The 57,671-nt window shown below is 39.3% G+C and carries 50 protein-coding genes, 3 tRNA genes and 1 CRISPR repeat array (2 of these 54 only partly in view); of the genes, 30 read left to right on the top strand and 23 right to left on the bottom strand.

Annotated elements, in window-relative coordinates; genetic code table 11:
• A protein-coding gene (gene gyrA / locus D8991_RS06860) for a DNA gyrase subunit A (RefSeq protein WP_120489398.1) crosses the window boundary here: on the top strand, positions 1-1,938 show its 3' portion. 606 nt of this gene lie to the left of the window's left edge; the window shows 1,938 of its 2,544 coding nt (coding positions 607-2,544); its start codon lies off the left edge, out of view; its stop codon occupies positions 1,936-1,938.
• Between the two features lie 30 nt (positions 1,939-1,968).
• Positions 1,969-3,342 carry a tetratricopeptide repeat protein gene (locus D8991_RS06855; protein ID WP_120489397.1) on the top strand — a complete coding sequence of 458 codons (1,374 nt, stop codon included), beginning with the start codon at positions 1,969-1,971 and terminating at the stop codon, positions 3,340-3,342.
• A 66-nt stretch (positions 3,343-3,408) separates the two neighbouring features.
• Here D8991_RS06855 and mazG read toward each other — a convergent pair whose 3' ends face one another.
• The 3 genes from mazG to pncA form a co-directional block, all read right to left on the bottom strand.
• The gene (mazG, locus tag D8991_RS06850) at positions 3,409-4,188 is read right to left on the bottom strand and encodes a nucleoside triphosphate pyrophosphohydrolase (RefSeq protein ID WP_120489396.1); all 780 of its coding nucleotides are present in this window, start codon (positions 4,186-4,188) and stop codon (positions 3,409-3,411) included.
• A 206-nt stretch (positions 4,189-4,394) separates the two neighbouring features.
• Complete coding sequence (locus D8991_RS06845) at positions 4,395-5,843, bottom strand: sodium:solute symporter (RefSeq protein WP_120489395.1); 1,449 nt, start codon at positions 5,841-5,843, stop codon at positions 4,395-4,397.
• A 177-nt stretch (positions 5,844-6,020) separates the two neighbouring features.
• Entirely contained in the window at positions 6,021-6,644 is a 624-nt protein-coding gene (pncA, locus tag D8991_RS06840; protein WP_120489394.1) for a bifunctional nicotinamidase/pyrazinamidase, read from the bottom strand.
• A gap of 115 nt (positions 6,645-6,759) precedes the next feature.
• On the opposite strand from pncA, the gene D8991_RS06835 reads away from it, so the two are divergent.
• The 3 genes from D8991_RS06835 (at position 6,760) to hisS (ending at position 9,459) form a co-directional block, all read left to right on the top strand.
• The gene (locus D8991_RS06835; protein WP_120489731.1) at positions 6,760-7,230 is read left to right on the top strand and encodes a lipocalin family protein; all 471 of its coding nucleotides are present in this window, start codon (positions 6,760-6,762) and stop codon (positions 7,228-7,230) included.
• A 43-nt stretch (positions 7,231-7,273) separates the two neighbouring features.
• Positions 7,274-7,963 (top strand): OmpA family protein, encoded by a 690-nt coding sequence (locus D8991_RS06830; RefSeq protein WP_120489393.1) that lies wholly within the window; start codon positions 7,274-7,276, stop codon positions 7,961-7,963.
• A 149-nt stretch (positions 7,964-8,112) separates the two neighbouring features.
• Positions 8,113-9,459: a histidine--tRNA ligase gene (gene hisS / locus D8991_RS06825; protein ID WP_120489392.1), complete on the top strand. Its 1,347-nt coding sequence runs from the start codon at positions 8,113-8,115 to the stop codon at positions 9,457-9,459.
• A gap of 4 nt (positions 9,460-9,463) precedes the next feature.
• Here hisS and rsgA read toward each other — a convergent pair whose 3' ends face one another.
• Together rsgA and D8991_RS06815 are read right to left on the bottom strand one after the other, a co-directional pair.
• Positions 9,464-10,381, bottom strand: a complete 918-nt coding sequence (rsgA, locus tag D8991_RS06820) for a ribosome small subunit-dependent GTPase A (RefSeq protein ID WP_120489391.1) — start codon at positions 10,379-10,381, stop codon at positions 9,464-9,466.
• 9 nt (positions 10,382-10,390) lie between these two features.
• Complete coding sequence (locus D8991_RS06815) at positions 10,391-11,470, bottom strand: chorismate mutase (protein ID WP_120489390.1); 1,080 nt, start codon at positions 11,468-11,470, stop codon at positions 10,391-10,393.
• Between the two features lie 483 nt (positions 11,471-11,953).
• Here D8991_RS06815 and D8991_RS06810 point away from each other — a divergent pair, with 483 nt between their 5' ends.
• Positions 11,954-12,664, top strand: a complete 711-nt coding sequence (locus D8991_RS06810) for a zinc metallopeptidase (RefSeq protein WP_120489730.1) — start codon at positions 11,954-11,956, stop codon at positions 12,662-12,664.
• 6 nt (positions 12,665-12,670) lie between these two features.
• Here D8991_RS06810 and D8991_RS06805 read toward each other — a convergent pair whose 3' ends face one another.
• Both D8991_RS06805 and D8991_RS06800 read right to left on the bottom strand, forming a co-directional pair.
• Complete coding sequence (locus D8991_RS06805; RefSeq protein ID WP_120489389.1) at positions 12,671-13,270, bottom strand: IMPACT family protein; 600 nt, start codon at positions 13,268-13,270, stop codon at positions 12,671-12,673.
• A gap of 28 nt (positions 13,271-13,298) precedes the next feature.
• Positions 13,299-14,315 carry a glutaminyl-peptide cyclotransferase gene (locus D8991_RS06800; protein WP_120489388.1) on the bottom strand — a complete coding sequence of 339 codons (1,017 nt, stop codon included), beginning with the start codon at positions 14,313-14,315 and terminating at the stop codon, positions 13,299-13,301.
• A 133-nt stretch (positions 14,316-14,448) separates the two neighbouring features.
• Here D8991_RS06800 and D8991_RS06795 point away from each other — a divergent pair, with 133 nt between their 5' ends.
• The 5 genes from D8991_RS06795 (at position 14,449) to pth (ending at position 20,726) form a co-directional block, all read left to right on the top strand.
• The gene (locus D8991_RS06795; protein WP_120489387.1) at positions 14,449-15,660 is read left to right on the top strand and encodes a metallophosphoesterase family protein; all 1,212 of its coding nucleotides are present in this window, start codon (positions 14,449-14,451) and stop codon (positions 15,658-15,660) included.
• A complete protein-coding gene (locus D8991_RS06790) occupies positions 15,661-18,711 on the top strand; it encodes an AAA family ATPase (RefSeq protein ID WP_120489386.1) in 3,051 nt (1,016 codons plus the stop codon).
• Positions 18,712-18,796: 85 nt separating this feature from the next.
• Positions 18,797-19,423: a trimeric intracellular cation channel family protein gene (locus D8991_RS06785; protein ID WP_120489385.1), complete on the top strand. Its 627-nt coding sequence runs from the start codon at positions 18,797-18,799 to the stop codon at positions 19,421-19,423.
• Between the two features lie 20 nt (positions 19,424-19,443).
• Complete coding sequence (locus D8991_RS06780) at positions 19,444-20,103, top strand: HAD family hydrolase (RefSeq protein ID WP_120489729.1); 660 nt, start codon at positions 19,444-19,446, stop codon at positions 20,101-20,103.
• A gap of 59 nt (positions 20,104-20,162) precedes the next feature.
• Positions 20,163-20,726 carry an aminoacyl-tRNA hydrolase gene (pth, locus tag D8991_RS06775; protein ID WP_120489384.1) on the top strand — a complete coding sequence of 188 codons (564 nt, stop codon included), beginning with the start codon at positions 20,163-20,165 and terminating at the stop codon, positions 20,724-20,726.
• 219 nt (positions 20,727-20,945) lie between these two features.
• Here pth and D8991_RS09055 read toward each other — a convergent pair whose 3' ends face one another.
• The 3 genes from D8991_RS09055 to D8991_RS06765 all read right to left on the bottom strand — a co-directional run bounded on the left by D8991_RS09055 (position 20,946) and on the right by D8991_RS06765 (position 22,237).
• The gene (locus tag D8991_RS09055) at positions 20,946-21,263 is read right to left on the bottom strand and encodes a Uma2 family endonuclease (protein ID WP_245957200.1); all 318 of its coding nucleotides are present in this window, start codon (positions 21,261-21,263) and stop codon (positions 20,946-20,948) included.
• A 5-nt stretch (positions 21,264-21,268) separates the two neighbouring features.
• Positions 21,269-21,535, bottom strand: a complete 267-nt coding sequence (locus tag D8991_RS09050) for a Uma2 family endonuclease (protein ID WP_245957199.1) — start codon at positions 21,533-21,535, stop codon at positions 21,269-21,271.
• A gap of 150 nt (positions 21,536-21,685) precedes the next feature.
• Positions 21,686-22,237, bottom strand: a complete 552-nt coding sequence (locus D8991_RS06765; RefSeq protein ID WP_120489383.1) for a serine acetyltransferase — start codon at positions 22,235-22,237, stop codon at positions 21,686-21,688.
• Positions 22,238-22,354: 117 nt separating this feature from the next.
• Here D8991_RS06765 and D8991_RS06760 point away from each other — a divergent pair, with 117 nt between their 5' ends.
• Together D8991_RS06760 and D8991_RS06755 are read left to right on the top strand one after the other, a co-directional pair.
• Positions 22,355-24,868, top strand: a complete 2,514-nt coding sequence (locus tag D8991_RS06760; RefSeq protein WP_120489382.1) for a TonB-dependent receptor — start codon at positions 22,355-22,357, stop codon at positions 24,866-24,868.
• A gap of 110 nt (positions 24,869-24,978) precedes the next feature.
• On the top strand, positions 24,979-25,809 hold the full coding sequence (locus D8991_RS06755) for a class I SAM-dependent methyltransferase (RefSeq protein ID WP_245957198.1): 831 nt from the start codon (positions 24,979-24,981) through the stop codon (positions 25,807-25,809).
• Between the two features lie 102 nt (positions 25,810-25,911).
• On the opposite strand, the gene D8991_RS06750 is transcribed toward D8991_RS06755, so the two are convergent.
• The 3 genes from D8991_RS06750 to D8991_RS06740 form a co-directional block, all read right to left on the bottom strand.
• Positions 25,912-25,984, bottom strand: a tRNA-Lys gene (locus D8991_RS06750).
• Between the two features lie 12 nt (positions 25,985-25,996).
• A tRNA-Leu gene (locus D8991_RS06745) sits at positions 25,997-26,080 on the bottom strand.
• 32 nt (positions 26,081-26,112) lie between these two features.
• A tRNA-Lys gene (locus D8991_RS06740) sits at positions 26,113-26,185 on the bottom strand.
• Positions 26,186-26,291: 106 nt separating this feature from the next.
• On the opposite strand from D8991_RS06740, the gene D8991_RS06735 reads away from it, so the two are divergent.
• Entirely contained in the window at positions 26,292-26,804 is a 513-nt protein-coding gene (locus D8991_RS06735; RefSeq protein ID WP_120489381.1) for a shikimate kinase, read from the top strand.
• Here the strand turns inward: D8991_RS06735 and D8991_RS06730 are convergent.
• From D8991_RS06730 to D8991_RS06710, 5 genes are all read right to left on the bottom strand, one after another.
• Positions 26,785-27,231: an RNA-binding S4 domain-containing protein gene (locus D8991_RS06730; RefSeq protein WP_120489380.1), complete on the bottom strand. Its 447-nt coding sequence runs from the start codon at positions 27,229-27,231 to the stop codon at positions 26,785-26,787. The genes D8991_RS06735 and D8991_RS06730 overlap by 20 nt on opposite strands.
• The gene (locus D8991_RS06725; protein WP_120489379.1) at positions 27,228-27,935 is read right to left on the bottom strand and encodes an SMUG2 DNA glycosylase family protein; all 708 of its coding nucleotides are present in this window, start codon (positions 27,933-27,935) and stop codon (positions 27,228-27,230) included. Before D8991_RS06725 ends, D8991_RS06730 begins: the two co-directional genes overlap by 4 nt.
• A gap of 15 nt (positions 27,936-27,950) precedes the next feature.
• On the bottom strand, positions 27,951-28,307 hold the full coding sequence (locus D8991_RS06720; RefSeq protein WP_245957197.1) for a VanZ family protein: 357 nt from the start codon (positions 28,305-28,307) through the stop codon (positions 27,951-27,953).
• Complete coding sequence (gene gcvH, locus D8991_RS06715) at positions 28,300-28,677, bottom strand: glycine cleavage system protein GcvH (RefSeq protein WP_120489377.1); 378 nt, start codon at positions 28,675-28,677, stop codon at positions 28,300-28,302. The genes D8991_RS06720 and gcvH overlap by 8 nt, the downstream gene beginning before the upstream one ends.
• Before the next feature lie 75 nt (positions 28,678-28,752).
• Complete coding sequence (locus D8991_RS06710) at positions 28,753-29,658, bottom strand: DUF4349 domain-containing protein (protein WP_120489376.1); 906 nt, start codon at positions 29,656-29,658, stop codon at positions 28,753-28,755.
• Positions 29,659-29,861: 203 nt separating this feature from the next.
• Here D8991_RS06710 and D8991_RS06705 point away from each other — a divergent pair, with 203 nt between their 5' ends.
• Genes D8991_RS06705 through mltG form a run of 6 tightly spaced genes read left to right on the top strand, consistent with a single transcriptional unit; the run spans position 29,862 to position 36,055 of the window.
• A complete protein-coding gene (locus D8991_RS06705) occupies positions 29,862-31,187 on the top strand; it encodes a hydroxymethylglutaryl-CoA synthase family protein (RefSeq protein ID WP_120489375.1) in 1,326 nt (441 codons plus the stop codon).
• Positions 31,188-31,205: 18 nt separating this feature from the next.
• Entirely contained in the window at positions 31,206-32,972 is a 1,767-nt protein-coding gene (gene argS / locus D8991_RS06700; RefSeq protein ID WP_120489374.1) for an arginine--tRNA ligase, read from the top strand.
• A 1-nt stretch (position 32,973) separates the two neighbouring features.
• Positions 32,974-33,639 carry a nicotinamide riboside transporter PnuC gene (gene pnuC / locus D8991_RS06695; RefSeq protein WP_120489373.1) on the top strand — a complete coding sequence of 222 codons (666 nt, stop codon included), beginning with the start codon at positions 32,974-32,976 and terminating at the stop codon, positions 33,637-33,639.
• A gap of 22 nt (positions 33,640-33,661) precedes the next feature.
• A complete protein-coding gene (locus tag D8991_RS06690; RefSeq protein WP_120489372.1) occupies positions 33,662-34,204 on the top strand; it encodes a hypothetical protein in 543 nt (180 codons plus the stop codon).
• 42 nt (positions 34,205-34,246) lie between these two features.
• Positions 34,247-35,014, top strand: coding sequence for a diaminopimelate epimerase (dapF, locus tag D8991_RS06685; RefSeq protein WP_120489371.1), 768 nt, complete (start codon positions 34,247-34,249; stop codon positions 35,012-35,014).
• A 12-nt stretch (positions 35,015-35,026) separates the two neighbouring features.
• The gene (gene mltG / locus D8991_RS06680; RefSeq protein WP_120489370.1) at positions 35,027-36,055 is read left to right on the top strand and encodes an endolytic transglycosylase MltG; all 1,029 of its coding nucleotides are present in this window, start codon (positions 35,027-35,029) and stop codon (positions 36,053-36,055) included.
• Between the two features lie 76 nt (positions 36,056-36,131).
• Here the strand turns inward: mltG and D8991_RS06675 are convergent, their stop codons facing one another.
• Genes D8991_RS06675 through D8991_RS06665 form a run of 3 tightly spaced genes read right to left on the bottom strand, consistent with a single transcriptional unit; the run spans position 36,132 to position 37,665 of the window.
• Positions 36,132-36,524 carry a hypothetical protein gene (locus D8991_RS06675; RefSeq protein ID WP_120489369.1) on the bottom strand — a complete coding sequence of 131 codons (393 nt, stop codon included), beginning with the start codon at positions 36,522-36,524 and terminating at the stop codon, positions 36,132-36,134.
• A 33-nt stretch (positions 36,525-36,557) separates the two neighbouring features.
• Positions 36,558-37,286 (bottom strand): hypothetical protein, encoded by a 729-nt coding sequence (locus D8991_RS06670; protein ID WP_120489368.1) that lies wholly within the window; start codon positions 37,284-37,286, stop codon positions 36,558-36,560.
• A gap of 46 nt (positions 37,287-37,332) precedes the next feature.
• Positions 37,333-37,665 (bottom strand): GNAT family N-acetyltransferase, encoded by a 333-nt coding sequence (locus tag D8991_RS06665; RefSeq protein WP_345798943.1) that lies wholly within the window; start codon positions 37,663-37,665, stop codon positions 37,333-37,335.
• Between the two features lie 108 nt (positions 37,666-37,773).
• On the opposite strand from D8991_RS06665, the gene dnaE reads away from it, so the two are divergent.
• The 4 genes from dnaE (at position 37,774) to D8991_RS06645 (ending at position 44,747) form a co-directional block, all read left to right on the top strand.
• Complete coding sequence (dnaE, locus tag D8991_RS06660) at positions 37,774-42,393, top strand: DNA polymerase III subunit alpha (protein ID WP_120489367.1); 4,620 nt, start codon at positions 37,774-37,776, stop codon at positions 42,391-42,393.
• A gap of 92 nt (positions 42,394-42,485) precedes the next feature.
• Positions 42,486-43,721, top strand: coding sequence for an MFS transporter (locus D8991_RS06655; RefSeq protein WP_120489366.1), 1,236 nt, complete (start codon positions 42,486-42,488; stop codon positions 43,719-43,721).
• Positions 43,722-43,871: 150 nt separating this feature from the next.
• Positions 43,872-44,444 carry a pyruvate decarboxylase gene (locus tag D8991_RS06650; protein WP_120489365.1) on the top strand — a complete coding sequence of 191 codons (573 nt, stop codon included), beginning with the start codon at positions 43,872-43,874 and terminating at the stop codon, positions 44,442-44,444.
• A 6-nt stretch (positions 44,445-44,450) separates the two neighbouring features.
• On the top strand, positions 44,451-44,747 hold the full coding sequence (locus D8991_RS06645; protein ID WP_120489364.1) for a DciA family protein: 297 nt from the start codon (positions 44,451-44,453) through the stop codon (positions 44,745-44,747).
• 38 nt (positions 44,748-44,785) lie between these two features.
• On the opposite strand, the gene D8991_RS06640 is transcribed toward D8991_RS06645, so the two are convergent.
• Together D8991_RS06640 and D8991_RS06630 are read right to left on the bottom strand one after the other, a co-directional pair.
• Complete coding sequence (locus D8991_RS06640; RefSeq protein ID WP_120489363.1) at positions 44,786-46,807, bottom strand: recombinase; 2,022 nt, start codon at positions 46,805-46,807, stop codon at positions 44,786-44,788.
• 348 nt (positions 46,808-47,155) lie between these two features.
• Positions 47,156-47,491 carry a hypothetical protein gene (locus D8991_RS06630; protein ID WP_120489361.1) on the bottom strand — a complete coding sequence of 112 codons (336 nt, stop codon included), beginning with the start codon at positions 47,489-47,491 and terminating at the stop codon, positions 47,156-47,158.
• A gap of 162 nt (positions 47,492-47,653) precedes the next feature.
• On the opposite strand from D8991_RS06630, the gene cas9 reads away from it, so the two are divergent.
• The 6 genes from cas9 to D8991_RS06600 all read left to right on the top strand — a co-directional run.
• Positions 47,654-51,919 carry a type II CRISPR RNA-guided endonuclease Cas9 gene (cas9, locus tag D8991_RS06625; protein ID WP_120489360.1) on the top strand — a complete coding sequence of 1,422 codons (4,266 nt, stop codon included), beginning with the start codon at positions 47,654-47,656 and terminating at the stop codon, positions 51,917-51,919.
• Positions 51,920-51,934: 15 nt separating this feature from the next.
• Positions 51,935-52,828, top strand: a complete 894-nt coding sequence (cas1, locus tag D8991_RS06620) for a type II CRISPR-associated endonuclease Cas1 (RefSeq protein ID WP_120489359.1) — start codon at positions 51,935-51,937, stop codon at positions 52,826-52,828.
• Positions 52,825-53,163, top strand: coding sequence for a CRISPR-associated endonuclease Cas2 (gene cas2, locus D8991_RS06615; protein ID WP_120489358.1), 339 nt, complete (start codon positions 52,825-52,827; stop codon positions 53,161-53,163). Before cas1 ends, cas2 begins: the two co-directional genes overlap by 4 nt.
• 57 nt (positions 53,164-53,220) lie before the next feature.
• A CRISPR array of direct repeats spans positions 53,221-54,192; the repeat unit is 47 nt; unit sequence GCTGTGTGATATCCACAAAAGTAATCAAATTGAAAGCAATTCACAAC.
• Between the two features lie 181 nt (positions 54,193-54,373).
• The gene (locus tag D8991_RS06610; RefSeq protein ID WP_162926744.1) at positions 54,374-54,808 is read left to right on the top strand and encodes a hypothetical protein; all 435 of its coding nucleotides are present in this window, start codon (positions 54,374-54,376) and stop codon (positions 54,806-54,808) included.
• Between the two features lie 126 nt (positions 54,809-54,934).
• Positions 54,935-57,223 (top strand): zinc-dependent metalloprotease, encoded by a 2,289-nt coding sequence (locus D8991_RS06605; protein WP_120489356.1) that lies wholly within the window; start codon positions 54,935-54,937, stop codon positions 57,221-57,223.
• An 8-nt stretch (positions 57,224-57,231) separates the two neighbouring features.
• On the top strand, positions 57,232-57,671 hold the 5' portion of the coding sequence (locus D8991_RS06600; protein ID WP_120489355.1) for a zinc-dependent metalloprotease. Its footprint extends 1,669 nt past the window's final position; 440 of the gene's 2,109 nt are visible here — the first part of the coding sequence; it begins with the start codon at positions 57,232-57,234; the stop codon falls past the right edge of the window.

Raw genomic sequence — 57,671 nt, 5'->3', positions numbered from 1 at the left:
ATTAGCATAGACGACCTTATGAAGCATATTCTGGCGCCAGACTTCCCTACGGGAGGGATTATCTACGGATACGATGGCGTGAGAGATGCCTTCCACACAGGGAGAGGGAGAATCGTCCTCCGTGCGAAGACCAACTTCGAAGAGATAGGAAACCGAAATGCCATCATCGTAACCGAAGTGCCTTACCAAGTAAATAAAGCGGAGATGATTGCACGAACTGCCGAGCTCGTAAAAGAAGATAAAATCCCTGGCATCTACGAAATCCGCGATGAATCCGACAGAAAAGGGCTCCGCATTGTCTATGAACTCAAAAACGACGCTATCCCAAATGTAGTTCTCAATCTGCTCTATAAATACACAGCGCTCCAAACTTCCTTCTCGGTGAATAATATCGCCCTTGTGAAAGGAAGACCCGAGCAGCTTAACCTTAAAGACATCATCCACCACTTTGTAGACCACAGGCACGAGGTTGTCGTAAGGCGCACAGAGTTTGAACTCAAAAAAGCCAAAGAAAGAGCCCACATCCTTGAAGGGTTTATGAAGGTAATCTCTACTCAAGATGCCTTGGATAAAGCAATTTCTATCATCCGCCACTCGGCTACTCCTCAGGAGGCAAAAGAAGGGTTGATACAAGAGTTTGAGCTTTCAGAAATACAGGCACAGGCGATATTAGACCTTAGACTCGCTCGCCTTACAGGTATGGAGCTGGATAAAATCCGTGCCGAGTACGAGGAGATTATGGCATTAATACGAGATTTAGAAGATATCCTCTCTAATGAGCCGAGAAGGTATCAAATCATTAAAGATGAACTCTTAGAAGTAAAAGAAAAATACGGCGACGAAAGAAGAACCGAGATAGATTTCTCAGGTGGGGAGATGTCTATAGAAGACTTTATCCCAAATGAAACCGTAGTACTTACGATTTCGCACGCGGGCTATATCAAGAGAACTCCGCTTACCGAATACAAAATACAATCACGAGGTGGCGTAGGAAACAAAGCTGCCACTACCCGAGATGAGGACTTCTTAGAATACATCGTCTCTGCGACCAACCACCAGTATATGCTTTTCTTTACCGAAAAAGGAAAATGCTACTGGCTCCGCGTATTTGAAATCCCCGAAGGGTCTAAAACAGCAAAAGGAAGAGCAATACAAAACCTTATCAATATAGAACCTGATGATAAGATAAAGGCATACATCAGAACCAATGACTTGAAAGATACGGAATATGTAAACCAGATGAGCGTAGTGATGATTACCAAAAACGGTACGATTAAAAAGACTTCGCTTGAGGCATATTCCAGACCGAGATCAAACGGTATCAATGCTATTGAAATCCGAGATAACGACCAGCTACTCGGTGCGAGATTAACCGATGGAAAGTCCGAGATAATGATTGCAACCAAAAACGGAAAATGTATCCGCTTCTCAGAGGAGATCGTTCGCGAAGTAGGGCGTGGGTCTATCGGTGTGCGAGGCATTACCCTGGAAGCTGGCGACGAGGTTATTGGGATGATTGCAATAGAAGATGTAGAAAAAGAATCCGTACTCGTAGTATCCGAAAGGGGGTATGGCAAACGCTCTGCAGTGGAAGATTATAGAATCACCAACCGAGGAGGTAAAGGGGTTATTACCCTTAATATTACCGAGAAAACGGGTAGCCTTATCGCAATTCAGAATGTAACTGATGAAGATGGATTAATGATTATTAATAAATCAGGCGTTGCTATCCGAATGGGTATGGATGAGCTCAGAATTATGGGTAGAAATACTCAGGGTGTGAAAGTCATTAACCTGAAAAATAATGATGCGATTGCAGCCATTGCAAAAGTAGAAATGGACAGAGATGTGGAAGATGGAGAAGGAAATGAAGCCGTAGAAAATACAGGACAAACCTCTGATTCTACTGAAAATCTGAATAGTGAAAGTGCAGAATAAATCAATTTAAAAACATAAAATCTTTATACAATGAGAAAAGTAATTTTAAGTCTGGCAATCATAGCTACATCATTAGCATTTGCACAGAAAAAGGAAGTCTCAGCGGCTGTAAAATCCGTAGATACAGGTGATGCTGCTGGAGCATTAGCAAAGATAAGCGAAGCAGAAGCTGCTTTTGGAAATGATACTACTGTTTTAGAACCTTCTCTATTAGAAAAATACTATTATGCTAAGGGATTGGCATTGTTCAGAACTGGGAATGTTCAGCAGGGAGCAGAACTACTTGGGAAAATAGGCGAACTGGGAAAATCTAAAATCTATGTAGGTAAAAACGGTAAGCAAAAACTGTATTTCGTAGGTATGGATGCCGCTAAGCAATCAGGGCTTAATAATCTGAAAGAAGAAACTTATAGCCCCGAATATGCATCAAAACTCGGAGAGATACTGAACCCATCTCTTCAAGCAGCGAATAAAGCAGCAATGGATGCCTATAATGCAAAAGATTATGCAAAGGCAGCTCCTAAGTTTGCGGAAGTCTATAACCTGCTAAAAGCTGTGGGGCAAGACAATAAGCAGTATTTGTATTATTCAGCTATTACCTATGCTTTGGCTAAGGATCATACCAATGCGATTAATTCGTATAAATATCTGATAGATTCTGGCTATACAGGAGTAGAAACACGATATTTAGCAAAAAATAAAAAGACCAATGAGGTAGAAAACCTTGATAAAAACTCTTGGGAGCTCTTAAAGAAAGCTGCGGGAGGAGATTATACAGACTTCAAAACTGAAGTTACTAAAAGTGTAGAGGAAGAGCTCTATGAAACGCTTGTAGGTCTTCTATCTGAAAATGATAGATATGATGAGGCAATTGTCTATGCAGATAAGGGACTGAAAAAATTCCCTAAGAATGTAAAACTTAATAACTCTAAGGGGCTTGCTTATTATAAGTCTGGTAAAACAGAGGAGTTTATTGCATCATTAACACAAACGCTGGAGCAAAATCCGAAGGATAAAGATGCTTGGTATAACCTCGGGGTAATGGTAAGCAAAGACCCTGCGAAGCAGGAAGAGGCACTCGGTTATTTTAAAAAGGCTGTAGAGCTGGATCCTAAGTTTGCAAATGCTTGGCAGAATTTAGTGTATGTAACTATTGGAGACGATGAGAAAACGATAGACGAGTACAACAAACTGAGGAAATCTGGCAAGATAGAAGCGGCCAACAAAGTGATTGAAGCAAGGAGAAAGAGATTAGCAGAAGCGCTTCCGTATGCAGAAAAGTGGTACGAGTCAGATCCTAACAGTATAGATGCGGTTTCTCAGCTGAAAGGGCTTTATACTTCGTTGAAAAATGAGGCTAAGGCTAAGGAATTTAGAGCTAAGGAAGAATCAATGAAGAAATAATCTTATTGTATATAAAATTTAATGGAGGAAGAGAGGTAGTGATTTACCTCTCTTCTATTTTTGGATTTAAGCTTTATCCTTCAGCCTTTGTTTTGCGGTATTCCAAAGCTCATCGAGGAGAGGGAGAGGCTGGTCAGCAAGGCTGATGCGCTTATCAGCAGCTAATTTTTCCATTTCCTGAAAGCGGGAGATAAACTTAGCGTTGGTTCGCTCTAAAGCTGCATCTGGATTAATCCCTGCAATCCGTGAATAATTAATAATAGAGAATAAAACATCTCCAAGCTCTTCTTCTTTCTTTTGAGTATCGGTCTCGGCTTTCATCTCGCGGATTTCTTCTTCCACTTTTTGCCAGGCTTCATCCGCATTGGGGAAGTCAAAACCTACACCTCGCACTTTATCCTGAATTCTATAGGCTTTTATAAGGCTGGGCAAGCCTTTTGGAACCCCAGAGAGTATGGATTTATTTCCCTCTTTTAGTTTGAGCTTTTCCCAGTTTTGTTTTACTTCTTCTTCGTCTGAAACTTGAGTATCAGCATATATATGTGGATGGCGGAAGATGAGTTTTTCATTTAAGGAGTTGATTACATCAGCAATATCAAAGGCTTTTTTCTCTGAAGCTATTTTAGAATAAAATATAAGGTGGAGGAGTACATCTCCGAGCTCTTTTTTTATCTCTGGGAGGTCTTCGTTTAGGAGTGCATCGGTCAGTTCATAGGTCTCTTCAAGGGTGAGATGCCTCAGTGTTTGCAGGGTTTGTTTCCTATCCCAAGGGCATTTTTCTCTAAGCTCATCCATTATGTCTAATAATCGCCCAAAAGCCTCTATTTTCTCTTGTTTTGTATTCATTTCTGAGATGATTTTTATGCCTCAAAAGTACAATTTCTCACCTGCTTCCTCCAAAGGGAAAAGAGATAGAGAATATAAGAGCAAAAACTTTTGATTTTAAACAAAAATGAAGATAGAATTTGCAAAAATCTTTGCATAAGCACTATTTACCATCATTTTTACACCACAAACCCCACAAAATAAGGGAGCATTGCCCCCTTATTTTTTTATTTCGTTACTTTTCCGTCGCTAATCATCCATAAACCGATAAAAGTCAGCATTCCATTAATGATAAGCAGCTCCAAACCAATCCTAAAATCACCAAAAAGAAAGCCCTGATACTTATCTATAACAAACGAAATCACTGGCGAAGCAATACACACATAAGGCACAAGACGGTCTTTCACTTTATAGCGAGTAAAGATGCCAAATGCAAAGAGACCCAGCAGTGGGCCATAAGTAAAGCCCGCGAGTTTAAGGATAAGGCCAATCATTGAATTATCATCTATCCATTTAAAGAGGAGAACCATCATCAGGAAAGAAAAAGCGACCCAAAGGTGAACCTTCTTCCTAAATTTTTCCTTTTGCTTTGCCTCCCAGCTCTTGTCGTTTAGCCCAAATACATCTATGCAGAGCGAGGATGTAAGCGCCGTCATCGCGCCATCGGCACTGGGGAAGAGCGCCGAAATCAGAGCAATAAGAAATATAATAGAAATATAGAACGGCATATGGTTGAGCGCAATTTCTGGGAAGAGTTTATCCCCCGTAGCCTCTATTCCTTCCTGCGCTCCGAAGAGGTACAGCAGCCCCCCCATATAGAGGAAGAGCAAGATAACGCCAAACAAGATAAACCCAAGGCTTACCATATTCTTTTGGCTATCTTTTAGGCTGGTTACGGAGAGAGATTTCTGCATCATCTCTTGGTCTATCCCCGTCATTGTAAGGGTGATAAACGCCCCAGCAAGAACCTGCTTCACGAAGAAGCCCGCAGAGTTTATATCGGTATTGAAGACCCTCGTATAGCCCTTCTCGCTCATCATCCTAAGGCTCTCGCCAAAGTTAATATCAAGGTGGCTCAGCATATAATAAGTACAAATCACCAATCCGAGAAGCATACAAGTCGTTTGCAGGGTATCGGTCCAGACGATGGTCTTTACGCCTCCCTCATAAGTATAGAGGATAATCATCGTGAGGATGGCGAGCGTTGTTGCAATAAACGGTACACCCAAGCTATCAAGAATGCTCACTTGCAGGATATTTACTACGAGAAAAAGTCTCGCCGTAGCCCCTACCAAGCGAGAAACAATGAATATCCAAGCACCGGATTTATACGAGAGCTGCCCCATTCGCTGCTGGAGGTAGCCGTAAATCGAAGTCAGTTTCAAGCGATAATAAAGCGGCAAGAGTACATACGCTATCGTGATATATCCGATCACATAGCCTATCGTGATTTGCAAATACCCAAAATTGTCCTTCCCCACGAAGCCTGGTACGCTCACAAAGGTTACTCCAGAGAGCGAAGTCCCTATCATACCAAACGCTACGAGCATCCAGTTACTCTTTCGGTTTCCTATGAAGAAGCTATCGTTATCACTCCCTTTCCCAGTGCGATACGCTACCCACAGCAGGAGGGCAAAGTAGGCTATAATAATGAATAAAAAAAGTTTTGTAGCCATTCTTAATCTTATTTTTTTAAAACCCACAAATATAATGAATGATACATAACATCAAATAAAATCATTTGTAATAGTGCAGGAGGTATTTATTGCAATACTGAGTAAAACAATTATAATACAATCCCAAATCACCTGTATTGTAAAAATTATTTAGCATTTGTACTCATAGTTCGCTAACTAAGGTGTACAGTTTATATTGTCTATAGTATATACTCCTTTATTTAGAAGGAGATCAAGGGTTTCTTTACCATTTTGGGGATTTATATTTACTGCACGGGTTCCCGCAGTATGTAGATAGGTTGTGTAGCCGTTTTCCAGAGCATCTAAACAGGTATATTTTACACAGTAGTCCAGCGCCAGACCAGCAATTTCTATTGTTTTTATCCCTTTTGATCTCAAATAATCATCCAAATCCGTTTTCATAAACCTATGATTATCCTGAAACGCAGAATAGGAATCAAATTCAGGGTGAGTGCCTTTTTTTATAATATGGGTAGCTTTACTGGTATCCAAATCCTTATGAAATTTCGCCCCAAAGCTCCCCTGCACACAATGCTTTGGCCACATTATCTGAGGGGTACCATTTAGCGAGATAATATCGCCCACCTTCTTATCATTATTAGATGCAAAACTCTTATGATGAGCAGGATGCCAGTCCTGAGTAAAGATAATTTCATCATAATCATTCCTTTTTATAAGGGTATTAATATAGGGTATAATTTCATTCGCACCAGGTACAGCTAATGCACCTCCTTTGCAGAAATCATTCTGCACATCTACTACAATTAATGCCTTTTTCATAATGAAAAATTTATTATTTAAACGCTCAAAGGTAATGATTTTATTGAAAAAACACCGACATTTGCATTAAATTGGCACGGTTTTGATAGACTACAGCAAATTAAATTCAAGAATTATGAAAAACTTATTTCTAATAGGAGCTTTGGGCTCTGCGTTGGCGGTAGCATCTTGCTCGCCTACAAAAATAGCACAGAATAAAAAGAATAAGACAGACTTTGCAAAGCTCAAAGGCAATTGGCAGATTACAAGCGTGGATTATGACCATAATTATCGTGTAAAACCTTTTGATGAAGGCATTGATGCGCAGTGCTTCGTCGGTAGTCAATGGAAATTGGTGCCCAATAACTACTCTGGTACCTATGCGCTCCTTGGTGAAGGCCGTTGCCCATCGTTTTCCAGAGTTATAAAGTTTGAGCTTGTGGATGGTGCAGAGTTTAAGTTTAAAAAAATAGTAGAGGGAACCAAGGCTAAGGACAATATAGCAGGATACTCTCTCTATCTCCTCGACCAAACCGATACTTCCTTTAGCTTAGAACAGAATGTAAGCGGTGTAAGAATCGTTTATAACTTCCAAAAGACAAATTAGAAATTAGGAAAGTATTTAATAATTAATTTTAAAAATCATAAAAATGAATATTAGTAAAATAAAAGTGGCATCTGTATTCTTAGGTTCAGCATTATTATTATCGAGCTGTGAATCTGTACAAAATGCGAATAATCAACAAAAAGGTACTGCGATAGGAGCTGCTACAGGAGCAGTATTAGGAGCAGTGATAGGAAATAATGTTGGAAGTGGTAAGAATTCTGAACTTGGTGCTGTACTCGGTGCAGTAGTGGGTGGTGCAGCAGGTAATGTCATTGGTAGAAAGATGGATAAGCAGGCGAAGGAGATAAAAGAAACCCTACCAGGTGCAGAAGTAGAAAGAGTGGGAGAGGGTATTAAAGTAACAATGAAAGAAAATATTGTAAACTTTGCTTTCGATTCCTCTAATCTTACTTCTGCTGCAAAAACAAATCTCGATAAACTTGCAAAAGTCCTCAAAAATAATCCAGATACCAATATCAATATTTATGGTCATACCGATAGTAAGGGCTCAGATTCTTATAATCTTGCATTATCTGAGAGAAGAGCAAATGCAGTGAAGTCTTACCTTTCTTCCAAAGGAATTTCTTCTAGCAGAATGATCGCTACTGGAATGGGAGAGAGCAATCCTGTAGCAACTAATGATACTGAATCAGGAAGAGCACAAAACAGACGCGTAGAATTTGCCATCACCGCAAATCAAGATATGATTAATGATGCTCATAGCGGTAACTAATAAGGTATTAAAATAACAATGATATTATTACTCCTCTATTTGTAGAGGAGTACTTTTTTGAAAGAAGTATCTCTTCTTTTCATTATTCTAGCAGGTACAAGGTTTTATTACGGAATGTTCTTATTTTTGCAACTAATTATTCAGATAAAATGAAACCATCTTTAGCAAGAGGAACCAGAGACTTTACGGCTTCGGAAGTAGCCAAAAGGAAATATATTATAGAGATATTGCAGAAGAATTTTGAGCTTTTTGGCTTTCAGCCATTAGAAACTCCGAGCTTTGAAAACCTCTCTACACTTACAGGAAAATACGGTGAGGAGGGCGACAGACTCATTTTTAAAATTCTGAACTCAGGAGATTATGTGGCAAAGGTCTCCGATGAAGATTGGGCAGAAAAAAACTCCCAAAAGCTCACCTCTAAAATATCTGAGAAGGCACTTCGGTATGATCTTACCGTACCTTTCGCCCGGTTTATTGCAATGAACCACGGCAAGCTCACATTCCCCTTTAAGCGCTATCAGATTCAACCCGTTTGGAGGGCAGATAGACCTGCAAAAGGGCGTTTCAGAGAGTTTTATCAGTGTGATGCAGATATCGTAGGTAGCGAAAGCCTTTGGCAGGAGATAGATTTAATTCAGCTGTATTTAAAATCTTTCAATGACCTTAAATTACCTGTGAAAATCCATATTAATAACAGAAAAATCCTCTCTGGATTGGCAGATTATGCAGGTATTTCTCATCAGCTCATCGATTTCACCATTGCCTTAGACAAGCTCGATAAAATCGGAAAAGAAGGCGTTATAAAGGAACTTCAAGAGAAGAATATCCCCCAGCAAGCGATAGAGAAATTAGATTTCCTTTTCGGAGGGAAGTCTCAAACGGAAGTCTTAGCGCTATTAAAATGCAATTTTGAGTCCTCAGAGATGGGGAAAGCAGGCATAGAAGAGCTGGAATTTGTCTTAAAACATTGCAAAGCCTTAGGGATAGAACAGGAACTCGTGTTTGACATTACCCTTGCCAGAGGACTGGATTACTACACTGGGGCAATCTTTGAGGTAAAGGCAGAAGGCATAGAGCTCGGCTCCATAGGTGGTGGAGGAAGATACAATAACCTTACAGAGATTTTTGATGTGAAGAATATCCCTGGTATTGGGATCTCTTTCGGATTGGACAGAATCTACCTCGCCCTCGAGGAGCTCAACCTATTTCCAGAGGATATAATGGATGATAATATCGAGTATCTCTTTGCTAATTATGGGGATGAAGAAGCTCTTGTGGCACAGAGAATCATCGCTGAACTAAGGAAAAAAGGCATAAGCGCTGAGCTCTACCCAGAAGCAGGAAAAATGAAGAAATTCTTCACTTATAGCGAGAAAAGAGGGGTGAAGAATTTAGTTTTCGTAGGCGATAAGGAGATTCAAAACAATACAGTTACCATAAAAAACCAGCAAACAGGTGAGCAGAGGGAGCTTCCTCTATCCGAATTTTGGGGTTAAGAGTTTAGACTTCTTCTGCCTCTTCCATTAGTTTGAGGTAAGTTATATAGCGGGATTCAGAGATGAGTCCCGTTTCTACTTGAGCAAGTACAGCACATTTCGGTTCATTGATGTGCAGGCAGTTGTGAAACTTACACTCCCTTCCGCTTTCAAAGATTTCAGGGAAAAAGTGCTGTATCTCTTCCTTCGTTACATCTATCATTGCAAACTCCCTTACTCCAGGGGTATCTATCACGCTCCCTCCAAACTTCCAGAAGTGCATCTGAGCAAAAGTAGTGGTGTGTTTGCCTTTGAGGTGTGCATCTGAGATTTCTCCCGTTTTAAGATTTAAGTCAGGCTGAAGGGCATTAACCAAAGTAGATTTACCACAACCCGAATGACCGAAAAACACCGATATTTTATCCTTAATAAGTCCTTGCAGAATATCCAAATTCTCTTTGGATACAGATGAAGTTTGCAGGGTTTCATAGCCGATACTTTCGTAGATACTCGCTACTTCAGATAGGAGGCTGAGCTCCTCATCATTCAGTGTATCGGTTTTATTAAAGAGGATGAGGGGCTTTATGTTGTATGCCTCACAGCAGGCAAGGAATCTGTCTAAAAAGCCGAGTGAAGTTTCTGGGAATTTCAAGGTGAAGATAAAGCAGGCAATATCTATATTAGAGGCGATGATGTGCGATTCTTTGGAGAGGTTTACAGACTTTCGGATGAGGTAGTTCTTCCTTGCTTCTATCTTCGTTATCCACGCAATATGATCCTGCTCCAGCTGAAACTCTACGATATCTCCTACAGCGAGGGGATTGGTCAGTCGGTTTTTTAGCATTTTAAATTTCCCTCTTATCCTCGCCTCATATACAGTGTGGGTATCGTGCTCCAAGACCTGATACCAGCTCCCTGTTGATTTTATTACTAAGCCTTTCAAGTTTTTAGATTATTGCTTTATCATTATACTGTTTTGCACCTCTATGGATGCTTCGTGTATCGCCTTAAAGATTTTTTCTATAAAGTCTTGGGACAATCCCGTTTCCAGTGCCTTTGCAGCAGCATATTCAGTAATGATTTTCCATCTATCAGGCTGGAAGATTGCGATATTATTCTCCTTTTTCAGCGCTCCAATTTTCTCCGATATTTTCATTCTACTGCGCAGGAGTTCCATTAGTTGGAAATCTATATCCGAGATTAATGTACGGTGGTTTTCCAGCTCTTTCTCATAGCCTGAAATATCTGTTTTCCTTACTTTCAGCTGGCTGATGAGCGCCGCTAAGACCTCTGGAGTTATCTGCTGCTGAGCATCGCTCCACGCATCATCTGGGCTGCTGTGGGTCTCTATCATTGCCCCTTGATAGCCTACATTTAACGCCTCTTGGGTAATGCCTGCCAGCCCCGTTCGGTTACCGCAGATATGCGATGGGTCTACAATGATGGGGATGTTTGGGTATTCCCTCTTAAAATCAAGGGCAATTTGCCAGTTGGGCGTATTTCTGTACTTTGTTTTCTGGTATGAGGAGAAGCCTCGATGTATCACTCCGATATTCTTTACTCCCTGCCCGAGTAGCCTTTCCAAAGCACCTATCCACAGGGCTAAGTCAGGATTTACAGGATTCTTCACGAGGATGATTTTATCCGTCCCGCGAAGTGCTGAAGCTATTTCCTGCACCGTGAAGGGGTTTACCGTAGAGCGCGCACCTATCCAGAGTATATCTATATCGGCTTCCAGAGCGGCTTCTATATGGTGGGCATTCGCCACTTCGGTTGCGGTTTTAAATCCGAATTCTTCCTTTACCTTTTTCAGCCAACCCAGACCGATGGCTCCTACCCCTTCAAATCCGTTGGGCTTTGTTCGCGGTTTCCATATTCCTGCACGGAATACAGGCACACTTGCTCCTGTTTCTTTTATCCTCCTTGCTGTTTCCAGCACTTGTGCTTCGCTTTCTGCACTGCACGGACCAGCAATAATAAGCGGCTCCGAGTATTCGTGTATCCAATTATTTTCTAAATCCTGTAAATTCATAGCCCTTCAATAGCACTAAAAAGTTGGAGGCAAAGATAATAAAACCGTTGTAGGCAGCAAGCTCCTTAGCACACCTTGCAGGTGGCACACTTACACCGTAGCCGGTGAGGCACTTACCCACTAGCGTGGGGAGCACTTACCACAAACTAACCACACACCGCCAATAGCTAATAGCCAGAAGCCAAAAGCTACTTTATTTCCTGACGCCAGCAATAAAACTTCCTGACACAAGGAGGGAATTTTCCGTACTATTTGAATTATCTTTTTTTTGATAAGAATAGAAGATTTTTTAAAGATATCTGAATTGAGATACTTTATTTAAGGTAAGTGTCCCTCGTGTTAATGAGTTAGCTAAGCGCCTCACCTGCAAGGTGTGCTCCCCACGCAATGGATAAGCGTGCCACCTGCAAGGTGTGTCTAAGAGCCTGCCGTGCTACGGCTGGCATAGTTTTTACAAAAGGAGGGGGAGAAAAAATAGAAAATATGTTAGGATATTATGTAATTATTGGTCTTACGATGCTCGCGAGCTGGTGGGTATCGTCTCGTTTAAAGTCTAAGTTTCAGTATTATTCACAGGTATATCTGAGGAATGGTATGTCGGGAAAGGAAGTCGCTGAAAAGATGCTTCGCGATAATGGAATTTATGATGTAAAGGTCATTTCTATACAAGGTCAGCTTACGGATCATTATAATCCGATGGATAAGACTGTCAATTTGTCCGAAGCTGTATATACAGAGAGGAATGCTGCTGCCGCGGCGGTGGCTGCTCACGAGGTAGGGCACGCAGTACAGCACGCTGTGGGCTATTCTATGCTTCAGTTGAGGTCTAAACTCGTCCCAATGGTGAATATTAGCTCAACTCTTTCTCAGTTTGTCATAATGGCAGGTATTGCTACGATGATTGGTACTCGAACAATAGAAAATCCGCAGGGGAATACCTTAGTATTGGCAATCGGAGTTGCATTGTTTGCTGTAACTACTCTTTTTGCATTCATCACCCTTCCTGTGGAGTATGATGCGAGCAAGAGAGCGATGAAGTGGCTTAAAAGTACAGGTACGGTAACCGATGAGGAGTATGTAGGGGTGGAGGATAGCCTTAAATGGGCGGCACGAACCTATGTAGTAGCGGCACTTGGCTCCCTCGGTCAGCTGATGTACTGGGCATCTATGCTTGTGGGTGGGCGTAGGGATTAGACCCGCTCAGGGAAAGGTATAAGAAAGATGATGCATCTCGGAGAGCTGTTCCGAGATGCCTTTTTTATGTGCTAATTTCAGTGTGGCAGTTATGCGGCACTGTTCCGCAGTTTCAAAGTTGAGGATTTTAGCATTGTATTTATTCAGAAGGGTGAAGACGAGGTTTTGATGGGCATAATCAAAGCTGATTTCTATCGTAGTTTCCAGTTCCTTTGTGATGATTTCAGCTTCGTCTAGCGTTATCTTTGCGGATTCTTTATAGGTCTTCACAAGACCGCCTACACCGAGCTTTATTCCTCCGTAATACCTCACTACGACTACCAGTACATTGGTAATATCGTGTGCCAGTAGCTGATTAAATATCGGTAAGCCCGCACTGCCTGAGGGCTCTCCATCGTCATTCGCACGGTAGTTTTCACCCTTAAGCCCCAATCGGAAAGCGTAGCAATGATGGGTAGCTTTGGGATGATCTTCGTAGATTTTTTCTAAGCGCTGTTTTATCTCCTCTTCAGAATTTACAGGGTAGGCAAAGCCGATGAATTTGCTGCCTTTTTCCTTCAAAAGGGTATTTTCAATGGGAGATTTTATGCTGTTGTACTGATGCACTTTTGGGGTAGAGTTTTAAGGGGGGGAGCTAAAAAGAAACCTCGTAGATTTTATCCCAGAGCTTTCCTGTTACTAACATTTTGCCGTCTTTAAAGGCTATTCCGTTCAGTACATCATCATCGCCAGTGGTATGTTTTTTTGCCAGTTCGGTAAAGTTAAATTTCCCTACTACTTCCCCAGTTTTAGGGTTTATTTTCAGGATAAAAGGCTTCTGCCACACATTGGCGTAGATAAATCCGTCGTGATACTCCAGTTCGTTGAGGTTATCATAAATCTCTTTATTTCCCGCTACTGAAATCTGCCTTACTACCTCTGATGGCTTTTCAGGATTGAGGAAATACAGATTCTTTGAGCCGTCGGAGAGGATGAGTTCCTTGCCATTGTAGGTAAGCCCCCAGCCTTCACCGATGATATTGGGATAATCAAATTGAGAGAGGAGTTTTAGGCTGTTTTTATCGTAAATGAAGCCTATTTTATTTCTCCAAGTGAGCTGATAGACTTTATCGCCAACGATAGTTGCCCCCTCTGAGAATACTTCATCTGGCTGAGGAGTAGAAGCTATGGGTGTAGTCTCTCCGAGCGAGTATTTCCATATTTTTGAGCTTCCATTTTGCCCATCGCTCTCGTAAATCGTGTTTCCTTCAATCTGGAAGCCTTGAGTAAATACCTTTTCTTTATTGTATTCTTTCTCTATTTTGAAGTTTATATTTTTCTCCTCCGTCTTTGAGAAAACATTGATTATAGCGTCTTGGTAAAGGCTTTCTCCATCTTTCTTTTGGATGATGAAAGTTACCGCATTATCCCCAAGAGAGAAAAAATCTGGGCTGATGGCGAGGGTATTGGTTTCCTTATCCCCAAAGCTGATGCTGATGCTCTCTGCATCCTCCAAAACCTCTGCAGGTAGGCTAATTTTATCTCCAAAGTGGTAGCCTTTTTCCTCCATAGAAGTGTTGAAATCATTGAGTGTATTGAGGATTTTTTCGTCTTTATTGCAGGAAGTAAGAAGTCCCAAGGCACATATCCCGATGATGATTGATTTTTTCATTTTCTTTGCTAAAATTTGCCTCAAAAATACAACAATTAGCCCTTTTGGCAATAGAGGCTTAGTTTTATTCGCTTCTGTTTTGGCTCATCACATTCTGGGTTTTAGTATTTTTGTGCATTAGAAATATAAGTGTATGAAAATTCTACATACGGCGGACTGGCATTTGGGTAAAAAGTTAGACAGATTCTCTCGCCTCGAAGAACAAACAGCCGTGATGGACGAGCTCCTCAACCTCGCCGAGCAGCAGCAGGTAGATTTAGTGCTTGTCGCAGGCGATTTATTTGATAGTTTCTACCCCAGCACTGCAGCGATAGACCTTTTCTATAAGTCGCTAAAGCGCCTCGCAAAAGAGGGGAGCCGTGCCGTCGTTGCGATTGCCGGCAACCACGATTCTCCCTCCCTCATCAATGCTCCGAATCCTCTCGCGAGGGAGTGTGGCATCATTCTCATCGGTCAGCCCAACGCCGAGGTTCCACCATTCGAGCTCAGAGACTTCAGGATTACAAAATCTGAATCTGGGTTTATCGAAATTCAGTTCAAGAAATATGACTATCCCGTGCGGATACTTCACACGCCTTATGCGAATGAAATTCGGCTAAAACAAAACCTCGAAGAAGAAAAAGAAAATAAGCTCAACCAAATTTTAGCAGACAATTGGCGCTCTCTGGCAGATAAATTCTGCGATGATAAAGGCGTAAATCTCCTCATTACTCACCTTTATATGAATCCGAAAGAGGGTGAGATTCTCGAAGAGCCTGACGGCGAAAAGCCGATAAAGATAGGGAATGCAGATATGATTTTCTCCGATGCCATACCCCCTCAGGTGCAGTATACGGCACTGGGGCATTTGCACGGATATAAGAATATCGGCACAGAAACGCACCCGATTGTCTATTCATCCTCGCCCATAGCATACAGTTTTAGCGAGGCGGGGCAAGCCAAATACGCCGTCATCATCACTGCAGAGCCCGCGAAGCCCGTTACCTTTGAAAAGCACCCCCTCAGCAGCGGAAAGCCACTGCATAGAAAGTCTTTCAAAGGCGTAGATGCCGCTTTAGAATGGCTTAGAGAGCACCCTCACACTCTTGTAGAGCTCACTCTGGAAACCGAAGACTTTTTAAAAGCTGAAGAACGGAAAATGCTTTACCAAACCCATCAAGGCATTGTTTATTTAATCCCAAAGCTCTCGCAAAAGCAGGCAGAGAGCCCAAAAGAGGAGAGAGAAATTAATCTTAACCAAAGCATAAACTCGGTTTTTGAGGATTATTTCAGATATAAAATGGAGGGGCAAAACCCTAATCAAGAACTGAAAGATTTGTTTAATGAAATCCTAACAGCAGAATAAATGTTACCACTAAAATTAATCATAGAAGGGCTGTATTCGTATCAGCAGCGGCAGACGATAGATTTTTCCCAGCTTACATCGGCGGGGGTGTTCGGTATTTTTGGGGCTGTCGGCTCTGGGAAATCCTCCATCTTAGAGGCGATTACCTTTGCGCTTTATGGCGAAACCGAAAGGCTTAATCAGCGGGATAAGCGCACCTATAATATGATGAACTTAAAGTCTAATCTTTCCTATATCTGCTTTGAATTTCAAAACTTCGAGGAAAAAAAGTTCCGCATTATAAGAGAATCTAAACGAAGTTCCAAGAGGTTCGAAGAGGTGAGTAAGACTACAGCTACTTTCTACGAATGGAAAAATAATGACTGGCTCCCGTTAGACCATACCAATGCAGAGAAAATTATCGGGCTCAGCTATACCAACTTTAAGCGGACGATTATCATTCCCCAAGGGCAGTTTAAGGAGTTCATCGAGCTCGGAGCAAAGGATAGAACTACAATGATGAAGGAGATTTTCAGCCTTGAAAAATTTGATTTGGCTGAAAAAGCAAAGCTCCTCAACGAAAGGAATAATACCATTCTCCATCATCTCGAAGGGCAGTTAAAAAGTTTTGAGCAGGTAACCGAAGAGCAGATTAATGAAAATAAAACCCATCTCGCCACAGAGAAAAAAGCCTTTAAGGAAATCAGTCTCGCCTTTGAGAAAATCACAGAGGAATATCAGCTGCTAAAGCTGTTAAAAACCGATTGGGAAGCGCTTATAGATAAAAAGAAAAAATTCAATACCTTCGCCCAAAGAGAAGCAGAATTTACCCAAAAAGCCCAGCAAGCCGATCAGTTCGAGGCGGTGTATAAAGCATTCTATACTCTTCTTTCAGATGAGAGAAGATTAAAAACAGAATTACAGTCAGCACAGGAAAAAAGGGACCATCAGAAAATAGAACTCAGCCAAACTCAAGTGAATGAGCAGAAACTAAAAAATGAGCTGAGTAGCCTCCTTCCCCTGTATGAAAATCTCAGCAAAACAAAAGAAGAGGAGCAGGATTTAGCCAATATTCTCCAAATATTACACCTTTCCCAGAGCTTTGATATCCTCAACCAAAGAATACAAAAAGGGAATAAAGAAATAGAAAAAACAGAGCAGATTTTAGAAGAAAAAAAGAGAGAAATAGAGGCATTAGATAAGAAAATATCAGAACAAAAAGCGCTTAAAATAGACCACCAGCTTATCAGCAACCTGAGCCAGTGGTTTGATAAAAAAATCAACCTTACCGAGAGAAAACAAAAGCAGAAAGACAGGATAAAAGAAATACAAAATCAGCTCAACCGTATTGATGAAGAGATGAAGAATATTCCTCTATTTTCAGAGGGAGATGGTGGAGATTTTAAGGCAAAACTTTCCATAGAAATCGAGCGATTGGAGAAACAAAAAGCTGAGCTTTCTAAAAAGAGAAGTCAGCTGGAAGTGCAGAGAGAGCTCTCACGATTCACAACGGCGCTGCATTCAGGCGAGTCGTGCCCGCTTTGTGGTTCTAAGGAGCACCCCAATATCACCCATTTTGAAGATGTGAGCGAGGCTCTTTCAGGTGTAGAAAAAGAATGGGAAAGCATAGAACGACAGCTGAAAACCTTACTCTCTCAGGAGAAAGATTGGGAAAACAGTTTGGGCAAGCGACAGTCTTTGGAAGAGCAATTCCAAAAGGAAGATACCGAGCTAAAAGAGATAGATTTGCAAATCTCGGCTCATCATCGTCTTTTTATTTGGGAGGGTTTCAGTGCAGATGATTTTGAGGGCTTTCAGCAGAAAAAGCAGCAGAGCTTTGAGGTAGAAAAGCAAATAGAAAAATTAGAGTCTCAAAAATTAGAAATTCAAAAATCCCAAGAGCAGGAAACTGAAAATCTAGGGAAGTACAGGAAAGGCTTAGAAAAAATCACCTCCGAAGCATCGGAAAAGAAAGGAGAGATTTTATCATTAGAAAAATCATTAAAGCAACTGAGTTTTGATTCGTTTGAAAATGAAAATCCCAGCGATGTAGAGCAAAAACTCAAACAAATCGCCCAGCAGAACAAGGGCGTAGAGGAAAAATATCAAATTCTTACCGAGCAGCTTAGTACTTTGTCCATCCAACTTGCCGAGCAAAGCACCCGCCTCAATGATTTAGAAAATCGCTTGTCAGAATTAAATAAATCACTCACTACCCATACTGATTTGTTTAGAAAAACGATGCAGGAGCACAAGATGCAGTCTCAGCAAGAGGTAGAAAAAATCCTCACACAGAATATCAATATAGTGGAAATTAGGAAAGAGGTAGCCGATTTTTGGGTAGATTTTAAAACATTGAAAAACGCTATTGAGGAGTTAGAATTGAAGTTCAAAGGAGTTGCTTTTAACGAGGAGCAGTTTATCTCCACCCAAGCTCAGTTTTTAGAAAAGCAAAAGGAAAAGGATACCAAGCAGTCAATTTTAACCAAAATAGAAGCGGAAATAGAAAGGCTGGAAAAACTCTTCGATGAAAAAAAGAACCTCATAGCCGAGCACGATAAAATCCAGAAAAGGGCAGAAAACCTCAGTATAATGCTCAAACTCTTTAAGGGGGCGGGTTTCGTAGAATATGTTTCGTCCATTTTCCTAAGGCAGCTTTGCCACCACGCCAATACCCGCTTCCATAGAATGACGCGAGGGCAGCTAAGCATTCAGCTCAATGAGAATAATGATTTTGAAATTATAGATTACCTCAACGAAGGCAGGAGCCGAAGTGTGAAAACCCTTTCAGGAGGGCAGGCTTTCCAGTGTTCTCTCAGTTTGGCGCTTGCCCTCGCAGAGTCGGTACAAACCGAAGCAAAGGCAGAGAAAAACTTCTTCTTTATAGACGAAGGTTTCGGTACTCAAGACTCGGAATCCATCAATATCATTTTTGAAACCCTAATGAATCTCCAAAAAGAAAACAGGATTGTAGGCATTATCTCCCATATCGAGGAGCTGAAAGAGAGAATCCCCCTCAGCCTCTCCATTACCAAAGATGAGGAGAGGGGCAGCCTTATCAAAATCATCTAAGCAGAGAAAAGCAGCTTTGCATTTCGGACTTAAGCCTAAATAAGATACTTTTGCAAAACCTATTGGCTAAATATAAGTTTCAAATATGTACGAACAGTTTAATTTCATCATTGAATTTTTAGGGATGATTTCCTTCGTTATGTCGGGTAGTTTTGCCGCTATGCAAAGGCGATTAGACCCTTTTGGGGTGCTCATCATTGCGTTTGTTACGGCGGTGGGAGGCGGTACAGTAAGGGATTTACTTATCGATGTACCTCCGTTTTGGTTGAATGACCTCTGGTACCTCTATATGATTCTTGCGGTTACCCTTCTTTCAATGATTTTTAAATCTGTGGAGACCGATTTTAAGGTTACCCTCTTCGTATTTGATAGCTTCGGGCTGGGGCTCTACACCATCGTAGGGATACAAAAAGGGCTTAATGCACACTTAGATCCTATAATCTGTATCACTTTGGGGACGATTACGGGCTGCTTCGGAGGTATCCTTCGGGATATTTTGCTCAACCGAATCCCCCTCGTTTTCCGTAAAGAAATCTATGCTACGGCGTGTATCGTTGGTGGTTCTATGTTCCTCTTCCTGAAAGAATACACCTCCTTTCCCTATGTGCCTATCCATCTTTTCACCATCTTCCTCATCGTGGCGATAAGGATTCTCGCTGTGAAATACGAATGGGAAATCCCGAAATTCTACCTCCCAAAAAACGAAAGATAATAGATAATAAAGAACTAAATATGCCTCTAAAAGCTGTTTTATTTGATATGGATGGCGTGATCGTAGATACCGAGCCTCTCCACAAAAAAGCCTATTTTAAGACCTTTGAAGATTTAAATATCGAGGTCTCCGATGCGCTTTATTCCTCCTTTACAGGAAATTCTACCAAGAAAGTTTGCGAGCTTTTAATCCAAAAATTTAGCCTCTCCCAATCCGTTGAAGAGATTTCGGAAATCAAGAGAAAGTACTTTAAATACCTCTTTGACCACGATTCCGATTTTCAGCTCCTGCCAGGTGTCTATTCCCTTTTTGAAAATTACAGGGCGCACGGTATCACGATGGTTTTGGCGTCTTCCGCCACGATGAATACCATCAACTGGGTGTTCGAGCGCTTTAATATCGGGCATTTCTTCAAAGCAAAAGTCAGCGGTGCCGAGCTCAAAGAATCCAAACCCCATCCTGAGGTTTTTAACCTCGCCGCCGAGCTTTCTGGCGCTTCCAAAAGTGAATGTATGGTGATTGAAGACTCTACCAACGGCATCCTCGCTGCCCATAGGGCGAATATTTTCTGCGCCGCCTATCGTAGTGAGAACTCCAAAAATCAGAATTATGACTTGGCAAATATCGTGGTCTCTACCTTCGATGACCTCAAAGCAGAGCGCATCCAAGCGTATTTTTAGCCTTAATTCATCAGGCTTTTTATTCATCAAAATCGTATTAAAATTCTTTACTAAAACTTATGAAATACCTCATTCTTGGCATCGGAAATAAAGGCGAGAAGTACGAAAACACAAGGCATAATATCGGTTTTAAAATCGTGGAAAAGATCGCCGAGAAAATAGAAGCGAAATTTAATAGCACCAGCTATGGCTGGCTCGCCGAAGGCAAATACAAAGGCAGGAAAGTCCTCCTCCTCAAACCCGATACCTATGTAAATCTCTCGGGGAATGCCCTCAAATACTGGATGCAAAAAGAAAACATCCCCCTTGAAAACCTCCTCGTTATCACCGATGACCTTGCCCTGCCCTTCGGCACCCTAAGGCTTAAGGGCAAAGGCTCGGATGCGGGGCATAATGGGCTAAAAAACATCCAAGACCTCCTCAGAACTCAAGCCTACGCAAGGCTCAGGTTTGGGATTTCCTCAGATTTCGAGCGAGGCAGGCAGGTGGATTATGTCATCGGAGAGTGGGGCCCCGAGGAAAGCGCCCTCCTCCCCGAGAGAATAGAGGTTTTTGCTAATGCTGCCCTCTCCTTCGTCTTTGCAGGGCTCATCAATACGATGAATGCGTTTAACAACAAATAACCGATACACTCCCCTTGAGCCCTTACTCTTATGGGTTTAAATTATTAAATTCTCAATAAAACCATTGGATTATTGCTAATAAATCATTGGAAAACGCCAAACCCGTTGTCTTGGCGCTGTCCGAAAATTGGACAGCCCCAAGAAAACGAGTTTGGGATAATTTCTTATTTTGGAGGGGGGGGATTTAGGAGAAAGAGGAAAAAGAGGCTTGGATTTCTATTACGCAAAAATATCTGCCCAAATAATTTTTAAATCAGGGAAAATGTAGGGAGAAATCTCTTGTTCTATTCCTACGAAGGTGTTTTTTAGGGTGTATTTTCCGTCTTCAAGGACATATTGAGCAATTTCCTCATAGGCGGGCTTTACAATCCAATATTCTCGCACGCCACTCTCTTCGTAGAGGTCGTATTTAATTCTCATTTCCTTCGTAGAATTGCCTGGCGAGAGGATTTCTATAATAAAATCTGGTGCGCCAACGCAGCCTCTATCGTCCAATTTTTCTGGGTCGCAGACCACACATAAATCAGGCTGAACCACGGTGGTTACTTGATTATCTCCCTTGTCCTTTGTGGTAAGACGAACATCAAAGGGGGGGGATAAAATTCACAGGTCTTTTTCCAAAAATAATTTCCTAAAAAATAGACTAAGTTTCTATATACTGATTGTGTTCTTCTTGGAGGAGTTTCCTCCATTCTGAAAACTTTCCCTTTAATAAGCTCCACTCGATCTTCAAACTTCCACAATAAATAATCGGCATAGGTATAAGAGCCGTTGAGGTTTAGGTCTTCAAATTTTAATACTTCAGCCATTTTTTAGGGTTTTTAAGGGTTCAACTTAGGGTTTTGCTTCGGAATATCTCCAGATGCAATGCAAATATATTCATTATTTTAGATACGAAATGCTTTCTGAACGCTCCTGTTTAGAGACCGCTTGATTAAAAAAATTGAGCTAAATAAGGGCTATATTTTATGATTAATATAGCCTTCGGTAGCGTTTTCTTTTGGGGAGATACTTGCAGGGTTTCCCATTACTATGGCATTGCTCGGCACATTGAAGTTGATAAAAGAATTGGGCGCGATGAGGACATTATCGCCAATCGTGATATTGCCTACGATAACGGCATTGGTGCCTATCCAGACTTCGTTTCCTATGGTGGGGAATCCTTCGTTTTTTCCTCGATTTTGCTGACCTATGGTTACGCCTTGGGCTATGTTGCAGTTCTTCCCAATTTTTACTTTTGGGTTGATGACCAGTGCCCCCCAATGCCCGAGATAAAGCCCCGCACCAATCTCCGTCTCAGGGTAAATTTGGAAGCCGTATTTTATTTGATATTTTCTCAGTAGATATCTCCACATTAGCCCGAGAAAGGGCTTTTGGGAGTACTTCTGGCACATTCTAAGGACAAAAATAAAGTGTAGATTGGGGTTGATACACTTTTTTAGCATCTGAAATAAGGAAAGCCACTTGCCGCTTTCTCTGTAAAAATCTTTTTGTAGGGTGGAGTGGTTCATCGCGAGCAAAGGTAAGTATTATTTATGAGCCAAAGGTGGGCAGTGATGAAATCAAAAAAAATACTTGTGAGACTTAAATATTATATCTTAATTTGTAACGGATAAAAATAAATGCTTATGAATTTAACTAAACTATCATTATGTGTGCTGGCTACCACTTTGGGTAGCTTAGCTTTTGCTCAAAGTAGCAAATTGAAAGGAAGGGTTTTAGATGAAAATGGAAACCCATTGTCAAATGTAAAACTCTATATGAAAGACGATCCGCAGACGCAGGTAATCACCGATGAAAAGGGGAATTATTTCCTTAATCTGCCTGCGAATGCAACGCCCGTAATTGTGATTAGCAAAGACGGCTACGAGAGCCTCTCCACTGAAGTTGCCCTTCAAAATAATGAGAACCGCGTAACCTATGCAGATGTAGTGCTCCACCGAAATGCTACACTTATAGAGGGAGTAGTAATTACCGATAATCCGAGCTTAATTTCTAATTCGGTATCGCTTTCCAGAAAAAAACTCGATAAAATCGCTGGGGGAACGAATCTTGCGGATTTAAAAGCTCTCAGTTCTCAGCGCTCGCAAACGCTGAAAGATGCTTTGCACAGGCAGCCAGGGGTGGTAATTCAGGAATTTTTCGGGGGGAATGACCAGCCTCGTCTCAATGTTCGTGGCTCGGGTATCCAGTCCAACCCACAATCTCGAGGGATAGCTCTCCTACAAGATGGTATCCCGATTAATTTCTCAGATGGTGCTTATATTATAGGTGTGCTGGAGCCTCAGGCATCTAACCTTGTGGAAATCTACCGAGGAGCAAATGCTTTGGAGTATGGAGGCTCTACACTGGGCGGTGCTATGAATTTCGTAACCAAGAATGGATATAATGCCTCACCACTGAGCCTAAAAGTAGAAGGTGGTAGCTTTGATTATTATAATGTAGCAGCTTCATCAGGATTTGTAAAAGGAAAGAATGATGTTTTTGCATCGGTTTCTTATAATCATAGCAATGGATTTAGGGAGCACAATACTTCCAGAAGATTTAATGCTTTGCTCAATATGGGGCGAAGATTCTCGGAGAATTTTGAATCGAGATTGTATGCATCGTTTACGGATTTATACTTTGATATTCCTGGTCCGCTCACGAGGTATCAGATGGAAACCGATAGGAAGCAGATCGGGGGAGCACCTGTGGTAAAACCTCCGCACTATGTTGCTGGTCCTAATGTGAAAAGAGACCACCCCAATAGAAGTGCGAAAATTGCCCGCATCGGAAGTAAATCTGTCTATAAAATAGATAAGAATAATACCCTCTCTGGTATGCTGTACTTCCAGTTTGCAGAAGATCAGTTTACCTATCCTCTTCCTTACAATATGAGGAGAGACCTCAATAACGACTATGGCATCAAGGTGAATTATGATAATAAATCTGAGAAAAATGATTTTTCACTGGGTGCGCAGTTTGGCTATGGGGTGATGAGGCAGTCTTTCTTCCTTCATAAAGGAGGGGAGAGGGCAGGACTCTTTGCGCGGGAGAATTTAAAATCTTACCACAATGTAATCTACCTTAGCGATACTTATAAATTTACTGATAAGTTCCTCGCTAATGTGGCAGTGCAAGCAAGCTGGGACAGTAGAAAGATAGAAGATCTCTACACTGCTAAAACGAGACCTTTTATCGTTCTTCAGCCCAATGGTACACAAGTAAATGTCCCTGTGCCTAACCCTACCAAGAATATTGGAGGAAGTTTTGACTATTTTGGCTTTAATCCAAAAGTGGGGGCTATCTATAAACCGAAAGAGAATGTACAGCTTTATTCCAATTTCAGCCTTAGCTATGAGCCGCCTACATTCTTGGAGATTGTGAATATTTCTGGAGGTTTTAATCCTCTACAAAAGAAATTTGGACCTTCAAATATGAATTCGAGTGGTACTTCTATAGAGGTAAGAGATTTGAAAGCTCAGAAGGCATCAACTTTTGAATTAGGTACTAAGGGGGATTTTGGTAAGGCTTTCGTATGGAATGTGAGCTTCTATAATTCTTGGGTGAAAGATGAAATCTTTACGCTTTCTACCGATATCGGAATAGGAGGAGAGACGATAAATGCTCCGTATAATACCATCCATAGAGGTATAGAGGCAGGCTTGCAATCTACCTTTGCACAGAATGTTTTCTCATCTAAGGGAGATAGCTTTACGGCTTATGTCAATTATAATTGGAGTGATTTCTACTTTGCAGGAGGAGGAGACTTGTATAAAAACAAGCAAGTAGCAGGTATTCCAGAGCATTATAGCTTTGTGGTGCTGGATTATAAGCATCCGATAGGAGTTTTTGCAGAAGTAAATGCAGAATCTATTTGGACTAAAACTCCAACCGATCATAGAAATACGGTTTATCAAGACCCTTATACATTAATTGGAGCGAAATTAGGCTATAAATGGAATAAATGGACGGTCTTTGTTCAAGGGAATAACCTTGCAGATAAGGTGTATGCATCCAGCTATCTGATAAGAGATATTGTTCCTACGCCACCGCTTCCTGTTCCTTCGGGAGCACCTAAACCTACAAATGAGAATATCGCATCATTTATACCAGGTGTAGGGCGCAATTTTGTAGCGGGGATGAACTTTACATTCTAATATGCTTTATTAAAAAGGGCGTGGATTATAAATCTACTCCCTTTTTGTTTTAAGATAGTGGTTTTCCTTATGATTATGAATAACTTTGTTAGACTTAAAAATTTTTAAAAATGTCAGTATTACAATCAACACAAAATCTTGGACAAATTCCAGAAACAATGCTCATCACCCTTTGGGCAAAAGCCGAAGAAATAAAACGCCCCAATCCATTGCTAAAAGATGAAAAAGCAGTGGAGATTTTGGAGCAGGTAGATTACGATTTTACGAAGTTTAAAAAGTCGGTAATGTCTCAGGTAGGCGTATGTATAAGGGCTAGTTTAATAGATAAAGAAGCGAATGAATTTATCAAAAAGAACCCTGATGCAGTGGTTATACAGCTTGGAGCAGGGCTTGATGCCCGTTATGAACGCTTGGGAGCGCCTGAGGTTACCCATTGGTATGAGCTGGATGTCCCAGAATCAATAGAACTTCGCAAGCGATTTTTTAATGAAAGTGCTCATCATACTTTCTTGGCTATGTCTTTATTTGATTATCGATGGATAGATATCGTAAAAGCGCATCAAAAGCCTGTACTTATTATATTAGAAGGCGTACTGATGTATTTTCCAAAAAATGAAGTGGAAGCATTTTTCCAAAAGGTTTGCCAGGAATTTGAAGAAGCTACTGTATTGCTTGATATACTTGCTTATGTACTCGTGAAGCAGGCTAAGCACCACGATACTGTAAGCAAAGTAGGAGATGGCAATGTACCAGAATTTAAATGGAGCGAGCTATTTACTCGGGAAATGGAGAAGTGGAATCCGAAAATTCATTTGGAGAAAGAGTATTATATGAGTGATTATGACCAGAAGCGTTTTCCGTTTATTTTCCGAATGCTTTATAAGATACCTCGCTTTTATAGAAGGTTTAATCAGCGGATTGTCAGATTAAGAATTTCATAAGCGCTGAGGTATATAAAAGAATTAAGAGCCCTCAAAATGAGAGCTCTTAAAACACCAAATCACAAAATATTAATATGAAAAAATTTACTTTCAGCAAACTTGTGACCTGGCTGGGATTCGAACCCAGGACCCATACATTAAAAGTGTATTGCTCTACCAGCTGAGCTACCAGGTCGGTCTTAAATAGTGCCTGCGACTGGACTCGAACCAGCACATCCGAAAGGATACCACCCCCTCAAGATGGCGTGTCTACCAATTTCACCACACAGGCTAATATGTCAAATGAACAAAATTCCTTTCTTGTGACCTGGCTGGGATTCGAACCCAGGACCCATACATTAAAAGTGTATTGCTCTACCAGCTGAGCTACCAGGTCTGCCACTTTAATAAAGATATTTACTTATCTCCGTTAAAAGTGGTGCAAATATACAGTTTTTTTTAAAACCTCAAAATTTTTTTCCACTTTTGTCAAAAATAAAATTATGATAATTTCTCTCGTGGGATATATGGGAAGTGGCAAATCGCATATAGCCAAAATATTAAGTAAAAAACTCAATTTTAAACTTATTGACCTCGATAAAGAAATTGTATCTCGATATAAGATGCCGATAACGGAAATATTTGAAAAAAAAGGTGAGCTTTTCTTCCGAAAAGCAGAGCGAGAAGTTCTGGAAGATGTACTTAAAACCGAGAGCGACCTTATACTGAGCCTTGGGGGAGGCACTCCTGTTTATTATAATAATATGGAGATGATTAATTCTCAGTCAGAATCCGTGTTTCTAAGGGCAAGTGTGGGAAGCCTTTTTAGGAGACTGCTGCGTAATAAATCCAAACGGGTATTAATCGCTAGAATAAAAGACGAAGACCTTTCAGAGTTTATTGCAAAGCATCTTTTTGAGAGAACGCCTTATTACAATCAAGCGAAATATACAGTAGATACCGATAATAAAAGCGTAGATGAGGTTTCAGAGGAGATTATTCATCTTCTTCGGTAGTATCATCGTCTAAGGAATTAAAGAAATCATCCCAATCGGTATTTAAGATAGAAACAGACTCTGTATTTTCAAGAAACTCACCGATATCTCTTCTATCCTTTTTTGTAGGTCTTCCTTCTCCTTTTGCTCGGTAGTAGTTTTGTTGCATCCGTTTCATTTTAAGGATTTCGTATTGCTCTTTATCGGTTTGGTCAGAGATATAATCGGGTACCAGCTTTGCTCCTAATCGGCTTTTGGGAAGTTGGAGAACTTTAATTTTTAGTTCAATCTGATTTTTCTTAATGCTGATAACATCCCCTACTTTTATCTCTTTTGAGGCTTTAGCGGGCTGGCTCCCGAGGCTTACCCTGTTCTTTTTAATTTCATCTGCAGCTATACTTCTGGTTTTATAGATTCTTACGCTCCAAAGGAATTTATCTATTCTCATTTTTCTTCGTTATTAAATGCCATTAAATACTTGTCAATATACAGTTGTTTTTCTTTGGATTTATATTGCTGAATATACCTTGGATGCTCCAAAACGGTCATTTTATCAAATAAATGTGTTTCTTTGTTTAGCTTTTTTATGAAGTCTGCATTCTTTTTCCCGAGTATGAAAACTTCGTCAGTATCCAATCCCAGGCTGATATGTTTCTTTAAAGATTCAATCATAAAATCTTTTACCATAGCGAATAGCTCATTGTCATCATAATAGTTTGCATTAAGCCATTTACCGTCTTTTGTCTTACGGACGATTGCCAGCGGAAACGGAGAGTTGATATAAAAATCTCGGTAGAAATCCTTCGTACCACCGTATTGATTAATCATATCATACACATAAACTGAAGACACTTCGTGTGTATAGGCAGATTTCATCTCTATCCCGCAATCGGATTTCAAGCGTTTGGTATCGGTAAAAGGCACTCCTGTAACTCCTGCACCGTGTCTGCTGGGGTTTATCCCGATAATAAATCTGCGAGCATTGTGGTCATCATAATATTTCTGATAGAACTCTGCCATCACTTTTAAGGTTTCGGGATTATCCAGATAGGGGTTTAATACATCAAATCCTTTGGGGAGTTCCCCAGCATAATGGAGGTTTTCATTAAAGCGAACTACTTTTTTTGCAAATGTATTTTTATCCTTATCCATAGAGTGTTATTTATCCTATTGATGCTTATCCATCAGCCTTACACCGAAGAACCCTGAGATTATCCCCAAAGTATTCATCAGCAGGTCTAATGCTTCCATAGAGCGCCCGAGGTTCATTATCCCTTGAAGGATTTCTGTAATCAAGGCATAGGAAAAGAGTATCAGGATACATTTGATGAAAGATTGCTGAGGGAATCTTAGCCGAAAGAGGAAGCCCAGCAATGTAAAAATAAGAAAGTGGAGCACTTTATCCACACCGTGGAATACAAAAAGGCTGTGGGGGATTTGCTTAGCTGGGCGGAGGAGCATATAAGTAAGAAATGCCCAATAAATGGGCAAAGTCTTACTGAGTATGTTATTAATCTTATCCAATAACTTCAAGGTATTGTTCTGCGGAGAGGAGCTGGGAGAGGTCTGTACCTTCGGCTACTTCTAATTTAATAATCCAGCCTTTTCCATAAGGGTCGCTATTCACTAATTCCGGCTCATCTTCTAGGGCTTCATTTACCTCGATTACCTTTCCAGACACGGGTAGGAATAGGTCAGATACGGTTTTTACTGCTTCTACGCTACCGAATACTTCATTTGCGGAGAGTTCTTCATCGAGGGTATCTACATCTATATATACGATGTCGCCAAGCTCGCTCTGTGCAAAGTCGGTAATCCCTACTGTTGCTACATTCCCTTCAATTTTAATCCATTCGTGGTCTTTTGTGTACTTTAATTCTGATGGTGTATTCATTTCATTGATTTTTGCTCGTCAAATTTAAATGAAATCCTTATACCTCACAAATAAAATTCAATTATTGATAAGAAATTAATTTTCAGATTTCTTTTTAGAAGCCAAAATCCTTTTTCTTCTAACGAAATAGAAAATAATTGCCAGAATAATGAATAAAGGCCAAATGTATAGCAGCCCAATGCATACCTTTTGGAAGAAGTAGAAGCCAGAGATTACAGAATCTTGAGCATCATACCAGAAATTTACCTGATATTTACTTTCTATATGCTGAGTATTGGTTACGGGGATTTCCGCAATCCGTATTTTAGGTTCTTTTAGGTTGATTGACACTTCGCTGTACTTCAAATCATCGTTTAGTGTTATTTGGGAGATTTGCTGTTGGGCATCATCGTCCAGATTTTGTTTTGTGAGCTCTACTTTTTTTCCACTGTTTTTCATTTTGTCTATCATTTGTGCTGTCTTCTGATTGTTTTGCCTTTGTATTTCGGCTATTTTGGCATTGTTGGTTACATCTTCAGCATTGATGATTTGGGAATTGAGGAAGAGTTTGTTCTGGTTGATTGTGTGTAGAAACTCACCGAGGAGCTGGCTGGGCACGCGTACCGTCATTCGGTTATAAGTCTGATATTTCCTGATAAGCACTGCATCTTCGTTAGAGGTATTATAGGTTTTATCGGAGATAATCTCGCTCTCAATACTGCTATTGGTAATAAACCCACCGATTTTTTTCAGTTCATTTTCTATTGCTACGGTAGTTTCGTATACATCTTTTACCTCCATATCTACCATTGCGGTTTTTACGAATTTTCTATCGGGCAGGTTCTGAGTAGCGGCATAAGAAACATCTTCGGTTTCTATTTCCTCTGCATTTATGCTACTCATCACTGCTTCGTCTGTGTAGCCACCCTCGTGCTTAGCACAAGACAGCACAAAAGCTAAAATACCTAAGCTAATAACGGATTTTAAATTCATTCTTTTCATTGTTTTTTGTTTTTAATATTTACAAGCCAAAGTTGCGAATGAATGCTTTACTCCCCTTGTAAATACCCTTTCTAATACTTGTAAAGACTATTTTACAAAACATAACCGCTGATATAAAGTTTATTGTAAAACATCGTAGCCGGTCGGGCACTTAGCCAAAAGCTAGAAGCCAAATTGCTATCTTTGCAAGAAAATTATATAAAATGACTTTTGGTATAGACGCCGTAAGCTATTATTTGCCTTCGCTTTATTTGGAGATAAGTGAGCTGGCACTGCGCAGGAATATTGAACCTGCAAAATTGGAAAAAGGATTAGGGCTACAGAAAATGGCATTGCCAGACTTGTACGAAGATTCGGCAACATTTGCCGCTGAGGCATTGCTCAGGCTTGTGAGAGATTATAGCATTCATCCAAAAGATATCAGCAGAATTTATTTAGGAACAGAATCCGCTATAGATGCAGCAAAACCCACTGCCAGCTATGCTGTGGAAATGGTAGAAAAAGCCCTTGAGCCCGAGTTTGGTGAGAGGGTTTTTAGAAATTGTGATGTAACGGACCTCACTTTTGCCTGCATAGGTGGGGTAGATGCACTCCACAGCTGCCTTGATTTTGTGAGGGCAAACCCTGATAAAAAAGCAGTGGTTATAGCTTCAGACTATGCCAAATATGCACTGGAGTCTTCTGGTGAATATACACAAGGAGGCGGTGCAGTGGCGCTCCTCATCAGTGCAAACCCAAGGCTTGTAGAGATCAACCCAACCTTTGGAGTGGCTATGGAGAGCGTTTTTGATTTCTTCAAACCACGAAGACAGGAGGACAAGAAAAACCTGAGTACAGCAACAGATAAAATGCCCGAAAAGATAGAGCTCTTCACCGATGAACCCGTATTTGATGGGCAGTATTCCAACCAATGTTATCAAGACAGAATCCGCGAGGCTTATGAACATTACAAAAGCCAAACAGGAGCAGTAAAGCCTTATGAACAATGGAGATTCCTTATCTTCCATCTGCCGTATGCTTTCCACGGGAAGAGGATTTTTACTGAGATTTACAGCTTGGAGAACAGTCTGCCATATGCTACCGCCGAGGAGCAGAAAGCCGTAGCCAAATCGGAGGGGTATATTGAGCTGATCAATCAAAAAATAGAGTCTTCGCAGAGGGCGTCTTCCGAAATTGGGAATATGTACACGGCATCGGTGTTTATGGCGCTTATTTCGGCATTGCAAGTCAGCTATGATGAGGGCGAAGAGCTTGGCGGTGAGGAAATAGGCTTCCTCTCCTACGGAAGCGGTTCCAAATCTAAAGTATTCTCAGGGAAAATAGCAGAAAAATGGAAAGATATAGCCAGTAAATGGAATTTATTTGAGACATTAGCGGGCAGAAAAGCTATTAGTTTTGAAACTTATGAAAAACTTCACCTCAAGCAGCTGAAAGACCCCATTAATCCGAACTATAAAGGCTTTGGACTGCTAGCAATAGAAAAAGAAAATCCTGTGAAAATAGGTGCCAGATACTACGATTTTAAATAATTTTTTAAACGCTTTGAAATGAATATTAAAGAGAGATTACAACCTTATATACAAGAGGCTTTAGCTGAAATCTACCAGATAAAAGGTATAGAAACTGAGCTCCAAAAGACGAAACCCGACTTTGAAGGAGACTTTACCCTCGTAACCTTCCCCCTTGTGAAGGCTTTGAAGAAAAATCCTGACCTTATTGCAACTGAAATCGGTGATAGGCTGGTGGAGACCGTAGGTTTTATAGAAAGCTACAATATTGTAAAGGGCTTCCTTAACCTTAAGCTGAAAGATACAGCCTTTACTCAGTGCTTGAGCGGTATAAAGGAGAATCTGGAACGCATTAGCCCGAAAAATGAAACCGTTATGGTGGAGTATTCCTCCCCAAATACGAACAAACCCCTACACTTGGGGCATATTCGTAATAATTTGCTGGGCTTTTCTGTGGCAAATATCTTAAAAGAAGATGGATACAAGGTTGTGAGAACCCAGATTATCAATGATAGAGGGATACACATCTGTAAATCTATGCTTGCGTGGGAAAAACTCGGCAATGGTGCAACGCCAGAGAGCACTTCAACCAAAGGAGATAAGTTCGTAGGAAATTATTATATAGAGTTTGATAAACTCTACAAAAAGGAAGTACAGCAGCTGATGAGCGAGCAAGGCTTGGATGAAGAATCTGCAAAGAAGCAAGCTCCAAGTATTATTGAAGCTCAAAATATGCTCCTACAATGGGAAAAATCTGATGAAACCGTGAGAAACCTCTGGTCAATGATGAATACTTGGGTGTATGATGGGTTTAATCAGACTTATAAGCGATTGGGAGTGGATTTTGACCAAGTGCAATACGAGAGCAATACCTACCTGCTCGGTAAAGACCTTATACAAGAGGGATTAAGCAAGGGAATATTCTACCAGAAAGAAGATGGCTCGGTATGGATAGACCTTACCGATGAGGGGCTCGACCAAAAACTGCTCCTCCGCTCCGATGGTACCTCCGTTTATATGACTCAGGACTTGGGAACGGCAGTAGAACGCTTTAAACAGAACGATATCCAAAGGCTTATCTATACTGTGGGGAATGAACAGGATTATCATTTCCAAGTACTCTTTAAAATCTTGAAGAAATTAGGATATCAGTGGGCAGAGCATCTCTATCATTTGTCGTATGGAATGGTAGAGCTCCCAGATGGAAAGATGAAATCCCGAGAAGGAACGGTAGTAGATGCAGATGACCTGATGCAGGAAATGTATGAAACCGCAAAAGAAAAAGCCCAAGAGCTCGGTAAATTAGAAGAGCTCACCGATGAGGAGAAAGAAAAATCCTACGAAACCGTAGGCTTGGGAGCTCTCAAATACTTCATATTGAAAGTAGATCCTAAAAAGAAAATGCTCTTTAACCCTAAGGATAGTATAGACTTCAATGGAAATACAGGACCCTTCATTCAATACACTTATGCGAGGATTCAATCCCTGCTCGCGAAGGCAGGTAGCCGTTCTTCATCAATAAACGATAGCCTTGTACTGAATGAATACGAAAAAGATTTAATCAGCCTGCTCTCAGACTACCGAGAAGTGGTGTCTAAGGCAGCAAATACGCTAAGCCCTGCGCATATTGCCAATTATGTCTATGAAGTAGTGAAGACTTATAATGCTTTCTACCAAAATAATCCTGTCCTCAATAATGAAAACCAAGACCTGAAAGAGCTTCGTATCTATCTTTCTGAACTTACAGCAGAGGTGATTAAGAAATGCCTCTCCCTTCTCGGTATTGGTGTGGTGAATAGAATGTAAGATGGATTTTTACGACTTATTTATTAGACCTTATGAGGAATATGAGGCTTCTCAAATAGCACTGGAAGCTATTGCAGCGGTCTTTGGATTGCTCAGTGTGTTCTTTTCTATAAAAAAGAATATATTGGTCTATCCTACGGGGATTATTTCTACCGTAATTTATGTTTATATACTCTTTATCTTCGGACTTTTTGGTGATTTGATGATTAATTTCTACTACACCGTGATGAGTATCTACGGCTGGGTTCTCTGGTCTAAAAGTTCAGAAGATAATATCCATATAGAAGTAACCAATACCACTAAAAAAGAGTGGGTATATAGCCTTTTGCTCTTTATATTGAGCATTGTGCTGGTGAGTATTGTTTATTATTATAAACCTTTTATTAATAATAAATTTTCTATGGAGGGGATTAGCCTTGATTTCTCTCATTTGGATTGGGCAAATAAACTGGATATTGTAACTACCGCCATATTTTTGGTCGGGATGTGGCTGATGGCAAAACGAAGAATAGAAAACTGGATATTCTGGATTTTAGGAGACTTCATTTCCGTGCCAATGTACCTCTATAAAGGGCTTGGGATTACTTCGGTGCAGTATTTGATATTTACGGTGCTCGCCATACTGGGCTATCTCAGCTGGCGGAAGACTAAAAGAGCTTTAGTTTAATCAATATTAAAAAATAAAGACAATGAAAAAGTTAATAAAAATTTCTCTGGGTGTGGCTGTTGCTATGAGTCTTAGTTCTTGCGTTATCTATCCAGATAATTATTCAGGAAACGAGCAGTATTATGAGCCTTTCTATCAAAATGGATACTACTATGCTCCGCAGGTGTACTATGGGCAGGGTGGTTACTATGGAAATGATGGATACTATTACAGGAATGATTTTAATTACTATTACGACAATGGTATCCCTTACTACTATGGAACCAACAGGCAGAAAATCTACATTCAGAGGAATTATAATAATTATTACGAAAATAGAGGAGGTAGTGGTGGTTTCCGAAATCAAGGTCATCAAAACAATAATGGCTATAACAGAAGCAACAATACCAACCAAAGCCCGGGCATACAGATGAACACCCACAGCAATCAGAATCAGAGAAGGCAGAGCTCGGATAACAATTCCTACCGAAGTGGTGGAGTAGAGGTGAGAAACAGCTCTTCCAGAAACTCGGGAGTTCAGCAAAATTCTTCTTCTGAAAATACACAGAGAAGTATGAGGAGATAATAAACTCCTCTTTTTATTTGGATTAGAAACGATAATCAGTCTATGAAATTTTATAAGTATCAGGGAACAGGAAATGATTTTGTGATGATAGACAACCGCAATCAGACCTTCCCAAAAGAGCAGAAATATATAGAAAGGCTTTGCAACAGGCGTTTTGGAATAGGTGCCGATGGTCTCATTCTACTTGAAGAAGACCATACTGCGGATTTCCGAATGCTGTATTATAATTCCGATGGAAACGAAAGCACGATGTGCGGAAATGGTGGGCGTTGTATCGTAGCCTTTGCTCATTTCCTCAACATATTTGAGCATAAAACAACTTTTAATGCCATAGATGGGCTACACGAAGCGGAGATAAACAACGGGCTCATAAAGCTGAAGATGATAGATGTACAGGAGATAAAAACTGATGGAGAGGCTTTCGTTTTAAATACGGGTTCTCCGCATTTTGTGAAATATGTCCAGAATTTGGAGGGTTATAATGTCTTTCAAAATGGTTATAACATCCGAAATTCCAAAACTTACCAGAAGGAGGGTATTAATGTCAATTTTGTGGAGGAATTGGAGGGAAATGCTCGCCTCTTTGTACGCACCTATGAGCGTGGGGTAGAAGATGAAACTTTCAGTTGTGGAACGGGTGCTACGGCAGCAGCACTTACCTACATTCAACAGCATAAAGTAGCAGCGATAGAGGTAAAAGTCTTGGGCGGAAACCTTAAAGTCTATGCCGAGCAGTACGGAAGTTCCTTCCAAAATATCTGGTTAGAAGGTCCCGCTCAGCAGGTTTTTTGTGGAGAGATTAATGAGTAATTTTTAACTTCAATGAAAAAAATATTTTTCTTCATCATCCTTATCATTGGGGGAGTAGGTAGCTATTTAGGATTTAATTTTTACAGGAAATACTATGCTTCCAATGTCAAAAAAGAGGGCATTATCCACATTCATCATAATGCCAGCTTCCAGCAGATACTAGACTCCCTATCGCCTTATGTGGCTAATGAGCACAGTTTTGAGGAAGTTGCTAGAAACAAACACCTGCCTAAAGCATTCAAAGCTGGGCGCTATCAGATAAAGCAAGGTACAAATAATACCGACCTTGTGAATATGATAAAGGCAGGGAACCAAGTACCAAACACCTTCCGAATAGGCGACTTTTATGATGTTTATCAGATGGTCGGCAGGGTCGTGAGGAAGACTGAGGCAGACTCCCTTTCATTCATCAAGGGATTGAATGAAATAGCCCAAGATAAAGGCTATACCGATGCCGAAGACCTAAAAAAATACTTCTTTATCGATACCTATCAATTCTTTTGGACGGTAAGCCCAAAGGACTTCTTTACGAAATTTGAAAACCAATATAACGACTTTTGGAATGCCGAAAGAAAGGCTCTGGAAGAGCAGTCTGGGCTTAGCAGAGAGCAGATTTATGCCCTTGCTTCCATCGTTTATAAGGAATCTGGGGGTAAGACCGATGAGCAGAAAACCATCGCAGGGCTTTACTTAAACCGATACAAAAAGGGGATGAAGCTCCAAAGCGACCCCACCGTAATCTACGCCATAAATAAAGAGACGAACTTCACCACCAAAATCCGCCGAGTGCTGTATAAGGATCTGAAAACCCCTTCGCCATACAATACCTATATGAATGCAGGAATCCCCCCTGGTCCCATTTGCATCGTAGATAAAAGCTCGGTAGATGCCGTTCTAAATGCGGAGCACAACCACTTTATTTATATGTGTGCCGACCCGAAGCGCCCCGGCTTCCACCGTTTTACAGACAATGATGCCGAGCACGCAAAAAACGCCAGAGAATACCAGCAATGGCTCAACCAAAGGAATATTAAAAACTAAAATCCAGATAAAATCTGGATTTTTTTATATTTACTGACTAATAGTTAAATTATTAAGGTTGGAAATATTAGAAAACTTACTTTCTTATTTTCAGTATTTCAAACGATTTAGGATAGTTTTTTTGTAATTGCTGTACTTCCTGTGAATCTATTCCATCCACTCCTAGATTAAAATAGTTTTGAACAGTTTTGATTTCTGTTTTATTTAATTTTTGAAGTTCTTTAGAAAGTTGAGTATCTCCTATTTTTTCTAATAATTGAAGTAGTATATATCCGTGATCATATGCTGCCGCATCATATATATAATCTATTTTTAGAAATTTACTTAAACTTATGGAATCTCCATCTATAGACTTGTTTAATAGCAGTATATAATTCCTATTATTTTTTATACCTAATGCGATTTCTATATTATTAGAGATAGGAATTTGGGAGTTATAAATAGGAGTAGAGCAAGCCGATACTGACAATAAAAATTACAATCGTAATAAATATCGTATTCCTTACTTTTTCCATACTTTTCCTTTCCATAGTAATTTGTTTTTTCCTTTAATATAAATAAAATCTTGGTAGTAAGGTTCAAATTCAAAAAAGCATCGGTCAAAATGAAGTAAATTAATCGTTAGAAAGTTATACTTTTCAGTGTTTATATATTCATCAAAAATATTAAATAATATTCTACTTTTATAAACTTCTGTTCCTGATATATCAGCATTTAATTCAAAGTTGATATGGTTTATGGGTGTTTCTCTATTCCATAGATATTTTGATTTGGGCAGAGCAATATATGTTTTGTCTGTTAAGATAGTTTTATTATAATTGAATGCAAATCTTAATTTTAAAGGGAGAGAATGAGCAGAATGATGGACCTGTATATACAAACTATCTTGTGAGTATTTATTTTCTTTTTTTATTTGATAATCAAAGCCCTTTTGTTTTGTATAATAATTTTCACTGGTGATTTCCATTACATTATCTGAAACAGCAGACCACTTCCCTTTTGAGGCATAACTACATTGTTCTATTACGGGTGAAAAAGAGATTTTTACTTTATTTAGAGTATAATTTCCATTTTTATGGATTTCTATGTTTGAATAATTATGCTCGGATAAAGCCTGATATAATTTATTGTCTTGAAGAATATAAGTTCCTGCCCAATTATTTTCTCTCTTTATGGATGTACAGTTGATAGATAATAGTAACAAGAGTATTATTACCAATGATTTTCTCATTAGTTTTTGATTTTAATAGATTAGTACAATATTTTTCATTAAAATACTATTTCTTCACATCTTCCAGGCTAGGGACTTTGCTAAATACAGCTTTTACGAATGGGCATAGGGGGATAATCTTTATTCCTTGCTCTCGGGCAAATTTTACTGCTTCGGCTACGAGGAGCTTCCCCAGTCCGCGCCCTCCAAAAGCCTCTTCTATCCTTGTATGGTCAATGAGGAGGGTTTTGCTGTCAGCCCACTTATAAGTCATCTCCCCAGCAAAGATTTCTCCATCGTAGATAATGAATCTTCCAGTGGTGCCATCATCCTCTCTTTCAAACTTTATTGTATCCATTGAATGATTTTTAATTCCTACAAAAGTAGGATAAATTTTCATCCTCAAAAATTTGCGTTTTGCTCAGTCTATACAGAAATTGGGCGAGAGGAAACGATTTTTTTCTGAACTTTTTTTGCCCTAATTTTACCCGAAATTTAGTTTTGCAAGATGTATTTAGTTTTTGATACCGAAACTACAGGCTTACCCCAAAATTTTGATGCACCGATTTCCGATTCTTCCAACTGGCCGAGAATGGTGCAGCTCGCTTGGCAAATCCACGATGAAAACGGCAAACTTATAGACAACCAAGACTTCATTATCAAGCCCGAAGGCTACGATATACCGTTTAATGTCTCGCAAATACACGGGATTACGACCAGTATTGCCAATGAAATTGGTGATGACTTGGAGACCGTCCTCAAGCACTTTGCTGAGGCGGTTGAGAAGTGTAAATTCGGTGTGGGGCAGAACATTGATTTTGATTATAAGATTGTAGGAGCAGAATTTTACCGAAAAGGAATTGCTGATAAGTTGCAAGCCCTCCCAAAAGCCGATACTATGTGGCTTGGTACGCAGTTCACCGCGATTCCTCAAGGGAATACAGGCAGGCTCAAGCCCCCAAAACTCGAGGAACTCTATGAGAAGCTCTATGGTTTTAAGTTTGATGAAGCCCACAATGCCGCAGCCGATGTAAATGCTACGGCACAAGTATTCTTTGAGATGCTTAGGCGGGGGATTATCAGTGCGGCTGACCTTGGTGTGGAAGAGAGTGTTATTTCACATTTCCAAAGCCTGCATACCGAGCCCATAAAGCCTTTCCCTATCGTTATTCGAAGCCAGATAGCAGAATTTAACAAGAGAAAACAGGGTGCTTCCCAAACCCCACAGGAGATGGATTTGGGGAGTTATTTCAATTTTCATAATCACAGTATTTTTTCCTCCCTCCAGGCCTCTACCCACCATTCCGATATGGTAAATAAAGCCTTGAAGAATGATTTTCCTGCTGTGGGGATGGTAGATTTTGGCAATTTGATGGGTGCCTTTAAGTTTGTTAATGAAGTCGAGAAAGCCAATGGAGACTTAAAGAAAAAGCATCAGGAATTCATAGATAATCATCCAGATGAAACCCCTCCACCGCTAAAACAACTCATTCCCATTATCGGATGTGAGTTTTATATCTCAGACAGACCAGAACAAAAGCAGTTTACCAAAGATGACCCCGACCGCAGGACGAATGTAGTCCTCCTTGCCAAGAATTTCCGAGGGTATAAGAATATTGCAAAACTCTCCAGCCTTGGGTTTGTTAATGGTTTTTACTTCGGTGTACCTCGGGTTTCAAAAGAATGGATTCTTCAGCATAAGGAAGATGTAATTGCCCTTTCTTCAGGGCTTAATGGCGATATACCCAATGCTGTTTTAGAATATGGAGAGACCAAAGGCGAGCAAGTATTCAAATGGTGGAAGGATGCTTTTGGAGAGGACTTCTATGTACAGATCCAAAACCACGGCTTGGCCGAAGAAGAGTATCTGAATGATATCCTCCTCCGCTGGGCAGAGAAATATGATGTGAAAGTTCTGGCTCAGAATGAGACTTATTATACCTCCAAAGAGGATGCACACATACAGGAAATTTTATTTTGTATAAAAGACGGTGAAAAGCTCTCCACTCCTGTTGGTAGAGGCTTTGGTAAGAGGAAAGGCTTACCCTCAAAAGACTATGATATGAAAGACCGTGAGGAGATAAAGCGGGCGTTTAGCCATTATCCCACCGCTTTTGAGGCGTATGAGGACTTTCTCAAAAAGTTTGAGCCTTATGCCTTGAAGAGAGAGGTTCTCCTCCCCAAGTTTGAGATTCCTGAGCAGTTTCAGTCCGAAGAAGATGAAAAAGACGGAGGCAAGCGAGGAGAAAATGCTTTCCTAAGACATCTTACCTACGAAGGAGCCAAGAGAAGATATGAGGAAATCACCGATGAGATTCGTGAGAGGCTCGATTTTGAGTTAGAAATCATCGCCAATACAGGCTATCCTGGGTACTTCCTCATTGTGCAGGACTTTTGTAATGAAGCCCGCAATATGGGCGTATGGGTAGGTCCTGGGCGAGGTTCGGCAGCAGGCTCGGCAGTGGCATACTGTATTGGAATTACGAATGTAGATCCTATTAAATACGACCTCCTCTTTGAGCGTTTTCTCAATCCTGAGAGAATCTCAATGCCCGATATAGATATAGACTTTGATGATGAAGGGAGAGACAAGATTATTAAATGGGTAGTAGAAAAGTATGGCAAGATGAATGTGGCACAGATTATTACCTATTCTGTTCTCGGTGGTAAGTCGGCAATTACCGATGCTGGTCGTGTTCTTGAATATTCCATTCCAGATACGAAAGGCATTGCGAAACTCGTGCCTCCAGCACCAGGGATGAATATCGCTAAGGCATTCAAAAAATATGAAAAGCTCCCTCCGGAAGATAAAATACTGGTAGATGAGATGAAAACCATCTTGGATAATAAGAAAGATGCACGATTCCCAGTGCTCTCTGCTGCTCAGAAGATGGAGGGATGCATTAGAAATACGGGAATACATGCCTGCGGGGTTATCATTACTCCAGAAGATATTTCCAACCTCGTCCCTATTACCACTGCGGCTAAGGATTCCGATGTGCTGGTCTCTCAATTTGATAATTCAGTAGCCGAAGCAGCAGGACTTTTAAAGATGGATTTCCTCGGGCTTAGGACTTTATCCATTATCCGTGATGCGATTAAACTCATTAAAGATAATTATGATATAGATATAAATCCAGATGAGATTTCACTGGAAGATGAGAAGACTTATCAGCTCTTTCAAGAGGGTAGGACAATAGGGATTTTCCAATACGAAAGTGTGGGAATGCAAAAGTATATGCGGGAGCTGAAACCCACCGTATTTGCCGACCTTATTGCGATGAATGCCCTCTACCGACCAGGTCCAATCAAGTATATCCCAAACTTTATCAACAGAAAACACGGCATAGAAGAGATTGTGTATGACCTTCCCGAAACCGAAGAGTATTTAAAGGAAACCTACGGAATTACGGTTTATCAAGAGCAAGTAATGCTACTCTCTCAGAAGCTGGCAAACTTTACAAAAGGTGAAGCCGATACACTCAGAAAGGCAATGGGGAAAAAGCAGATAGATGTCCTCAATAAAATGTATCCCAAGTTTATAGAAGGAGGAAAGAAGAACAATCTGAATGAGGAAAAACTCGAGAAGATTTGGAACGACTGGAAAGCCTTTGCAGAATATGCCTTTAATAAGTCTCACTCCACCTGTTATGCCTATATTGCCTATCAAACAGCCTATCTGAAAGCAAATTATCCTGCGGAATATATGGCAAGTGTGATGACGCATAACCTGAATAACACAAAGCAAATCACAATGTTTATGGAGGACTGCAAAGCGATGGGGGTAGATGTACTCGGGCCAGATGTAAACGAAAGTCAGTATGAGTTTTCCGTAAATGATAAGGGGCAGATTCGCTTTGGTCTGGGAGCAATCAAGGGAATAGGTGAGGGACCGAGCGAAATTATCGTAGAGACCCGCCAGCAAGGTAAGTTTAAAGATATATATGACTTCTTTGAACGCATACCAGCCTCTCAGATTAATAAAAGAGTGGTGGAGAGTTTAGTGGTAGCAGGAGCTTTTGATGAGGTAGATGAATACCACCGTGCGCAGTACTTCCAAGAAGATAATGCGAATAGAACCACCATAGAAAGACTCCTTAAATACGGACAATCCTTCCAAGAAAGCAGAAATGAAATGGAAAACTCCCTCTTTGCAGACTTTGCTGAAGAGGTACAGATAGAGCAACCCAAGATAGCACCTGCTCCAGAATGGCAAAATATGCACAAACTCAATCGTGAGAAGGAGATTATCGGCTTTTACCTTTCATCTCATCCGTTAGATGAGTTTAAATATCAGTATCAATTCATTCAAGGATTGCTAAGTAAAAAGGAAGTGGTAGAAACTAAAAATACAGACGAAGAATTTCTCGACAAAGCTCAGCCAGCATACAATGAAAGCCAGGAAGAAGCAGATGATACCCTCACAGATGAGCTTATAGATATTGAAATGGGCGATGCTGAAGAACCAGTGGAGAATGCGGCCAAAGTAATAGAGGCAAGAGGCAAGTTCAGATTCTTAAATCTCGATGAGTTGGATGCCTATCGCGATAAAAATTTCGGGGCGGAGCAGCTGAAACTCTTTGAAACCGTAGATTATAAGACCAAGCAGGCGATGAATACCGCTGTGCGCGAAAATATGGTCGCAGGACTCGTTACCGAATACCTCATACGAGACGGAAGAAACTCGGGAGAGAAAGTTGCTTTTGTAACACTGGAAGATTATTCGGGGAGCTATTCTTTCCGTTTGGGTGACAGGGATTATCTCCGCCTCAAAGACAAAATAGACCTCCAAAGGTTCCTTATTTTCAAAGTGAAGTACTCAATGTCCAAAGACGGCAGAGTATACCTCAATGTAGTAGATGTAATGGAGCTTAAGGACGCTTTTGAGCGCTTTGCTAACAGCCTTTCCGTTGTAGTAGATATACAAGATTTCAGGCAAGAAGACTTGGAATTCCTCTCCAAAGTGATACAAGAGAATTTCGGTGATAAAAAGCTCAGATTCTACCTCAGAAATAAGGAGAATAACTCCCATCTCGAGCTCAATACCATAAGGCCGAGCATTAAAATAGATGGAGACTTCATCAAGTTCTTTGTTGAAAACAACAAATTCCAGTTTTATCTCAACTAAAATTGTGAAAACCTTAATGCTGCTCTTCAACTCATTCGTAATAACCTCTGGTCTCTTTACCGAGACTGAAAACCGATTAATAAACATCATTAATGATTTCATTAACCCCGCTTAAAACCCTACAAAACGCACAATTTAGGGGCTTACTCGTAGGAAGATTCTTTTTAATCCTCGCTTTTAGGATGCTTGGCACTTTACTTGGCTGGTGGGTCTATCAACTCACAAAAGACCCCTTCGCCATTGGTCTCATCGGCTTATCGGAAGTCATTCCTGCCGTGTCATCAGCTCTTTATGCAGGCTATGTTATTGATATGAACGAGAAAAAAAGGCTTCTCCTCATCTGCAATTACGCTTATGTCCTGTTGGTAGCCGTGCTGGGGCTTCTGGCGTTTAGTGCGGAGGGCTGGGGGCTTAGCAATCACCAGATAACTTATGTCATCTACGGGGTTATTTTCTTTACGGGCATCAGCAGGGCGTTTCTTGGTCCCATTATCCCGTCTATGATTCCAAAAATCGTTACAAAGGACACCTTACCCAACGCCATTACCCTGAACCAATCCACCTTCCTCACTGCATCTGTTGGTGGGCACGCTATCGGAGGGATACTGATCGGGAAAATAGGTGTAGAATGGACGCTGATAGTGATTATGAGCCTTATGCTCATCGCTTCGCTCTTCTTTTGGGGGCTCCAGAAGCAACCATCTGAGAACAATAACCAGAACATTAGGATTATGGAGAGTATAAAAGAGGGTGTGCTTTATATTTATAAGACGAAGGAGATTCTTGGGGCGCTTTTCCTCGATATGTTTGCCGTACTTTTCGGTGGTGCAGTGGCGATGATTCCTGTTTTTGCTACCGATATCCTAAAAGTAGGGGCAGAGGGCTTCGGTCTGCTAAATGCCGCCACCGATATAGGCTCTATGCTCATCATTATCACGCTATCCTTCATCCCACTGCGAAGAAATCAGGGGAAAATTCTCTTGATGGCAGTTGCGGGTTTTGGAATTTGTATTATCGGTTTTGGGTTTTCAAAAATCTATTGGCTATCCTTTATTTTATTGATGATGAGCGGGATGTTAGATGGAATATCCGTCGTTATTCGTGGGACAATCGTCCAACTTAAGACTCCAGACGAGATACGGGGGCGCGTTCTCAGTGTAAATTCTATATTTATAATGTCCAGCAACGAAATGGGGCAGTTTGAAAGTGGCCTTGCTGCAAAACTAATGGGCGTAACCCGCTCGGTAATTTTCGGTGGCAGTATGACCCTCCTTATTGCCCTTCTCGTAGCCCTCAAAAACCTAAAACTCCGCAATATGGAGTATTAAGCCATAGCAAGGCAGTCAGCCATGGCATGACGAGTATTTAAGCTAATCACCTCATTAGCTATAGTATTAGGTCAAAGGAAATAAATAATCACCTCACTGACTACAGTATTTCAAGAAAGGAAAGTATTATATTTGTGTCCTATAATTGGTATGAATAGAAAACGATTAGCTGTTTTTGCATTGATTTTCCTCGTTGGAGGTTTAGGATGGGCTGGCGCTCAGGTATTGGCATCGGGGCGGGGAATGCAGAATTTCCAGCAGGAGAGAGAGGAGACGGTTTTGTACTTTAGCCCAGAGGTGTTCCCTGATGTGGAGGAGATTAAGGAGCCTACGAATCTGGCTTTTTTCTCTGCATTGACGGATAAGGTAGCCTCTTTGAAAGGCAGGAAAGTTCTCCGTGTGGATGCAATGATGAGTTTTGAGGAAATTTCTCCCGAAATCATCAGAGAATACTGCAAAAATAACGGTGCAAGCTATGCAGTACTGCCTCGTGTTAAGTATTTTAAGGTCGGTTTTGGAAAGTATGTGTTCTCTAACCAAGTGGTGGTGAGTATGAAGCTCTATGATGCAGAGGGGAGCCTCATAACAGAGACGGAATACAATACTTATAGGAAGAATATGAGGTTATTAGGCTCAGCGGAGAATTCTGTACAGGTGGGGACGAAAGGTGCGATAAACGACCTTGCGAAAAAGCTGAGAAAAGTCCTTAGAAAATCGAAATAATACGAGATGAAACAGCGAAAAAAGAGAGAATATCAGTCCTCCGAGCTGGTAAAAGCCTTTGCAAAGATTTATGGCTTTGAAAATAAGCTCTTAGCCCTTGAGGTAAAGAGTTTTCTCGCGGAATATATGGGGACAGAGAGCTTCAAAGAGATTGAAAAAGTGGATTTGAAGCAGAAAAAACTCATTATTATCGTAAAATCTCCGATACTTAGAAATGATTTACAATTCAAACGCTCATTCCTCCTGAAAAAAATCAAAGAAAACTTCGGGGAAGACACATTTGAGACAGTAGAAATCATCTAAGAAGCCGTATGTGCAGGCTTATTGGTGATTGGTATCCATTATTTCTTGGAGACGGTTTGGTCTAGCATCTCTTTGGCGCTTGAATCTAAGTTGGATTTCAGTGGAATGAAGAACCTTAGTGGATTTTCCATAAAATACCTGAAAGTAACTTTGGAAATACGAATAAACTCCGAGAAATAGACCTTTCGAGAGCGTAATGCAAGGACGATTGAGAGTCCAAAACTCACAATAAAGTTGAAAAATCCAATGATAAAGACGGTGATAAAGGCTATCCAGAAGGTGGAAGCAACGACATCAAAGCCCTTACCGTAGAGCCCCAGCGCAAGGTTTCCAGATGAGAAAGTGATGTGACGAATGTCTATATCAATTCCCAAAAATTTCCCGATAGGTCCCGTAACTCCAAGGCATACCCCAAACCAAAAGTTGGAAGTAATCCCTGCCCAGTTTTTAGCATAGAAATTTGAGAGACCGTTTGCGAATTTATTCCCGAATATTCGGTTAATCATCGGGTTTTTAGCAATTCGCTCTGGCATTTGGTAAAACACGGAGTTATTGGAAGCATTCCCAGCGATAATCCCCGAAATAAAGAGGAAGAAACCCGCTAATGAAGCGTGTAATATTGCCTTAGACTCAAAAGGATTGAGCTCTTTTAGAAATTTATCGGCTTTATCTACGGCAAAATTCTGATTGAAAAGTACATCCAAGCCATAAATAAGAACTAAAGCCACAGGAAACGACCACAATACATTTCCTATAAAGGCGATAAACTGCGTTCGGAAAAGTTTGGAGACAACGGAAGCGAAAGCAAGGTAATTTTTCTCAGAATTTTCACCTAATGAGAGGGCTTTTGCCATAGTTGCGGCCGTCATCGCAGGCTGTTTGGTAGCGAGGGTATAATGCATCAAGTAAATCATAATGAACCCCATAGCATAATTGAACGAATAGAGTATCGCGTGCATAAACTCACTGCCAGGGCTGTAAGAATACATCATTTTTAGAACGCAAAGGGCACCAACAATCACTCCACCACCGCTCGCTTTCCAAAACATATTGACATAAGCCTTTTTTCCTGAAGCGATATAGTGAGAACCTGTTTCTGCCGTATGATTTGTGATGAGATGGGAGAGGAGGCGGGTGCTGTCATCAGCAAGTTCCTTCACATTATTCTTGTGAGACTTGTATTCTAAGATGTTTAAGAAGAGCTTTTGAGAATTATGGAGTATATCTTTTTCTTCATCGATGACGAGGAGCATTAGTACCTCTTTCATTCGGTTAAGCTGCTGCCTGATCTTTAATAAAGACTGGTTGGTACGCCCAGAGATACCATAGGCTGAGGAGTTTTTGAAGGCGGTATCTACGAATTCCTCACATTGTTTCCAATAAATCTTTAGTTGCTTTGTCAGTTCATCTTTAGAATGCAATTGGAAGTTTTGATTTTGCTTAAACTCAGAGATAAGAGTGTCAAGCTCATTTTGAAGAGCCAAAAAAGGATTGCCAAGATTCTGATATTCTGGAACCATACGGAGTACTTCCATATCCATAGCGTTTCCTATTACTCGCCAAGCTAATACATTAGCAGAATAGAGCAAACTTCTCCTTACGGAAGGTTTTGTAATGTAGTCAGATATCCCGAGTAGCTCAAAAAATTTGTCCAATTCCTCTTGCGGAATCTGTTTGAAGTATTTTAAATCTACCGATGGAATTACGGAGACATTATCAACAATGTAACCAATAGAGTTTTCATTGGAGATAGGGGGGAGAACAGCGTTGAGTACCCTTTTTTTAAGTTCGGGAAAGAAAGAATTTTCGGTTAAGATATTAGATTCGGTTAATGATAAATTAAATGTTTTCCCATTAAAGAGATTTTGAATATAATACCCGAAATTATTAGCAATCTCTGGGTGATGAATGAGAAAATTCAATATGATGGAAAACTTTTCTTTCCTGAAACTCTTCATTATCTGTATCAGTGGCTCCACCGAAGTAGTCTCATTCTTAAAAGTAAAGTATCTCTCTAAAATATGATTATAACGCTCTCTATTAATCTTTAAAACTGACATACAAGGGCAAATATAGAGAAAACTATAAAAATTGAAAGAGAACCTCCTTTTTATAGGTAAGAATTGAAAGAAAGGAGATGATTAATGAATTTATTTTAGTGGATATTTTTTTGTTATTTGTAATCAGTGATATATGTTGTGGGTTTGTTAGGATTTCATTGGTGATTTTTATTTTGGCATTAAAATTGAATTTAAAGAAAGCAACACAAATGATGAGAAAATTATAAAACACTCATTATTGAAAAAAAATAAAACACAAATGATGAAAATACGCAAATAATTAAGCACAAGTAATGAAAAAAGTTATTGCGTATTAAGAGGATAGAGAAATCTAACCTCTTTTTTTATTTATTGTCTTAAGGATTTACTTTGCTTAAAACTTGCAATCAGATAATATGCAACAAATACAGTAGAAAATCTAATAATAGAAGGGATTACAAGTATAGAATTAAAAAATAAGCGCCCAATAATTAATAGAATAATAATCCCTATAAATGAAATACTCATTTTCTTGTGAAGTTTCCATTTTGGCTGATCTACAAAATAAGCTAATCCCCAACCCAGCCCAAAGGCCATACCATAAAATAGATTGAGTTGCCAACCAACTCCTGCATTTAAGATAAAATAATTAATAATAAAACTAATAGTCGTTCCAATAACGAAATAAAGTACAGATTTTCTCATAAAAAAGCCTCCTGATTATGGACAAGAGGCGACCCAAATGTTTTCACAACGGAATAATCCTTATTGTGAATTCCTTTCAATTTGATTGGGACAAATGTAGAAAAATTATTATTAGTAAGCAAAATTATTATTAACTTTACACAAATTTTTAAACTCATAACTATGAAAAGAATTTTAGGTCTCGATTTGGGGACGACATCAATAGGATTTGCTTATGTAGTAGAAGGAGAAACTCCAGAAAAATCCCTAATAAAGGAAATAGGTGTTCGGGTAAATCCTCTAACAACGGATGAATTATCCAACTTTGAAAAAGGGAAATCAATCTCTGTAAATGCAGATAGAACCAGTAAGCGCTCCGCAAGGAGAAATTTACAGAGATTTAAACTCAGAAGAGAAGTCTTAATAAAGATTTTAAAAGAAAATAAAATTATAACTGAAAATACTGTTTTAGCAGAAGAAGGGAAGGGTACAACTTTTCAAACTTTAAAGCTAAGAGCCCAAGCGGCTAAACAAAAGGTTAGTTTATCAGAATTAGCAAGACTATTTCTTATCATTAATAAAAAAAGAGGCTATAAAAGCAGCAGAAAAGCAAAAAATGAAGAAGAAGGTCAGCTGATAGATGGTATGTCTATAGCAAGAAAACTTTATGAACAGAACTTAACACCTGGGCAGTTTGTTTATCAGCTAATAAATAAAGGAAATAAAAGCATACCCGATTTTTATCGTTCAGATTTACAAAATGAGTTCGATAGAGTTTGGGATTTTCAAAAGCAATTTTATGCAGATATTTTAACCGATGAGTTTTATATAGAATTAAAAGGAAAGGGTCAGAAAGCAACAAGTGCTGCATTTCTTTCAAAATATAAAATCTATACAGCTGAAAATAAAGGCAGCAGAGAAGAAAAAAAATTACAAGCCTACCTGTGGCGTGCTAAAGCCATATCTGAAAAGTTAAGCAAAGAAGAATTAGCGTATGTCATTACTGAAATAAACAATAATCTCAATAATTCAAGTGGTTATTTGGGAGCAATTTCTGATCGTAGCAAAGAGCTTTATTTCAATAAACAAACCGTAGGTGAATATTTGTGGGAGCAGATACAAAAGAACCCTCATACTTCATTAAAAAATCAGGTGTTTTACCGTCAGGATTACTTAGATGAGTTTGAAAAAATATGGTCTACCCAAGCTCAATTTTATCCAGATATCTTGACGAATAATCTGAAAAAGGAAATTAGAGATACAGTGATATTCTATCAAAGAAAACTGAAATCTCAGAAAGGGTTAATCGGTTTTTGTGAATTTGAAAGTAAAGAAATAGAAATTGTAAAAGAAGATGGGAAATTAGTTAAAAAACTTATAGGTTCTCGAGTAGCACCGAGGTCATCACCACTGTTTCAGGAGTTTAAAATCTGGCAAAATCTACATAATGTTACTGTAAGGAAAAAAGATAGCAGGAAAAGAAAAGCTCTTGAAACCGCACAGGAATTGTTTGTAGATGAAGATAAAGAGATTTTTATATTAAGTCTTGAGCAAAAACAATTGTTGTTTGATGAATTAAATTTGAAAGGAAATCTCTCATCGTCTAAAATCTTAGAATTATTAGGGCTTAGCTCAAAGGAATGGGAACTTAATTATAAGCAGATTGAAGGGAATAAAACCAATAGACAGCTCTATGATGCTTATTTAAAAATTATAGATTTATCTGGTCATAGTATTTCAGACTATGTAAAAGTGAAATCAACAAAGAGTGATATACAATTAGATGATTTAAATATCCCATCATTAGAGATAAAAAATATTGTAAAACAGATTTTTGAAACGATAAATATCAGTACCGATATTCTTGAGTTTAATGCTGAGCTAAAACAAAAAGAATTTGAAAAGCAGGCATCTTATCAACTTTGGCATTTATTGTATTCCTATGAAGGTGATAATTCTAAAAGCGGAAATGAAAAATTATATAAGCTATTAGAAGATAAATTTGGCTTTAAAGAAGAATATGCCAAGATATTAGCCGACATCATATTTTTAACTGATTATGGAAACCTCTCAACTAAGGCAATACGGAAAATTTATCCTTATATTAAAGAAAATAAATTGAGTGATGCTTGTAAATTAGCTGGATTTAAGCATTCTAAAAATTCTTTAACCAAGGAGGAAAATGAACAACGAGTATTGAAAGAAAAGTTAGAGCCTATTAAGAAGAATAGTTTGCGCCAGCCTGTAGTAGAAAAAATTCTTAATCAGATGGTAAATGTGGTTAATAGTCTGATAGATAAATACAGAAAAGAAGATAAAAACTTTAAATTTGATGAGATAAGAATAGAGCTTGCTCGTGAATTGAAGAAAAATGCTAAGGAACGAGCGGAATTAGATACGCAAGTTAGAGACGGAAAAGCCAGAAATGAAAAAATAATAGCTATTTTGAAGTCACCAGAGTTCGGCATTCCTAACCCTACTAAAAATGATATCGTCCGTTATCGCCTTTATGAAGAATTAAAGGATAATGGCTATAAAGATTTATATACCAATGAATATATTTCAAGGGAAAAGTTATTCACTAATCAAGTGGATATTGAGCATATTATCCCAAAATCCAGATTGTTTGATGATAGTTTTTCTAATAAAACAATAGCTTTCAGAGATGTTAATTTAAAGAAAGGAGATCGTACGGCTTATGATTTTATAGAAAGTAATTATAACAGTGAATTAGAAAATTATCTTTCTCGAGTAGAAGATCTTTACCAAAAAAATATCATCTCTAAGGCTAAATATCAAAAACTACTAAAAAAAGAATCGGAAATAGGAGATGGATTTATAGAGAGAGACCTTAGGGAAACTCAGTATATTTCTAAGAAAGCAAAAGAAATGCTCTTACAAATTACCAAAAGCATAGTCTCTACATCAGGAAATATTACAGACAGATTGAGAGAAGATTGGGATTTAATCAATGTGATGAAAGAGCTCAATTTGCCCAAATATAGAGCCTTGGGACTAACGGAAATGCAAGAGCGAAAGTTTGGGCAGAAAGTGGAAGTAATTACAGATTGGACAAAACGAAACGATCATCGTCATCACGCAATGGATGCGCTTACTGTTGCTTTTACCAAACATACCCATATCCAGTATCTTAATTACTTAAATGCCCGAAAAGATGAAAATCATAAGGAGCATAATGTTATCATAAATATCCAGAATTTAGAGACTGAGAAAATTAAGGATAAAAATGGAAATGAAAAAAGAGTTTTTAAAGAGCCAATACCCAATTTCCGTCAGGTAGTAAAGGCGCATTTAGAGTCAGTCCTTATTTCTCACAAAGCAAAAAATAAGGTTACTACTAAAAATAAAAACAAAATTTCAGGTAAGAATAATAGGTCTCAAGATACTCTAACGCCAAGAGGACAACTACATAAAGAAACTGTTTATGGAAAGTATCATTACTATGTGAGTAAAGAGGAAAAAGTAGGAGTTAAGTTTGACAGTGAAACCATTGAAAAAGTTTCCAATCCATTGTTTAAAAATCTTTTAAAATCTCGATTAGAAGAAAATAATAATGACCCTAAGAAAGCATTTACAGGTAAAAATTCATTAGAAAAAAATCCAATTTATTTAGATGATTCTAAGCAAAAGGTGATGCCTGAGAAAGTTAAGTTAGTTTGGTTAGAGGTAGACTATTCTATTAGAAAAGACATCAATCCAGATAATTTTAAGACTGAGAAGTTGATAGATAAAATCCTAGATGAAGGAATAAAGAAGATTCTAAAAGAGCGTCTGAAAGAATATGATAACGATCCTAAAAAGGCCTTTTCAGATTTAGATAAAAATCCTATTTGGCTTAATAAAGAAAAAGGAATTGCTATCAAACGAGTTACAATAAGCGGTGTGAAAAATGCAGAGGCTATTCATACTAAAAAAGACCACTTAGGAAATGAAATTCTTGATAAAAAAGGTAATCCCATCCCAGCGGACTTTATCCAAACGGGCAATAATCATCATATAGCTATTTATAGAGATAATAAAGGTAATTTACAAGAAAAAGTAGTTTCATTTTTTGAAGCAGTAGCAAGAGCAAAGCAAGGGCTTCCTGTTATCGATAAAACTTATAATCAGCATTTAGGATGGATATTTTTATTTACAATGAAACAAAATGAAATGTTTGTTTTTCCAAATAAAGAAACAGGCTTTAATCCTAATGAAATAGACTTATTAGACCCTAAAAATAAGAAAATAATTAGTCCTAATTTGTTTAGAGTTCAGAAGCTCTCTACTAAAGATTATTTTTTTAGACATCATTTGGAAACAAATGTGCAGATGGACATCTCTTTAAAAAATATAACTTGGAAACGAGAAAGTTTAATAGGTATTAATAATATTATAAAGGTTAGAATTAATCATCTTGGGGATATTGTTAGCGTAGGAGAGTATTAACATAAATTAAAAACTATGCTTTACCGTTCCATATATATTGGTAATCCAGCTTACTTAAAGCTGAAAGATAAACAGTTAAAAATTATTTGTCCTGAGTCTAAAATTGAGAAAGGAAGTGTAGCTGTAGAAGATTTAGGATTATTAATGCTTGATCATTGGCAGATTACACTTTCTCATCAGTTAATTCAGAAAATGATGGAGGCTAAAGTTGTGGTTATTAGTTGTGATACGAAGCACTTGCCTCAAGGGATTATGCTTCCAACCAATGGGCATACACAATATTCTGAGAGAGTGAAGCATCAGATAGAAGCCAGCGAACCTCTTAAAAAGCAACTTTGGAAGCAAACCATTGAGTGTAAAATACAGAATCAGATTAAGGTTCTAAATAAGTTAGGAAGATTTTCAGAGCCAATGTATGATTATCTAAAAAATGTTAAATCAGGTGATGTTACAAATATGGAAGGTATTGCTGCTCAGCATTACTGGAAAAATTTAATTAATCCAGACTTTCTTAGGGGGCGGTTTGGTGATTATCCTAATTTGTTCTTTAATTTTGGTTATGGAGTACTTCATAGCATTGTTGCTAGAGCTATTGTAGATACGGGTTTATTATTGGTCTTAGGGATTTTTCATAAAAATAAATATAATCCGTATTGCTTGGCAAGCGATATAATGGAACCTTATCGACCATTTGTAGATTTACTAGTGATGGATTGGATAATGCGAAATCCAGAGTCTGAAGAATTGGATAAAGAAGCTAAAAATCATTTTTTAAATATAGCATCAAAAGACATTTTAATAGATAGACTTAATCGTCCATTAATAGTTGCGGTAAAGATGACCGTATCATCATTGTACAAGTGCTATACAGGGGAGAAAAGACAAATATCCTATCCTGAAATGTTATGAAAAATGAACGCTTAAATGCATATAGAGTTATGTGGGTAATGGTTTTATATGATTTGCCTACCGATTCCAAGGCAAGTATGAAAGCAGCCAATTTATTTAGAAAACAATTAGTTGATGATGGTTTTTCTCTCTTTCAATTTTCAATGTACATTAGGCATTGTCCAAGCAGGGAAAATGCAGAAGTTCATATCCGCAGGGTAAAAGATATTCTACCTAAATATGGTAAAGTAGCGATAATGTGTATTACGGACAAACAGTTTGAGGGTATTGAAATTTTTTATTCTAGAAAGCAAGAATTGCCTCCTCCTACTTGGCAGCAGCTCGAATTATTTTAAATTTTCAATTCTGATTAAAAATAAAAACCTTTGATTAACAAAGGTTTTTATTTTGAGGCTGTGTGATATCCACAAAAGTAATCAAATTGAAAGCAATTCACAACTGCTAATTTGTTAGCATAAACTTTCAAAACGCTGTGTGATATCCACAAAAGTAATCAAATTGAAAGCAATTCACAACCCCCTGCCCAATGGTGATGTAAATTGCACCGCTGTGTGATATCCACAAAAGTAATCAAATTGAAAGCAATTCACAACTATACAAGAAAACACTAATAACAACTATATGCTGTGTGATATCCACAAAAGTAATCAAATTGAAAGCAATTCACAACTATTATTTTTAGAGTATGAGCATATTTGTTGCTGTGTGATATCCACAAAAGTAATCAAATTGAAAGCAATTCACAACAACATTATAGCGATTTAAATACAGCCCCTGGCTGTGTGATATCCACAAAAGTAATCAAATTGAAAGCAATTCACAACTGGTGCGCTATATTCTTTTCCAGAGACACCGCTGTGTGATATCCACAAAAGTAATCAAATTGAAAGCAATTCACAACTAGGGGGATATTGCCCAGTACTCAGATACAGCTGTGTGATATCCACAAAAGTAATCAAATTGAAAGCAATTCACAACTACCGGTACCTCTACCGAGTACTAGGAATAAGCTGTGTGATATCCACAAAAGTAATCAAATTGAAAGCAATTCACAACATGGTATAAGAAATTCCAAACATTTCCAATGCTGTGTGATATCCACAAAAGTAATCAAATTGAAAGCAATTCACAACAAAGTAGGTTCTTCAATTCTACCTATTTGAGCTGTGTGATATCCACAAAAGTAATCAAATTGAAAGCAATTCACAACTTAAATTTCTAATCTCATTAAAAGGGTTGGGCTGTGTGATATCCACAAAAGTAATCAAATTGAAAGCAATTCACAACTAAAGGCGCTAATGTGTGGAGCTATATGCTGCTGTGTGATATCCACAAAACTAATCAAATTGAAAGCAATTCACAACGCCCTGTTTGGTTACTCTATGGGAATGGATGCTGTGTGATATCCACAAAAGTAATTAAATTAAAAATATTTGTTTTGTACTTAGGTAGCAGAGAGAGGTTAAATTAAATTATCTTAACTTTGTCGCCATTTTTTAATATTCATCAGAAAAACTAATAATAAGATTCTTAAAAATTCAGCTTATGAAGTTCTTAAATTCTTTTTTGGGACTTGTATTATTGGCTTTTATGCAAATTTTACAAGCTCAGCAGTCTGTTAAAAGCATTTTGCCGTTATTTTCACAGAAAAAACAGGTGGAATGGGCGGTGCAAACAGATAGAAATGAATCGGTACCCGTAAAATGGTATGAGCGTGAAAGCTCATTTGCAGTGGAAGGAATCCGAACTTTTATAGGATACTATAATGAACAATTGGTAGGGGCATTGTCGGTGCAGAGAAATGATATTTCTGGAAGTATTCAGTGGGTAGGAAAGGCTTATCATATTGATACTCGACAGGGGAAAGTTGTGATTAGTACCTCAGGTGCAGATATGAATTGTGGAACTTGCTCTGGGAACTTTTGTGCGTCTGATAGCGCTGAAGAAAAGAGCTTTTTGAGAGTAGATTATAAGAAGTAAAAATTTGTTTATACAGACCCTGTGCTTAGGGTTTATCGATTGGCTATTACGATTGATTACAGCTATTTTTCTCGAACATTTGGCTTTAATAAGGCGAGGGTTAGAGGTTACTAGGCATCGGCAGAGGTGGTGCTTAATGAACTTTATATGAGAGACCTTGCGATGAAGTTTAAGGTGATTAATGATGATAGACTTATTATAGATACCAAAGACAAAGAGCTGTTTAATACTACAAATCTTTATTATATTATCTCCAATTCTACCCAAAAGATTAATGGCTTAATCGGTGAGAATAATTATGAAGTAGGAGTGATGGTTACCGAGCCTGCAAAAGGGGTATTGGGTATTGCAACGCTGGGAGGCTTCTATAATAAAAGCACCAAAGGGAGTGCATTGGTCTCTAATAACAATTATACGCTGGCACACGAGGTAGGTCATTTGTTTGGCTCAAAGCATACATTTAGTAATGGCCCTATAACTTACAGTACAGAGCCCCTTAGTGGAACTTCTATAATGGGATATGGTTTTAAGGATGATGATGTATTCTTCTCATTGGTCAGTGCATCGAAAATTAAGGAGAGAGTATTTTATAATCCAGGTTATTATTCCGATGAAGAACATAAACATTGGGTAGGTGAGAAGTCGGCCACGATACCTTTTTATGGAATTAATACCAATAACCGACCGCCATTGATTAATCGTGCAAAACTACAGCCAGAGTACAAAATCCCACCCGATACTTTCTTCCAATTTAGGATAGATGCTACCGACCCAGAGGATGATGCACTGCTGTATATGGCTCATCAGGCGGATATAGACCAGCCAGGGAAGGCAAATTTCATTGCTTACAGCCCGTCTAAGGATAATACAGTTAAATATGAAGCTAAGTATGAGAGGGTATTGACTAATCCTGGAAATGATGATGGAGAAGATGAGTATGAAATTCAGAAAGTGCCTTATTCTTCACCAGAACCATCGGATAGAGGAGTGTATACCTTTTGGTTGGGCGTAAGTGATGGAGGGAGGAAAGCTCATCAGCAGCCACACGCTACTCAGTATGATATAGAAAAAGTGAATCTGAATATAGTAGATGGTACTCCCTTTAAAATAACTTCGGTAATGCCACTTTCAAATATGGAAGAAGGGGATACTATTACCATTAAATGGGATGTAGACAGAAATATCTTTGGGAATGATACTAAAGTTCGTATACTTTTCTCAGATGACTATGGAAAAACCTATAAGTATGTCTTAGCAGATGAAGTTCCCAATAATGGTGAGTATAAAGTAAGCCTACCAGCAGGAATAAGAAAGGCAGGAAAGGTTTGGAGCTGGGGGTCAGAAAGAACGAAACATAAGGTGGAAGGGATTTTCAAGGTAGAAGTGATAGACCATATTGCCTATGCGCTTTATACCCGAAGAAGTCTGAAAGAGCCCAGCCCAATGGAGGTTTATGAACCAAAAATCGTTTTTAAAAATCTTCCAGAGCCTGTAATTACCGTTAAAAAAACTGAGATTCCTCCAAAAGCAGAGGTTACCGCTACTTCATCTTGTAGTGGTACGGGTAATAATATCCCAAATATTGATTATGAAGAGGAAAATCACCTCCATTATATTCTCCGTAAGTGGGAAGCAACCGATAACTGCGGTAATAAAAACAGCTTTACTCAGTATATTTATATAGAAAAAGATAGATTAAAATTCGTCGGAGATTTGCCTAAGGATATTCATTTTCAATGTAAGGATAGCCAGCTTCCAGAAGTACCAAAGTTAGAGGTAACGGGGGGTGATGAATCAACCAAAATAGAATTTACAGAGGAAAAGATTGATTTGTGGAATGGAAATTATAAACTCATCCGCTCGTGGTATGCTTCTGCTGATAAAGTATCTCCTGTGGCTCATTCACAAGTGATATTGGTACAAGATACTACACCGCCTGAGTTGTCAGACTATCCAAAAGACCAAATAGTAAAGACAGAAGCCGATATTCCCGCTCAGCAAGGGCTTACAGCTGTTGATAATTGCGATGGGGCAGTTAAAGTTTCCCAAGGCTGGGAAGCTGGTGAGCTTAATGGCAAGAAGCAGAAGAAGTATGTTTGGCTTGCAGAAGACCGTTCAGGTAATGTAAACCGATATGTACAGACATTCACTATAGACCCTGATGATGCTGGGCTTTCAACTGATGAAGTGGAAGTAAAATCTCTTAGAATTTACCCAAATCCCTTTAAAGATTCCTTTGTAGTAGAAGGTGTAGAGGGAGATTTTAATCTGAAAATCTATGACCTTTCAGGTAAGCAATTCAAATCTTTTGGTAAGATGCAGAGGTATATTGTATCAGACTTGCCAGCGGGAGTTTATATCGTTAATGTAGAGGCTGATAACATTTTACATACATTTAAAATCATCAAAAAATAAATAGAGTAATGAATATAAAAAAGACATTTTTTGTACTGCTTTTGTTAGGACTTGTACAGAATCTTTGCGCACAGAAGGTAAGGGATATTGTGAGATTATTCCATCGTTCAGAAGCGATAAGTTGGGCGGTTCCATTGCCAGGTAACCCGCTGACTATCCAATGGCAGGAGAGAGAAACCGCCTTCTCTCGTGAGGGCATCCGAACTTTTGTAGGCTATTCCAATGGAAATCTTATCGGTACGCTTTCTATTCGCCCAAACGCAGTTTCTGGGAACCTGTCATACAATGGAAAGGAGTACTTTATCAATACTGATAATGGTGAGCTTCATTATACTGAAGAGAATCATTCTGAGGAAGGGCAGTGCGGTACAGATGAGCTCATTCACCAGAGTGAGTCTGCTAAGCGTTACCTTGATACTGTTTCTGAAGGCAGTGAAGCTCCTCAAAT

It is taken from the genome of Bergeyella cardium (genome assembly GCF_003614945.1).
GTDB lineage: Bacteria > Bacteroidota > Bacteroidia > Flavobacteriales > Weeksellaceae > Bergeyella_A > Bergeyella_A cardium.
This window is presented reverse-complemented; position numbering and strand designations above follow the sequence as displayed.

Coding starts and splice junctions, on each gene's coding strand:
- D8991_RS06855 (WP_120489397.1), top strand. CDS start 1,969: ATGAGAAAAGTAATTTTAAGTCTGGCAATCATAGCTACATCATTAGCA.
- mazG (WP_120489396.1), bottom strand. CDS start 4,188: ATGAATACAAAACAAGAGAAAATAGAGGCTTTTGGGCGATTATTAGAC.
- D8991_RS06845 (WP_120489395.1), bottom strand. CDS start 5,843: ATGGCTACAAAACTTTTTTTATTCATTATTATAGCCTACTTTGCCCTC.
- pncA (WP_120489394.1), bottom strand. CDS start 6,644: ATGAAAAAGGCATTAATTGTAGTAGATGTGCAGAATGATTTCTGCAAA.
- D8991_RS06835 (WP_120489731.1), top strand. CDS start 6,760: ATGAAAAACTTATTTCTAATAGGAGCTTTGGGCTCTGCGTTGGCGGTA.
- D8991_RS06830 (WP_120489393.1), top strand. CDS start 7,274: ATGAATATTAGTAAAATAAAAGTGGCATCTGTATTCTTAGGTTCAGCA.
- hisS (WP_120489392.1), top strand. CDS start 8,113: ATGAAACCATCTTTAGCAAGAGGAACCAGAGACTTTACGGCTTCGGAA.
- D8991_RS06815 (WP_120489390.1), bottom strand. CDS start 11,470: ATGAATTTACAGGATTTAGAAAATAATTGGATACACGAATACTCGGAG.
- D8991_RS06810 (WP_120489730.1), top strand. CDS start 11,954: ATGTTAGGATATTATGTAATTATTGGTCTTACGATGCTCGCGAGCTGG.
- D8991_RS06800 (WP_120489388.1), bottom strand. CDS start 14,315: ATGAAAAAATCAATCATCATCGGGATATGTGCCTTGGGACTTCTTACT.
- D8991_RS06795 (WP_120489387.1), top strand. CDS start 14,449: ATGAAAATTCTACATACGGCGGACTGGCATTTGGGTAAAAAGTTAGAC.
- D8991_RS06790 (WP_120489386.1), top strand. CDS start 15,661: ATGTTACCACTAAAATTAATCATAGAAGGGCTGTATTCGTATCAGCAG.
- D8991_RS06785 (WP_120489385.1), top strand. CDS start 18,797: ATGTACGAACAGTTTAATTTCATCATTGAATTTTTAGGGATGATTTCC.
- D8991_RS06780 (WP_120489729.1), top strand. CDS start 19,444: ATGCCTCTAAAAGCTGTTTTATTTGATATGGATGGCGTGATCGTAGAT.
- pth (WP_120489384.1), top strand. CDS start 20,163: ATGAAATACCTCATTCTTGGCATCGGAAATAAAGGCGAGAAGTACGAA.
- D8991_RS09050 (WP_245957199.1), bottom strand. CDS start 21,535: ATGGCTGAAGTATTAAAATTTGAAGACCTAAACCTCAACGGCTCTTAT.
- D8991_RS06765 (WP_120489383.1), bottom strand. CDS start 22,237: ATGAACCACTCCACCCTACAAAAAGATTTTTACAGAGAAAGCGGCAAG.
- D8991_RS06760 (WP_120489382.1), top strand. CDS start 22,355: ATGAATTTAACTAAACTATCATTATGTGTGCTGGCTACCACTTTGGGT.
- D8991_RS06755 (WP_245957198.1), top strand. CDS start 24,979: ATGTCAGTATTACAATCAACACAAAATCTTGGACAAATTCCAGAAACA.
- D8991_RS06735 (WP_120489381.1), top strand. CDS start 26,292: ATGATAATTTCTCTCGTGGGATATATGGGAAGTGGCAAATCGCATATA.
- D8991_RS06730 (WP_120489380.1), bottom strand. CDS start 27,231: ATGAGAATAGATAAATTCCTTTGGAGCGTAAGAATCTATAAAACCAGA.
- D8991_RS06725 (WP_120489379.1), bottom strand. CDS start 27,935: ATGGATAAGGATAAAAATACATTTGCAAAAAAAGTAGTTCGCTTTAAT.
- gcvH (WP_120489377.1), bottom strand. CDS start 28,677: ATGAATACACCATCAGAATTAAAGTACACAAAAGACCACGAATGGATT.
- D8991_RS06710 (WP_120489376.1), bottom strand. CDS start 29,658: ATGAAAAGAATGAATTTAAAATCCGTTATTAGCTTAGGTATTTTAGCT.
- D8991_RS06705 (WP_120489375.1), top strand. CDS start 29,862: ATGACTTTTGGTATAGACGCCGTAAGCTATTATTTGCCTTCGCTTTAT.
- argS (WP_120489374.1), top strand. CDS start 31,206: ATGAATATTAAAGAGAGATTACAACCTTATATACAAGAGGCTTTAGCT.
- pnuC (WP_120489373.1), top strand. CDS start 32,974: ATGGATTTTTACGACTTATTTATTAGACCTTATGAGGAATATGAGGCT.
- D8991_RS06690 (WP_120489372.1), top strand. CDS start 33,662: ATGAAAAAGTTAATAAAAATTTCTCTGGGTGTGGCTGTTGCTATGAGT.
- dapF (WP_120489371.1), top strand. CDS start 34,247: ATGAAATTTTATAAGTATCAGGGAACAGGAAATGATTTTGTGATGATA.
- mltG (WP_120489370.1), top strand. CDS start 35,027: ATGAAAAAAATATTTTTCTTCATCATCCTTATCATTGGGGGAGTAGGT.
- D8991_RS06670 (WP_120489368.1), bottom strand. CDS start 37,286: ATGAGAAAATCATTGGTAATAATACTCTTGTTACTATTATCTATCAAC.
- D8991_RS06665 (WP_345798943.1), bottom strand. CDS start 37,665: ATGAAAATTTATCCTACTTTTGTAGGAATTAAAAATCATTCAATGGAT.
- dnaE (WP_120489367.1), top strand. CDS start 37,774: ATGTATTTAGTTTTTGATACCGAAACTACAGGCTTACCCCAAAATTTT.
- D8991_RS06655 (WP_120489366.1), top strand. CDS start 42,486: ATGATTTCATTAACCCCGCTTAAAACCCTACAAAACGCACAATTTAGG.
- D8991_RS06650 (WP_120489365.1), top strand. CDS start 43,872: ATGAATAGAAAACGATTAGCTGTTTTTGCATTGATTTTCCTCGTTGGA.
- D8991_RS06645 (WP_120489364.1), top strand. CDS start 44,451: ATGAAACAGCGAAAAAAGAGAGAATATCAGTCCTCCGAGCTGGTAAAA.
- D8991_RS06640 (WP_120489363.1), bottom strand. CDS start 46,807: ATGTCAGTTTTAAAGATTAATAGAGAGCGTTATAATCATATTTTAGAG.
- D8991_RS06630 (WP_120489361.1), bottom strand. CDS start 47,491: ATGAGAAAATCTGTACTTTATTTCGTTATTGGAACGACTATTAGTTTT.
- cas9 (WP_120489360.1), top strand. CDS start 47,654: ATGAAAAGAATTTTAGGTCTCGATTTGGGGACGACATCAATAGGATTT.
- cas1 (WP_120489359.1), top strand. CDS start 51,935: ATGCTTTACCGTTCCATATATATTGGTAATCCAGCTTACTTAAAGCTG.
- cas2 (WP_120489358.1), top strand. CDS start 52,825: ATGAAAAATGAACGCTTAAATGCATATAGAGTTATGTGGGTAATGGTT.
- D8991_RS06610 (WP_162926744.1), top strand. CDS start 54,374: ATGAAGTTCTTAAATTCTTTTTTGGGACTTGTATTATTGGCTTTTATG.